The sequence below is a fragment of the Micromonospora terminaliae genome (assembly GCF_009671205.1).
Lineage (GTDB): Bacteria > Actinomycetota > Actinomycetes > Mycobacteriales > Micromonosporaceae > Micromonospora > Micromonospora terminaliae.
In genome coordinates, this window is the sequence record NZ_CP045309.1 from 4928561 (window position 1) to 4985726 (window position 57166).

Below are 57166 nucleotides of genomic sequence, written 5' to 3' on the forward strand. Positions count from 1 at the left end.
CTGCACCGCGCGACGGATCATCTGGTCGCCCCGCCCGGTCTGCTCGAGGAGGTGCGCCGGGGCGGGCACCGGCGGGTGGTACGCCGCCGGGCCGTGCTGGCGGTCGTCTGCGCGGCCGTGGTGGCGGCGCCCGTGGGCGGGCTCCAGCTGGCGAACGGTGGCGGAGCGGCGCAGGTCGCTTCGCCGCTGCTCGACGAGCCCACTCGCGGTGATCTGGCGGGTGACGAGGGGTACCTGCGGCAGGTCCGCGACGCGTGGCAGCGCCGCCTGAAGCAGGACGGAGAGCAGCTGCGCGGCGAGCCGCACATCGTCTGGGCCGGACGTACGCCTGCCGGCCCCGCCGCCTACGTCGCCCACCGCACCGTCCACAACCCGGTCGCCAGTTCCGAAGGCGACCGCGTGATCGCGATGGCGGCGTTCGTCGAACCCACCGCCGACGGACCGCGGGTCACGACGCGGGAGCAGGTCACCGATGCCGGCACGGATGGGATCTCGCAGGCGGCGCTGCTCGGGCCGCAGCGCGACGTGCTCGTCGTACTCGACGTCGGGCAACCGGTGGAGTTCTCGCCCGAACTGCGGTACCTGCCCGACGGCAGGGTCAGCCGCAGCTTCCAGCGGGTCGCGTTCCGAGACGGCGCGGCCGTGCTGGCGGTGCCGCCGCAGCGCACGAAGATCAGTGTCGCGCTCTCCAGGACCCCGGTCAGCCGGGACAACATGGTGCACATCTCGAATGACGGCCCGATTCTCTTCCCCGAGGGCAAGGAGCGGCCGAGACCACCGCAGCTCCGCCACACGTTGCCCGGCGCGGAGAAGGTCTGGACAGGTGATCCGAGCGCGAAGAAGGTGGGCGCGCCGGCCGAGGCTCTTGCGGATTACATCGACTCCGCAGGCGTGCACACGAGCGACGGGTCTCCCCTCCTGTGGGTCTACGGGGCAACCCCGGACGGTCGGCTGCTCCTCGTGGAGACCATCCAGTACGACGACGACCCCGCCCGCGTCATCGCGCTGCTCGCTCCCAGGTACCTCGCCTTCAAGGCGGTCGCCAGCACCTTTGCGGACTGGAGATCGCCGTTGCCCGTACGGCTGCGACTGCCCGACAACCAGGGCGTTCTGGTCGCCGCCGAGGGCGCGGCGCTGAGCTACCGCATCGGTAAAGGTCAGTGGCAGGAGGCCGGTAGGAACGCGGCACTGCTGCCCGCCGACGCCACCGACGTGCGTGTCACCGACGCCGGAGGCACCGTCACCACCGTCCCCGTCACGTCCTGATCCGCATCAACCGCACTCCGCCTGCCGGCTCACAGCGGAGTGAGCCGGTGGGCGTCCCGGCTCCGGGCAGCCGCCGTCGCGCTCGGGATCTTGACCAATACGTCGATCATCTGCTTATGTAGACGACATGACCAGGCCCTCCGCGTCGATGCGCGAACCCACCTATTTCATCCTGGCCGCGTTGCAGGACGAGCCCCTGCACGGCTACGCGATCGTCAAGCGGGCGCAGGAGTTGTCCGACGGCCGGGTACGCCTCACGACGGGCACCCTCTACGCCGCTCTGGACCGGCTCACCGGTGAGGAGATGGTGAGGGTGGCCGAGGAAGCGGTGGTCAACGGTCGTGCCCGCCGCACCTACGAGCTGACCCAGCGAGGTTTGTCCGCGCTGACCGCGGAAGCGGAGCGGATGGCTGCGGCGGCGAGCGTCGTTCGTAACCATTCCGTCCGCCCGGCGGCTGCGGGCCGGGTGGTGCCGGCATGACCGAGCTGGAGCGCCGTTACCGGTGGCTGCTGCGGGCCTACCCCCGCGCCTACCGGCAGTATCGCGCCGACGAGATGCTCGAAACCCTCCTCGCCACGGCCGACGACGCGCGGCGGCCGAGCCTTCGGGAGGCGGTGGCGCTCGTGGTCGGGGGGCTGCGCGCCCGCACCGGCGTCGACCGCCTCGGCTCGCGATCGGCGCTGGGATACTCCGCGCTGCGAGTGTCCGCGCTGTCCCTGCTCGTGTACGGCATGACGCAGCGGGCCGGAGGCCCGATCGGGGTCTTGGTGACGATGCTGTCGGAGGGCCCATACAACCCCGGCGGATGGTGGTTCATCGTCATTCCGGCGCTGCTGACCATCGCGCTCTTCGCTGCGGCGTGGGGTAGCTACCGGCTGGCATTCGCTGCGGCGATCTTGACCGTGGCCGCGCAACATTTGTCGGCGAACGGGTGGGACCTATCGTTCTGGTTCTCGTCGGTCTATGACCTCCAGGACGCGATGCTTCCCCAGTTCTGGCCAGCGCTGCTGGCTTCGCTGGCGTTGCTGCGACTGCTCCGCGCACCCCGAACGCCCGTGGCCCGACCGTGGGCCTGGCCCGTCCTCGGGGCACTGGCAGTCGTCGCTTTGGCGCCGAGCCCGATCAACGGGTGGTTGGACGCACCACTGATGTCCTTGTGCGCGTTCGCCGCACTGGCCGTCATCACCGCGCCGGTCGATGCACGGATGCCCATCGTCGCCTCGGTGCTTCTCCTGGCGCCGGCCTTGGCACAAGCCACCTATCTGCTCTGTTCCAAACAAGCGGGGTGGCCACTAGATATCTCCATCACCGCGATCCTTGTTCTCGCGGCAGTCATGGCCAGCACGCTTGCCGCCGGAACGATCGCCGGCCGCCGCCAGGCCCGCATGTAGACCCGGAGCTCACTTCCAGCGGAAGTGGACGAAGAGGCGGCCGAAGTTCTTCGAGTCCTTCTCGACGCGGTGGTAGAGCTGCTTCACGTCCTTCTGGTCGAGGAAGCGCAGCACCTTCTTCTTCAGCTGGCCGGAGCCCTTCCCCGGGATGATCTCCACCATGCTGGCCTTCTTCGCCACGGCCTCGTTCATGATGTCCCGCAGGGCACGGTCGATCTCGTAGCCCTTGTTGTAGATCTCGTGGAGATCGAGCTTGAGCTTCACCGGACCATCCTAGGTACGCCGAAGGGCAGCCCCGCAGGGCTGCCCTTCGCAGTCCACCGTCAGCGGCCGCCGACCTTGCCCTCCACCCGGCGCAGCGCCGCGGTGTAGTCGGCGTTGGTCGAGTACATGGCCGCGGCGATCCGCAGGTGCCGCAGCGCGTCGGCGGGGCGGTTCATCCGCTCCAGCGTCCGGCCGAGCACGTGGTGCGCGTAGTGGTCGCTCGGGTCCCGGTCGACCAGCTCGCGCAGCTGCTCCTCGGCCCGGTTGAGCTGGGCCGACTGGAAGTACGCGCGGGCCAGCAGCTGCCGCACCGAGGAGTTGCCGGGCTCGGCCTCGACGATCGGTTCGAGCAGCCGGGCCGCTCCGGTCGGGTCACCCGCTTCGAAGAACATGGTCGCCCGCCGGTACTCCGCCAGAAGATCCACTCGACCCACCTCCTCGTGTCGCGCCAGCCCTTTCTCCGACGCTGGCACAACACCAGCCGTACCGCGAGTGTTCCTTCGGGGAGGATCGCGCTCAGGAGGTCGGGTCGTACCGGTCCCCGACCAGCTCCCAGGCCCGGACGCCACCGACGATTCCGGCCGTGTTGGGGACGACCACGACATCGTCGCCCATCCGGGCCAGCTGGTCGGGCCGGATGAGGCGGGAGTTGCCGCCGCCCAGGTAGAGCCGGTCCCAGCGGAAGACCGGCCGCAGGCCGTCGACCACCTGCCGGATCCGCCTCGACCAGAACGCGTCGCCGAGGCGCCGCCGTTCCGGCTCCCCGACGTACGTGTCGTAGGTGGTGTTCCACCGCACCGGGGCGTGCGACAGCTCCAGGTGCGGGGCGAGCACCCCGCCGTCGAAGAGCGCGCTGCCGAGCCCGGTGCCGAGGGTCAGCACCAGTTCGCAGCCGGTCCCGGCGACCACGCCCGCGCCGTGGACCTCGGCGTCGTTGAGCACCAGCGCCGGGATGCCGAACGCGTCGGCCAGGGCGCTGCGCGCGTCGTACCCGGACCACTCGGCGACCAGGTCCGGGTCGACGCGGCTGCGCGGGCCGGAGCGGGTCACGTAGTGCGGCGTGGCCACGACCACGCCGTGCCGGATCATGCCGGGCATCCCGACGGTGAGCCGGTCCGCCGGGGGCAGCCGTCCGCCGAGGTCCAGCAGCGTCTTGACGAAGAGTGCGGGCGGCAGGGGGTACGGGGTGGGGACCCGCAGCGGCCGGGCCCGCATGGTCCCCGCCGCGTCCAGCACGGAGGCCTTGATCCCGCCGCCCCCGCAGTCGATCGCCAGAGTGGTCTCCACGGCTGTGAGTCTCCCTCACGGCGGCCCGGCGCCGAGCGCGGGTCGATCGATTCCGCGCGCCGGTAGGCTCGATCTCCTCATGAGTGCCACGTTGATCGCCAAGGACCTCACCGCCGGGCACGGCGACCGCCTCCTCTTCACCGACCTGGACCTGGTGGTCGCCCCGGGCGACGTGGTCGGGCTCGTCGGGGTGAACGGCGCCGGCAAGTCCACGCTGCTGCGTACCCTCGCCGGGCTCCAGCCGCTGGAGCAGGGTTCGGTGGCGTTGAACCCGCCGACCGCCACCGTCGGCTACCTGCCGCAGGAGCCGGAGCGCCGGCCGGGCGAGACGGTCCGCGGCTTCCTGGCCCGGCGCACCGGCGTGACGGCGGCGCAGGCGGCGCTGGACACCGCCACCGAGGCGCTGACCGCCGGGACGCCGGGCGCGGACGACGCGTACGCCACGGCGCTGGAGCGCTGGCTGGACCTGGGCGGGGCGGACCTGGACGAGCGGGCCGAGCAGGTCGCCGCCGAACTGGGGCTCCACGTCGACCTGGACCACCCCATGACGGGCCTCTCCGGCGGCCAGGCGGCCCGGGCCGGGCTGGCCTCGCTGCTGCTGAGCCGGTACGACGTCTTCCTGCTCGACGAGCCCACCAACGACCTGGACCTGGCCGGCCTGGACCGGCTGGAACGCTTCGTCACCGGGCTGCGGGCCGGCACGGTGCTGGTCAGCCACGACCGGGAGTTCCTCACCCGCACGGTCACCCGCGTGGTGGAGCTGGACCTGCACCAGGGCCAGGTCAACCACTTCGGCGGCGGCTACGCGGCCTACCTGGAGGAGCGCGAGGTGGCCCGCCGGCACGCCCGCGAGGAGTACGAGGAGTACGCCGGCACCCGCGCCCAGCTGGAGGCGCGGGCGCGGACGCAGCGGTCGTGGATGGAGAAGGGCGTGAAGAACGCCCGCCGCAAGCCACCGACAACGACAAGATCGGCCGCAAGTTCCGCTCCGAGGCCAGCGAGAAGCAGGCCGCCAAGGCCCGGCAGACCGAGCGGTTGATCGAGCGGCTGGAGGTGGTCGAGGAGCCGCGCAAGGAGTGGGAGCTGCGGATGGAGATCGCCGCCGCGCCCCGCGCCGGCGCCGTCGTGGCCGCGCTCCGGGGCGCCGTGGTACGCCGCGGCGACTTCACCCTCGGCCCGGTGGACCTCCAGATCGACTGGGCCGACCGGGTGGCGATCACCGGGGCGAACGGCTCCGGCAAGAGCACGCTGCTGGCGGCGCTGCTCGGCCGGCTGCCGCTCGACGAGGGCCATGCCGCGCTCGGTCCGGGCGTGGTGGTGGGCGAGGTGGACCAGGCCCGGGGGCTGTTCCTCGGCGACCAGCCCCTGCTGGACGCGTTCGGCGCGGCCGTACCCGAGCTGAGCCCGGCGGACGTGCGGACGCTGCTGGCCAAGTTCGGCCTCCGGGCCGACCACGTGCTGCGGCCGGCGGCGACCCTCTCCCCCGGGGAGCGCACCCGGGCCGCGCTGGCCCTGCTGCAGGGGCGCGGGGTGAACCTGCTGGTGCTCGACGAGCCGACCAACCACCTGGACCTGCCGGCGATCGAGCAGCTCGAAGGGGCCCTGGCCGGCTACCCGGGGACCCTGCTGCTGGTGACCCACGACCGCCGGATGCTGGACGCCGTGAGCGTCAACCGGCGGCTGCGCGTGGCGGACGGACGGATCGCCGAGGATTGATCCGTGCCGACCCGGTCGCGCGGGGTGAGAATGACGCCATGCTCAAGTGGGAGTACGCGCTGCTGGTCCGCCGCCGCCAGGCCGCCACCACCGACATCGGGTGGGAGGTCGTCTTCATCTGGTACGGCCCGGACGGCTCCATGATCGACGTCACGCCGTACGGCGACACCGCGTTGGCCCACCTGAACCGGGCCGGCGACCAGGGGTGGGAACTGGTCGCGATGAGCGAGGACCCGTCCCTGCCCGGCAACAACGAGTTGCACCGCTACCACCTGAAACGGCCGAAGGCGGCCGCACCCCAGCCGCGCCAGCGGATGCGCGGCTCCCGCACCGCCCGCCGCACCATCGCCGGCTGATCCTTGATCCACTCCAGCTCGCCGATGTAGGGCCATCGACGGGTGCCGGATGCCGCCAGCTCGGCGAGGTGGAGTGGATCAACCGCCCCCGCGCGGCTTCCCGGGCAGGTCAGGCATATCGGGCGGGGATGCGGGTATCGCGCCGCCCGGAGGTGGGCGCATGGTCGCGATCGGGCAATCCGCACTCTCGGGCGAGCGGCTGCGGGAGGTCGACGGCTTCCTCGCCGAGGCGTGGGCCGATCAGGCCCGGCACGACGAGCGGCTGCGCGGGCTGACCGTGGACGTGCGCTTCGACCGGGGCGTGGCCCACCTCGACGGCGCGGTCGCCGACCCGGCCGAGCTGCGGCTGGTCCGGGACCTGGTGGGCCGGCTCGCCGGGGTGCTCGGCGTCTGGTGCCGGGTGGGCGTCGCCGGCCGGGCGCCGGTGGTCGTGGACCTCGGCTGCGGGGCGACCAAGCAGTGGCCGGGCAACCTGGGGCTCGACATCTACCCGGCGCCCGGGGTGGACGCGGTGGCGGATCTGTCCGGCTCGCTGCCGCTGGCCGACGACTCGGTGGACGTGTTGTTCGCGGTGCACATCCTGGAGCACCTCATCGACTTCCTGCCGCTGCTCGACGAGTGCCACCGGGTGCTGCGCCCGGGCGGCGTGCTGCACGTGATGAGCCCGTGGTGGCGGCACGTGAACGCGGTGGCCGACCCCACCCACGTGCGCCTGCTGGACGTGCAGACCTTCAAGGGCATTTGCGGTCAGCGCCCGCCCGGCACCCCGCGCTGGTATCCGCTGCACGTGGGCTGCGACGGCGCCTCGATCTTCGCCGACCTGACGCCCCTCCCACCCGACGCCCCACAACCGTCGAGCTCCCACCTGGCCCGCTTCTTCGACTGACCCTCACTGGTCGCACCGTCGATCATGAGGTTGGCGGCACTCCAGGAGATCAACTTCGCCGTTGACCTCATGATCGACCGCCGAGGGCGACCGGGCGGCGCGGAGGGGGGCGGGGGCGCGCCGAAGGCGCGGCCGGTTACGGGGCGGATTCGCGGAGGGCCAGGCGGTGGGGGGCGACCAGTTCCCGGGGTGGGGTTTCCGGGTCGGCCGTCAGGCGGTTGGCCAGGAGTTCGACGGCCAGGCGGGCGATGCGTTCCTTGTCCGGGGCGACCGTGCTCAGGGTGGGGATGGAGAAGCGGCCGTCCTCGATGTCGTCGAAGCCGGCCACCGCAACGTCGTCGGGCACCCGCAGGCCGGCCTCGTGCAGGGCCCGCAGCGCACCGAGGGCAAGGGTGTCGTTGAAGCAGAAGACGGCGTCGGGGCGTACCCCGGTGGAGAGCAGGTGCCGCACGGCGGCCGCGCCGTCCGCGCGGTGCCAGGCCGGCGCGGGCGCCACCAGGCGGTCGTCGTAGGCGATGCCGGCGTCGGCCAGCGCGGCGGCGTAGCCGGCCAGGCGGAGCCGGGCGCTGGCGCCCTCGGGCGTGCGCTGCGAGCCGATCGCGGCGATCCGGCGGCGGCCGAGCCCGATCAGGTGGGCGGTGATCTCCCGGGCGGCGGCCACGTTGTCGACCACGACGTGGTCGGCGGGGCCGTGGTCGACCCGCTCGCCGAGCAGCACCATGGGCATGCCGTCGAGGCCGGCGAGGTCGTCGGCGGTGAGCGCGAGCGGGCTGAAGATCAGGCCGTCGATCATGTGGTCGGCGATCCCGCTGGCCGCCTTTCGTTCCTGCTCCGGGCCGCCGCCGGTCTGGTCGATGAGCACCGTCCAGCCGTGCTCGGCGGCGGCGGTCACCACGTGCCGGGCCAGCTCGGCGAAGTAGGGGATGTCCAGCTCCGGCACGGCCAGGGCGATCACCCCGGTGCGCCCCTTGCGCAGGTTGCGGGCCGAGAGGTTGGGGCGGTAGTTGAGCTCGGCGATGGCCGCCTCGACCCGGGCGCGCGTGTCGGCGCGGACGTGCTGGTAGCCGTTGACCACGTTGGAGACGGTCTTCACCGACACGCCGGCTCGTTCCGCGACGTCCTTGAGCCTGTGCCGCACTGAACTTCCTCCCGGGTGACTGCTGGGCCGCACTCTACTCCGTCACGACGACGTAACGGCCCCTTTACAGCGTTGCTTACAACGTTGTACAAACCAGGGACACCGGTGACCGAGGTCACCCGGAACAGCACCGAGGAAAGGGTGGCACCCGTGCGGAACGCGCAGCTCACGATCGACCCGACCTTCACCATCGGAGCGGCCGACCGTCGCCTCTTCGGTTCGTTCGTCGAGCACATGGGTCGCTGCGTCTACGGCGGCGTCTACGAGCCCGGCCACCCGAGCGCCGACGCGCACGGCTTCCGGCGCGACGTGCTGGACCTGACCCGCGAGCTGGGCGTCTCGGTGGTCCGCTACCCGGGCGGCAACTTCGTCTCCGGCTACCGCTGGGAGGACGGCGTGGGCCCGGTCGGCGACCGTCCCCGCCGGCTCGACCTGGCCTGGAAGACCATCGAGACCAATGCGTTCGGCCTGAACGAGTTCATGACCTGGGCGGCCGAGGCCGGCGTCGAGCCCATGATGGCGGTCAACCTCGGCACCCGGGGCGTCCAGGAGGCCTGCGACCTGCTGGAGTACGCGAACCACCCGGGCGGCACCCAGCTGTCCGACCTGCGCCGCAAGCACGGGGCCGAGGAGCCGTACGGGGTACGGCTCTGGTGCCTCGGCAACGAGCTGGACGGGCCGTGGCAGGTGGGCCACAAGACGGCCGACGAGTACGGCCGGCTGGCCGCCGAGACCGCCCGCGCCATGAAGTTGATCGACCCCTCGATCAGCCTGGTCGCCTGCGGCAGCTCCAACCGGGGGATGCCGACCTTCGCCTCCTGGGAGGCGACCGTGCTGGAGCACACCTACGAACACGTCGACTACATCTCGGCCCACACCTACTACGACCCGTCCGACGGCGACCGGGCCAGCATCCTGGCCTCGGCGGTGGACATGGACAACTTCATCAGCGAGGTGGTCGCCACCGCCGACCACGTGGCCGCCAAGCAGCGGCACAGGCGCAAGCTGAAGATCTCCTTCGACGAGTGGAACGTCTGGTACCAGTCCCGCCTCCAGGCCGACCTGGACCGGCGCGGCTGGGTCGAGGCACCGGCCCTCATCGAGGACGACTACAACGCCGTCGACGCGGTGGTCGTCGGCGACCTGCTGATCACCCTGCTCCGGCACGCCGACCGGGTCGGGGTCGCCTGCCAGGCGCAGCTCGCCAACGTGATCGCGCCGATCCGCACCCGGAACGGCGGGCCGGCCTGGCGGCAGAGCATCTTCCACCCGTTCGCCCTGACCGCCCGGCACGCGCGGGGCACGGTGCTGCGCACCGAGCCGGTCGGCCCGACGTACGAGACGAAGCGGTACGGCGAGGTGCCGGTCCTGGACACCGTCGCCGTGCACGACGAGGAGACCGGTGAGCTGGCCGTCTTCGCCGTCAACCGGGGTCCGAACGACCTCCCCCTCGACCTGGACCTGCGCGGGCTGCCCGGCCTGCGCGCCGTCGGACACACCACCCTCGCGGCCGGCACCGACCCGGCCGCCACGAACACCGAGGCGGAGCCCGACCGGGTGACGCCCCGGGAGGTCACCACCCCCACCCTCGACGGCGGCCGGTGCTCCGTGGCACTGCCCGCCTGCTCCTGGAACCTGCTGCGCTTCGCGCCTCAGCCGTGACCAGGCAATACTGCATCCCGTCCCCCAAGGAGTAAGCATGATCCAGAACGAGATGAGCCGGCGCCGGCTGCTCGGCCTCGGCGTCGGGCTCGGCGCGGCGGCCACGCTGACCCTGGCCGGCTGCGGCGGCGGCAGCAGCACGAAGGGCTCCACCGCGGCCGGCAACGGCGGCAAGGACTACACCGGCCCGAAGGTCGACCTGAAGCTCTGGAACGGATTCACCGGCGGCGACGGCGACATCTTCAAGAAGCTGGTCGAGCAGTTCAACAGCGAGCACCAGAACATCGCTGTCAGCGTCATCACTTACGAGTGGCAGGACTACTACAGCAAGCTGCCCGGTGCGGTCACCAGCGGCAACGGCCCGGACATCGCCGTCATGCACATGGACCAGCTCGCCACCTTCGCGGCCCGCGGCGTGATCACCGAACTGGACGACGTGGCCAAGGCCCTGGAGCTGAGCGAGGGCGACTTCGCCCCGACGGTGTGGAAGGGCGGCATCTACCACGACAAGCGGTACGGCATCCCGCTGGACATGCACCCGATGGGCTTCTACTACAACAAGGCCGTCATGCAGAAGGGCGGCCTGGACCCGAACAAGCCGCCGACGACCAAGGACGAGTTCACGGCGGCGCTGACCGAGCTGAAGAAGGCCGGCGTGCAGGGCTTCTGGGTCAGCCCGTTCCAGTTCACCGGCGGCATGACCTTCTACAGCCTGCTGCACCAGTGGGGCGGGACGCTGTTCGACGCCGACGTGGCGAAGGCGACCTTCAACTCGGACCCGGCCGTCGAGGCGTGCACCTGGCTGGTCGACCTGATCAAGCAGGGCTTCTCCCCCGCCAACGTCGGCCAGGACGCCGACTACCTGGCGCTCAAGAGCGGCAAGAACGCCTTCAACTTCAACGGCATCTGGCAGATCAACGACCTGAAGAAGAGCCCCTCGGTGCAGTGGGGCGTCGCCCCGTTGCCGCAGATCGGCAGCCAGAAGGCCACCTGGGCCAACTCGCACAACTTCACGATCGTCAAGCAGCGCAGCGCCGACAACAACAAGGTCTCCGGGGCGAAGGTCTTCATCAACTGGCTCAGCCAGCACTCGCTCGACTGGGCCAAGGGTGGCCAGATCCCGGCCCGCAAGGAGGTCCGGGAGGGCGCCGAGTTCAAGGCCCTGCCGGAGATCAGCGCGCTCGCCCCGGAGCTGGAGTACGCCGCCTTCCCGCCGGCCGCGCCGGGCCTCGGTGAGGTCATGACCACCTTCTACAACGCCTTCAACGAGGCGGCGCTCGGCAAGAAGTCGCCGAAGCAGGCGCTGGACGACGGGGTGAACAAGGCGAACAAGCAGCTCGAGGACAACCGCAAGAAGTACGGGAACTGATCCGCCGTGGCGGATGTGATCGAGGTCGGGGCGGCGCGTGGTGACGCGCCGCCCCCGGCGGGCCGCAACCGCCGCCGGGGCGCGACGCAGCGGGGGCACCGGGCGACGCCGTACCTCTTCCTCGCGCCGTATCTGGTTCTCTTCCTGGTCTTCGGGCTGGCGCCGATCGTGTTCGGCGTCTGGATCAGCCTGCACCAGTGGGATCTCCAGCTGCCGAACCGGCCGTTCATCGGGCTGGAGAACTACCGCGACCTGTTCTCCAGTGACTCGGCCGACTACGCGGACTGGTGGTCCAGCGTCCGGGCGACCGCGATCTTCACCGTGCTGTCGGTGCCGCTGCTCGTGGTCGTCCCGCTGGGCCTGGCCCTGCTGCTGAACGAGAAGTTCCCCGGCCGGACGTTCTTCCGGGCCGCCTTCTTCGCCCCGTACGTGCTCGGCGTCGCGGTCATCGGCCTGCTCTGGCGCTTCCTGCTGGACGCGAACCTCGGCCTGGTCAACCGGCTGCTCGGCGCGTTCGGGCTGCCCGCGGACACCCCCTGGGTGACCGACGTGCCGTGGGCCTGGGTCTCGCTCGTCGGCGTGACGGTCTGGTGGACCTGCGGCTTCAATGCGGTGATCTACCTGGCCGGCCTCCAGGACATCCCGGCCGAGCTGTACGAGGCGGCGAAGGTCGACGGCGCGAGCGCCTGGGACCGGTTCCGCCACGTGACCCTGCCCGGGCTGCGCCCGGTGCTGCTCTTCGTGCTCACCACGACGATCCTCGCCTCGGCGAACGTCTTCGGGCAGTCCTTCCTCATCACGCAGGGCGCGCCGGGCGAGCAGACCCGGACCGTGGTCTGGCGGATCGTCGACGAGGGTCTGCGCAACTACGACGTCGGTCAGGCGTCCGCGATGAGCGTGCTCTTCGCGCTGCTGCTGGCGGTCGTCAGCATCGTCAACTTCCGGCTGTTCCGGTACCGGGAAGACTGAGGGGGCGACCATGACGAACGTGCGTCGGGTGGCGCGCTACACCGCGCTGGTCCTGATCACCGCGGTCTTCGTGACCCCGCTGGTCTGGATGGCCCTGACCTCGCTGAAGACGTACGACGACGCGCAGCAGGACCCGCCGAGCTGGCTGCCGAGCCCGTTCTCCACCTACGGCTACGACCAGATCCTCGGCAACACCGCGAACCCGGTGCTGCGCTGGTTCCTCAACAGCATGCTGGCCGCCAGCCTGCACACGCTGCTGGTGCTGGTGACCGCGTCGATGGCCGCGTACGCACTGGCCCGGCTGCGGTTCCAGGGCCGGAAGGTGAGCTTCGCGCTGATCGTGGGGACGCTGTTCCTGCCGCCCACCTCGCTGATCATCCCGAACTTCGTGATCGCCGATCAGCTGGGCTGGATCGACACCCTGACGGTGATCGTCGTGCCGGGCGCGGCGAGCGCGTTCGGGGTCTTCTTCCTGCGCCAGTTCTTCCTCTCCATCCCGGCCGAGCTGGAGGAGGCGGCGGTGCTGGACGGGGCGAACCACTGGCAGGTCTTCTTCCAGGTGCTGCTGCCGCTGTCGAAGCCGGCGCTGGCCACCCTGGCGGTGCTGTCGTTCCTCACCAACTGGAACGACTTCCTGTGGCCGGTCTACGTGCTGTTCAGCCCGGAGCGGCTGACCCTGCCGGCCGGCCTGGGCCTGCTCCAGGGCGCCTACGTGACCGACTACCCGGTGATCATGGCGGGTGCGGTGCTGGCCAGCGTGCCGGTGCTGATTCTCTTCGTGCTCGCCCAGCGGCACATCATCCAGGGCGTGTCGCGCAGCGGCCTGAAGGGATGACCGACCGGCGGATGTGGCGACGCGGCGCGGCGGCCCTGGCCGCCGCGCTGCTCGTCGGCGGTTGCGGCAGTGGAGAAACCCCGTCGAGTACGCCGGAGGGCGCACCCGTGTACACCAACCCGGTCATCCGGACCGACGCACCCGACCCGCAGGCGATCCGGGTCGGCGACACCTGGTACCTGTTCCACACCAACTCCGGCGGCCGGAACGTCCCGGTGCTCACCTCGCCCGACCTGGTCGGATGGACCGAGGCCGGTGACGCCCTGCCGGAGCTGCCGGCGTGGGCCGACGCCGGGAAGACCTGGGCGCCGGAGGTCATCCAGCTCGCCCCGGACCGGTTCGCGCTCTACTACACCGTGGCCGACCGTGACTCCGGCCGGCAGTGCCTCGGCCGGGCGGTGGCGAGCACCCCGCTCGGGCCGTACCGGGACGACGCGGAGGGGCCGCTGGTCTGCCAGGCGGAGCTGGGCGGCTCGATCGACGCCAGCCCGTACCGGGACACCGACGGGAGCCTCTGGCTGCTCTGGAAGAACGACGGCAACGCCATCGGGGTGGACACCTGGCTCTGGTCGCAGCGCCTCTCGCCCGACGGGCTCCGGCTGGTCGGCACGCCGACGAAGCTGCTCAAGCAGACCGAGCCGTGGGAGGGGACGCTGATCGAGGGGCCGTTCTTCCACCGGCACGACGGGAAGCTGCTGCTCTTCTTCGCCGCCAACGCCTACGACCGCGACACCTACGCCGAGGGCTACGCGGTCTGCGAGAGCCCCACCGGGCCGTGCGTGAAGGCCGCGGAGAACCCGCTCCTGAAGTCGAACGCGGTCGCCTCCGGCCCGGGCCACGCGTCGATGGTGGAGAAGGACGGCCGCACCTGGCTGCTGTACCACGCCTGGCGGCCCGGCCAGGAGGGCAGCACCGACCCGGGCCGCCAGGTCTGGCTCGACGAGGTGGTCTGGACCGACGGCCGGCCGGTGGTGAAGGGCCCGACGGCGGAGCCCCAGCCGCGCCCCTGATCAGCGCAGGGCGGGCGAGGGCTCGGCCGCCGCCTCGCGGCGCGCCAGGCGGTTCTTCCGGTAGCCGTAGCCGAAGTAGATGAGCGCGCCGAGCAGCATCCAGGCGAGGAACCGGATCCAGGTCTCCACCGACAGGTTCAGCATCAGGTAGAGGCAGGCCAGCGCGGACACGATCGGCAGCACCGGCGAGAACGGCACCTTGAACGGGCGCTCCAGTTCCGGGCGCCGCCGACGCAGGATCGGCACCGCGATCGAGACCAGCACGAACGCGCAGAGCGCGCCGATGCTGACCAGGTCGGCCAGCGCGGAGAGCGGCAGGAATCCGGCCAGCAGCGCGACGCCGATCGTCATGATCGCCGAGATCCGGTACGGGGTGCCCCAGCGCGGGTGGACCTTGGCGATCGAGGGCGGGATGAGCCCGTCCCGGCCGATGGCGAAGCCGATCCGGCCCATGGCCACCAGGTCGACCAGGATCACGCTGGTGAGGCCGGCGATGGCGGCGATGGAGACCAGGACGGCGGCCCAGTTGGCGCCGACCGCCTCGAAGGCGGACGCGATCGGGGCACCCTCGTCGATGTCGGTGTAGCGCACCATGCCGACCAGGACCAGCGAGACGCCGATGTACAGCACCGTGGAGATGCCCAGCGTGCCGAGCAGGCCCAGCGGCAGGTCGCGGCGGGGCTTGCGGGTCTCCTCGCCGAGGTTCGCCACGGCCTCGAAGCCGGTGTACGCGAAGAACACCACGGCGGCGGCGGTCAGCACCCCGGCGAAGCCGAAGACGGACGGCTCCAGCCCGAAGAGGGCCTGGGTGACCGGCTGCCGGATGCCGTCCTCGCCGCCCCCGGCCGGCTCGGTGGCCGGGATGAACGGGCTCAGGTTGGCCGCCTTCACGAAGAACAGCCCGGCCACCACGATGAAGACGCAGATGGCGACCTTCACGAGGACCAGCAGGTTGGTCACCCGGGCGGACTCGCGGATGCCGACGATGCCGATGACGCCGAGGATCAGCACGATGGCGATCGCGCCGAGGTTGACCACGCTGCCCTCCTCGGCGAACCAGGCGCTGGGCAGGTCGAAGAGTTCGGCGAGGTAACCGGACCAGCCGCGGGCCACCACGGCCGAGCCGAGCGCGAACTCCAGCAGCAGGTCCCAGCCGATGATCCAGGCGACGATCTCGCCCATGGTCGCGTACGCGTAGGTGTAGGCGCTGCCCGCGGTCGGCACGCTGGACGCGAGTTCCGCGTAGCAGAGCGCGGCGAGCAGCGCGACCGCGCCGGCGATCGCGAACGAGATCACCACGCCCGGGCCGGCGTGGTTCTTCGCCTCGATACCGGTCAGCGTGAAGATGCCGGTGCCGATCACGATGCCGATGCCGAAGCCCATGAGGTCGATCGCGCCGAGGCGGCGACGCAGCCCGGGCCGTCCGTCCTCGCCGTCGGCCTCACCCTGGGCGAGCACGTCCCGGATCGGTTTCGTCCGCAGGACGGACATGACCACCTCCCACCGTGCGACCACCACGGTGGCGGTCCGTGACCGGGCAAGCTACCCAGGCCTTCTCGCCACTAATCCGGTACGGGACGTGTCGGACAGGTCACGGATCGGACTATGACCCGGCTCACCCTCGGACGTTCGGCCCCACCTGCGCATCGATCCGTCCGCAGGTCTTGCGCCCTGTCCGGATTGATGAAAGTTTTCTACCGGGGACAGTTACTGTGCGGCGAATCTTGCCGGATGCGCCGCCCGTCCGCCGCCACCCGACACGCACCCGTGAGCCCCAACGAAGGGACCGCACCGCATGAAGGCAACTCGGCTCGGAGCCGCCGGGCTGGCCGTGGCGCTGCTCGGCGCGCTCGTCGCCGGCACCCCCGCGAGCGCCGCGGAGAGCAACACGGCGACCGACTCCACCGCGACCACCTGCGTCACCGACCCGGCCGTCCCGAAGCGGCAGTTCCGGGCCATGTGGATCGCCTCGGTGACGAACATCGACTGGCCCAGCAAGGGGTCCTGGACCGCCCCGGATCAGGTCGCCAAGCAGAAGGCCGAATACCTGGCCTGGCTCGACCTGGCCCAGAAGCTCAACCACAACGCCGTCGTGGTCCAGGTCCGCCCGACCGCCGACGCGTTCTGGCCCTCGGAGGTCGAACCCTGGTCGGAGTACCTGACCGGGGTGCGCGGCCAGAACCCGGGCTGGGACCCGCTGGCCTTCCTCGTCGAGGAGTCGCACAAGCGCAACCTGGAGTTCCACGCCTGGATGAACCCGTACCGGGTCTCCATGCCGGCCCCCGGCGGCGCAGGCGCCGACATCTCGAAGCTCGCCCCGAACCACCCGGTGCGCCAGCACCCGGACTGGGTGTTCGCCTACCCGCCGGCCGGTGTCGCCGGCAGCCGGCTCTACTACAACCCCGGCATCCCCGAGGTCCGCGAGTTCGTGCAGACCGCGATGATGGACGCGGTCAAGAAGTACGACATCGACGGCGTGCACTTCGACGACTACTTCTACCCGTACCCGAGCGGCACCTACCAGTACCCGGACGACGCCACGTTCGCCCAGTACAACCGGGGGTTCACGGACAAGGCCGACTGGCGGCGGGACAACATCAACCTGCTGATCCAGGAGATGAACGCCAAGATCAAGGCGGAGAAGCCGTGGGTGAAGTTCGGGGTCAGCCCGTTCGGCATCTGGCGCAACAAGTCGGCCGACCCGAACGGCTCGGACACCACCGGCTCGCAGTCGTACGACATCATCTCCGCCGACACCCGCAAGTGGGTCAAGGAGGAGTGGATCGACTACATCGTGCCGCAGCTCTACTGGTACATCGGCCAGTACCCGGCCGCCGACTACGCCCGGCTCGTGCCGTGGTGGGCGGAGACCGTGCGGGGCACCAACGTCCAGCTCTACATCGGGCAGGCCGACTACAAGAGCGGTGACCCGGTGTACGGCTCGTTCTGGATGAACCCGCAGGAGCTGTCGAACCACCTGACGCTCAACCGGTCGTACCCGGAGGTGCTCGGCAACGTGCACTTCTCCGCGGTGCAGGTGCGGGCGAACCGGCTCGGCGCCACCGACATCTACGCCGCCGAGCACTACTCCCGGCCGGCGCTGGTGCCGACCATGTCGCAGCTGCCGTCCAAGCCGCTGCTCATGCCGGTCATCACCCGCGCCGAGCGGCAGGACGACGGGGTTCGGCTGAGCTGGCGGCAGCCGGCCGACGGAAAGGGTCCGTTCGGCGAGGCCACCTCGTACGCGATCTACCGGTTCGACGGGGCCGGCCTGGCCGGCCGCTGCGACTTCGCCGACGCGTCCCACCTGGTCGCCACCGTCCGCGGCACGGACGGCGACGTGCAGTCCTGGGTGGACACCACCGCGACGGCCGGCGCGCACACCTACTACGTGACCGCGCTGGACCGGCTCTGGAACGAGGGCCCGGTGAGCCCGCCGCGCTTCGTGCACTGACCCGCACGACAAGGGACGCCCGGGGCCTCGCGCCCCGGGCGTCCCGCCGTGTTCAGGCGGCCTTGTGCAACCGCACCTCCAGCCCGATCAGCCCGTCCCGGTCCACCTCGGCGCCACCGAAGGCGCTCTGCGCGGCGAGCCGGGCGAAGGCGTCGCCGGTGATCGCCCGCCGCCGCAGCATCCGCAGCGCCGAGCGGGTCCAGAAGGCGTCGAGCCCGCCCAGCCCCATCCGGGCCACCTCCCGCTCGATGTCCGCCGGCGCGATGTCGGCGCGCAGGTCGTGGATCACCGCCCGGCCGCCCGGCCGCAGCACCCGGTGCAGCTCGTCCAGCGCCCGGACCGGGCGGACGAAGTTCTTGAACGCCGCCTGGCAGACGACCAGGTCGAACGAGTCCGCCGGGAACGGCAACTCGTGCACGTCGCCCTGGCGGAAGGTCGCCTCGACCCCGGCCCGCCGGGCCGCCTCCCCCGCCAGCTCGACGAACGTCCGGCTGACGTCCAGCCCGGTGATCCGGTACGCCCCCAGCCGGGCCAGCTCGATCGCCAGGTAGCCCGGGCCGGGCGCCACCTCCAGCACGGCCGCCCCGGCCGGCAGCCCCTCGGCCAGCCGGGCGGCCTGCCGCCGGTACTCGGCCAGTTGCGGCGCGGAGCCGCGGTTCCGGGCGTACCAGCGGGCGGTCCGCCCCTCCATCTCGGGCAGCAGCTTGCGCTTCGGCGCGTGCAGGTCCTTCGTGCTCATCTCTTCCTCCGGTCTCGGGTCGTGCGGGCACGAACCGACCCCGGGGACGGGAGCCCGGTTATCGTTGCGGTTGCCACCTTGCGGCCGGGTTGCCGTTCCCGCGGTATCGGTTCGCAGGTCAGGGCCCCGGCGGTGGTGTTCCCGCACCCCGCCGGGGTCCGCTCTCAGTGCGGCTCGGTCCCCCTCTCCGCCAGGTCCGCCCACTCCGGCGGCACCGCGCCGGTCTCGTGCCAGGCCCGCCACTCGGCCAGGCCCGGCAGCGCCCCGGTGGTCAGCTCGTCGAGCAGGCCGCGCACCCAGGTCGCCTCGGCCTCCCGGACAGCCAGGTCGTATTCGGCTTCGATGAGGAAGATCCGGGGCACCTCGCGGGCGTGCCCGGCCAGCGCCGCCCGCTGCGCGGCGAGCTGGTCCTCCAGCCGGTCGAGGCGCTGCCGCAGCAGGTCGAGCGCCTCGTCGGGCGCGAGGACGCCGAGCACCGAGAGGCCCGCCTCGAACCGGGGTTGCTCCCGCTCCGGGACAGCGACCAGCTCGCGCGTCCAGTCGACCAGCTCCGCGCGCCCGGCCTCGGTGATCCGGTAGACGGTGCGCTCCGGGCGCCGCCCCTGCCGGCCACTCTCCACCGTCGCGACGAGGCCGTGCCGCTCCAGGTTCGCCACCACCGTGTAGAGCGAGCCCCACTTGATCGGCATGTCCTGGTCCTTGCCGCGGGCGCGCAGCACGGCAGCGATCTCGTAGGGGTGGCGGGGCCGCTCGACCAGGGCCGAGAGCACGGCGAGGGCCATGAGGTTCCCGACCCGGCGTCGCTTCGCCACCGCCGCCTCCTCGCCTCCGATTACTCGTAGACGAGTATACGGCCGCCGGCCGCCCTGGCAAGGCATTCGTCTGTTTCGACGCCTGTCATCAACACGTCGCCCGGCGCATCGCCTCCGGCTCCCCCGTCGATCGAAAATCGTCGACATATGGCCCCACACTCCCGGGGAGGTAACCGTGTCCCGACGTCTCACCACCCTGCTCGCCGCCGGCACGATCGCCCTGCTCACCGCCGTCGGCGTGGCCACCCCCGCCGCCGCCGCGGTGAGCACCGAACAGAAGCTCGCCGTGCTCTCCAGCTGGACCCAGACCAGTGCCAGCAGCTACAGCGCCTGGAACTCCGCCCGCGTGAACCGGGCACCCTGGACCGAGTACGGCTTCGACTGGTCGACCGACTACTGCTCGTCCAGCCCGGACAACCCGCTCGGCTTCAACTTCAGCCTCTCCTGCTACCGGCACGACTTCGGCTACCGCAACCACAAGGCCATGGGCATCTTCCCGGCCAACAAGTCCCGCCTGGACAGCGCGTTCTACGCCGACCTGAAGCGGGTCTGCGCCACCTACAACACCGTCGTACGACCCGCCTGCTACAGCCTCGCCTGGACCTACTACCAGGCGGTCAGCGTCTTCGGCTCGGTCGCCGCCGTGCAACAGGCCGACCTGGACCGCGCCGCCCGCATGAAGGCCCAGGCCGAACGCACGGCCGCCCGCCACTGACCCGCCGCAGTAGTTGATCAAGGGGTTCGCGTCGGAATCCGGCTCTCCGGCGACGCGAACCTCTTGGTCAACTCGCCGTGGAGCGGCGCGGTGCTGGTGCCGTGAAGCGGGGGGAACCGGGGGCCTTCAGGTCGGGGTGGCTCAGGTTCAGGGCCAGGGCGGCCGCCTCCTCCAGGCGGAGGGCCACGCCGGTGGCGTAGGCGGCGTCGAACGCGGCATCGCCGAGAGCCTGGCGCAGCTCCGCCTGGCGGGCCAGCCAGTAGGGGCCGTAGATGCCCGGGGTGGCGCGCAGGCTCGCCCGCGTCGCCTGGGCGGCGCCGAAGAGCCGGACCGCCGTCACCGGCTCGCCGTCCAGGGCGCAGCGCACCGCGATGGCGTTCAACGTGTCGCACGCCCGGCCCAGATAGCCGTGGCTCATCCGGGAACGGAGCGCCACCAGCAGGTGCTCGTGCGCGGCCACCAGGTCGCCCCGCGCCAGCGCCACCAGACCGAGCAGCATGTCCACCGAGCGCCGGCCCCGCTCGACCGGGCGGGCCGCCTCCACCGGGCGGGCCGCGCCGAGCACCTCGGCCGCCTCGTCCAGCGCGCCCCGGCGCCACAGCAACTCGGCGAGGTTGTAGACGGCGAGCAGCGCGTCGGAGACCACCTCCTGGGCGTACGCCCAGTCGATGACCTCCCGGCAGACCCGTTCCGCCTCGACGAACTGTCCCATGTCGACCAGCGGTGCGGCCCGGCCCGCCAGCACGCGGGCGAGCAACCCCAGGTCGCCGGCCTGCCGGGCGGCCGCCTCGGCCCGCTGCGAATAGCGCAGCTCCTCGGCGAACTCGCCGTCCGCACCGGCGTGCAGCGAGTGCATGTGGTACGCCGCCGCCAGTTCCGCCTCCGGGATCGGCTCCCCGGTCTCGGCGATCCGCCCGTAGAGCCGGAACAGCCAGAGCCGCCCCTCCCGGGCCAGCCCGCGCTCCCGCCACCACTGGTCCAGGCCGCCGGCCAGCCGCAGCCCCGACCGGGCGCTGCCACCGGTGGCGCACCAGCGCAACGCGGCCCGCAGCTCCCCGGCGAGCGGGTCGAGCGCGTACAGGGAGAGGGTCACCGGGCGGCCGTCCGGGCCCAGGTGGGCGCGCTCCAGGGCGTGCCGGGACCAGGCGACGTGCCGGTCCCGGGCGGACTGCTCCTCGCCCGCCTCGATGAGCCGCCGGGCCGCGTACGCCCGGATCGGGTCCAGCATCCGGTAGGTGCTGCCCGAGGCGTGCGGCTCGGCCAGCACCATCGACTTGTCCACGAGCACCGACAGCGGATCGAGCGGGTCGTCGTCGAGCAGCCACTGCACGGTCGGCAGGTCCACCGGGCCGGCGAAGACGGCCAGCCAGCGCAGCAGCCGGGCCGAGCGCGCCCCCAGCGTCCGGTACGACCAGGTGACCGTGGCCTGCATGGTCAGGTGCCGCTCGTTCGCCGACCGCTGCACGGCCCGGCTGGCCGGCGTGGCCGGAGCGGCCCCGGTGGCGGCGGCCACGAGGTCGACCGTGTCCTGCTGGTTGCCGGTCCAGCCGGCCTCCACGGCGGGCGGCTCCAGCTCCTCCCGCCCGGCGTCCAGCGTGCCCAGCATGTCGTCGAGGCGCTCGGCGAGCTGCCCGGCCGACAGCACCCGCAGCCGCGCGGCGGCCAGCTCGATGGCGAGCGGCAACCCGTCCAGCCGGCGGACCACCCGGCGCAGGTCGGCCTGCTCGGCCGGCTCCGGAGCCCGGCCGCCCCGAGCCGCCGTGGTGCGGTCCAGCAGCAGGGCCACCGCGTCGCTCGCCCCGCCGCCGGGGCCCGGGTCCACCGACAGCGGCGGGATCCGCCACACCACCTCGCCGGGCACGCCGAACGACTCGCGGCTGGTGGCCAGCACGCGCACGCCCCGGCCCCCGGACAGCAGCCGGGAGATCACCTCGGCCGAGGCAGCCGGCTGGGCGTCGCAGGTGTCCAGCACGATGAGCATCCGCCGGGCCGCCGCGTACTCGACCAGGGTGTCCACCATGGGCCGGCCCGGCTCCGGGCGCAGCCCGAGCACGGCGGCGATCTCGAACGCGACCAGCCCGGGGTCGGTGACGGCCGCGACGTCGACGAACCACACCCCGTCCGGGTACGCCTCGACCACCCCGGAAGCCAGCTCCACGGCCAGCCGGGTCTTGCCGGCCCCGCCCGCGCCCAGCACGGTCACCAGCCGGTACGTCTCGACCAGCCGCCGCAGCTCGGCCCGCTCGGCCTCCCGGCCCACGAACGAGGTGACCTGGGTGGGCAGGTTGTGCGCCACCGCGTCGGCGGTGCGCGGCCGAGGGAAGCACCGCTCCAGGCCCGGCGCGACGAGCTGGAACAGCCGTTCCCGGTCGTCGAAGCCGCGCAGCCGGTGCAGCCCGAGGTCCAACAGGGACGCTCCGTCGGGCAGCGGGTCGGCGTGCCGGGCGGTCGCCGCCGAGCAGAGCACCTGTCCACCGTGGGCGGCGGCGGCCACCCGGGCGGCCCGGTGCACCTCGGGGCTGGCGTACTCGCCGTCGCGGGGCTCGGCGTAGCCGGTGTGCAGCCCCATCCGCACCCGCGGCGCGGCCTCGGCGGTGGGCCAGTCGTGGCCGGCCAGCGCGCGTTGCGCGGTGAGGCAGGCGTGCATGGCGGCGGCCGCGTCCGGGAAGGCGAGGAAGAAGGAGTCGCCCTCGGTCAACAGCTCCGCCCCGTCGGTGCCGGCCAGCGTGTGGCGCAGCAACCGGCGGTGTTCCCGCAGCACCGGGCGGTAGCCCGGACCGAGCAGCTGGGCCAGTCGCGTGGAGCCCTCGATGTCGGTGAAGACGAAGGTCACCCATCCGCTCGGGAGGTGGATCCGTGGCGACATGCGTGGAACCTCCGCCCCGTGACGTCGGCTTCATGCTGCCCTATGGTCACGCGGTCACGCATCGTGAGAACGGCCGGGCAGATTCCGACTCAAGGTGCCAAAGGATCACACGGGCGGCAAGCCGGATCGACCGGCGGGCCGAGGGCGGGTGGGCGGTCAGCAGCCGCAGGCGCCGCCGCAGCAACCGCCGCCAGCCGGGGCGGGCGCCCCGCCGACCGCACCGGACCCGCCCCGCCCCGTGACGGCCACGGTGGAAAGCAGCTTCACGGTGTCGGCGTGTCCCTGGGGACAGGTGGCCGGCTGACCGGCCTCGGCCATCGGACGGTTGACCTCGAAGGTGTCGCCGCAGGCGCGGCAGCGGAAGTCGTAGCGGGGCATGCGACAAGCGTACGGCCGGACCTGACGCCCCGGCAGTCATGGGTGATACTCGACGGGTGGTGGACGGCGAGCAGCGATCGACAACTCGACCCCTGCGACCGGCCGCGCCGCCCGACGGCGGCGCCGGCCCCGTCCCCCGCCCGCGCCGCGACACGGCGACCGGCCCGGCCGCCGACCCGAAGGCCGGACCGGCCGACGCGACGGCGGAGCCGGCCGATCCCAAGCCGGGCGACGCGACGGCGGAGCCAGCCGGTGCGGAGGCCGGCCGGCGGCGGCGGGTGCCGTTCGCGCACGCGGTGCGGATGCCACCACGGCAGCTCGCCGCCGGCGCGGCCCGGGCCACCCGCGCCTGGTCGCGCCGTCCCAGCGGGCGCACCGCCCTGCCGGGGCTCTTCCTGCTCGCCCTGATCGCGGCCACGGCCGCGGCCGGCGCGCTGCTGGTGCCCGCGGCGGTCCGCAAGCCGCAGCCGGTGGCCGTCGACGCCACCACGAACGCCCCGGTCCAGGGCGTACCCCAGGCCGGTGTGGTGCCGGGTGCGACCGGCGGGCCGGTGGATCCCGGCGCGACCGGGCTGCCGGGCACCGTCGGTCCGACCGGCACGGCCACGCCCGGCGGCACGCCGACCGGCCCCGCCGCCAGCCCGGGGGTCCCCGGGCGACCGGCCGACGCGCTGGCCGGCTGGGCGCAGAAGGTCAGCGCGACCACCCGCATCCCGACGGTGGCCCTGCAGGCGTACGGCTACGCCGAGCTGGTGCTCGCCCAGACCAACCGAAGCTGCCAGCTGAGCTGGACGACGCTGGCGGCGATCGGCTACGTCGAGTCCCGCCACGGGTCGTACAACGGCGCCGTCCTGCGGCCCGACGGCGTCGCCGCGCCGGAGATCCTCGGCGCCCCGCTGGACGGGCAGGGCGGCCGGTCCCGGATCCTCGACACCGACCGGGGGCAGCTCGACCACGACCCGGTCTACGACAAGGCGCTCGGCCCGATGCAGTTCATCCCGAGCACCTGGCAGGAGATCGGCGCGGACGCCGACAACGACGGCGTCAAGAACCCGCACGACATCGACGACGCCGCGCTGGCCGCGGGCCGCTACCTGTGCCAGGGCGGCCGGAACATGACGATCGCGGGCGACTGGTGGGGCGCCATCCTCTCCTACAACGATGTACGCCGTTACGCACAGGACGTCTTCGACAAGGCCGACGAATACGGACGGCTGAGCGGCACGTGACGTGACCGGTTGCCTACATTCGCGGACTTGACCCTTCCCCCGGGCTGCCGTTGACGGCAAGCTATACGGGTGATGGTGCGCGAGTGGGACCCTCGGACCGCGTCGTCCGCCGAGATCGCGTCGCTGCTGGACACGCTGAACGCGGTGCTGGCGGCCGACCTGCCGCAGGATCCGCCCTGGCGGGAGAGCTCCCTGCGGGAATACCTCTCCGAGGTCATGCCGGGTGAGCGCCGGATCTCCTGGGTCGCCCAGGCCGATCCGGCACCGGACGGCACGCCGGGCCCGATCCTCGGCCACGTGAACGTGCTGCTGCTCGGCGGCATCGGCGTGCTGGAGGTGCTGGTGCACCCGTCGGTCCGGCGCGGGCGGCTCGGCCGCGAGCTGGTCCGGGTGGCCGCCCGCCGGGTCTGGGACGAGGGCTTCCAGTCGATCGGTGTGGAGGTGGTGGGCGACACCCCGGCCGTGGCGTTCTACGAGGCGCTCGGCTTCACCAGGGAATACGTCGAGACCCGCAGCGTGCTCGACCTGGGCGCCATGGAGTGGCCGGTGCTGGCCGAGATGGCCACCGAGGTGGGCGCCGGCTACCACGTCGAGTTCTGCCCCGGCGGGCCGCCGGACGACCTCATCGAGGCGTACGCGCGGGCCAAGGCCGAGGTGCGCGACGTGGACGACGGCGAGCTGCGGCCCAGCTCCTACGACCCCCAGCGGCTGCGGGACAGCCTCGACACGCTGCACCGGCGGGGCATGAAGCCCTACATCGTGCTGGCCCTGCACGAGCAGACCGGTGAGGTGGCCGGGCTGACCGAGGTGGTGGTGCCGGCACAGCACCCGACCCGGGCCGACCAGTACGACACCATCGTGGTCCGCGACCACCGGGGCTACGGCATCGACCGGGCCATCAAGGCCCGGATGCTGCTGGAGCTGCGCTCGGCCGAGCCGGAGCTGGCCGAGGTGCAGACCTGGAACGCGCAGGCCAACGAGGCGATGCTGAAGGTCAACGCGGAGCTGGGCTACCGCCCCGACCGGGACTGGTGCGAATACAGCGTGGACGTGGCCGAGCTGGTGCACCGGCTCGACAGCCAGCGCTGACGGATATTCATCAAACGGCTGCCCGGGGGATGGACGGCGGACCGTAACGCCGCTTAACGTGCGTTAGTTCCTGTCCACCCATCGTGGAGGCTCCATGCGCACGCGCCGCACCTTCGCCGCGCTCGCGACCACCGCCGCCGTCTCCGTCACGGCGATCGGGGTCGCACCCCCCGCGGCCAGCGCCGCGCCCACCGACCTGTTCATCTCCGAGTACGTCGAGGGCTCGTCCAACAACAAGGCCGTCGAGCTCTACAACGGCACCGGCGCGCCGATCGACCTGGCCGCCGCCGGCTACCAGCTCCAACTCTTCTTCAACGGCGCCACCACGTCGACGAACGTGCCGCTGACCGGCACGGTCGCCGCCGGCGACGCCTTCGTCTTCGCCGCCTCGGCGGCCGCGCCCGCGATCCTCGCCCAGGCCGACCAGACCTACAGCGGCTCGCTCTACAACGGCGACGACGCCATCGTGCTGCGCAAGGGCACCACGGTGGTCGACTCGATCGGCCAGGTCGGCGTCGACCCGGGCACCGAGTGGGGCACCGGGCTCACGAGCACGGCCGACAACACGCTGCGCCGGCTGCCCTCGGTGAGCGCCGGTGACACCGACCCGACGAACGCCTTCGACCCGGCCGTGCAGTGGGAGGGCTTCGCCACCGACACCTTCGACGGGCTGGGCAGCCACCGCATCGACGACGGCGGCCCGGTCGACCAGGCGCCGACGCTGACCTGCGGCGGCGCGCTGACCCTCGAGGCGGGCGCCACGGCCACCCGCGTGGTCACCGCCACCGACGCCGACGACACCGTCACCGACCTCGCGGTCACCGCGGTCACCCCGACGCCGGCGAGCGGCTCGATCAGCCGTACCGCGTTCACGCCGGCCACCGCGGCCGGCGGCACGGCCACCGCCACACTGACCGCCACGGGCCTCCCGGCCGGCGCCTACTCCGTCACGGTCACCTCGACCGACGCCGAGGGCGGCACCGCGACCTGCACGCTGACCGTGCAGGCCACCGCCGTGCTCTCGGTGGGCGAGGTGCAGGGCCGCACCGGTGACGACGAGGACGGCCGCACCGACCGGTCGCCGTTGGCCCCGGCCAGCGGCAACGGCACCAGCTCGATGCTCTACGACGTGCGCGGCGTGATCACTCAGAAGTCGCTGACCCGCACCTCGGCCGGCGCCGACCAGTGGGGCTTCTACCTGCAGAGCCGCACCGGCACCGAGGACGGCGACCCGCTCACCTCGGACGGCATCTTCGTCTTCATGGGCTCGTTCACCACGCTGATCGGCGGCTACGCCCCGACCGTCGGTGACGAGGTCGTGCTGCGCGGCCGAGTGTCCGAGTACTTCAACCAGACCCAGCTCTCCAGCGCCTCCCTGGTGCGCAAGCTCGACTCCGGGCTCGACGTGGACACCGCCGTCCGGGTGGACGACGCGCGGCCGCCGGCCGACGCTGCCGCCGCCGGGCTGTTCTGGGAGCGGCACGAGGGTGAGCGGATGCGCGTCCGTTCCGGCAGCGGGGTGTCCGCCCCGCGGCACATCTTCGCGTCCAGCCTGGACTCCGAGGTCTACGTGCTCGACCGCGAGGACCCGATCATGAAGCGTTCCGACCCGTACGCCCGCCGGGTGTTCCGGGACGCGCACCCGCTGGACGACATCCCGGGCACGCTCTTCGACAACGGCAACTACCAGCGGATCCTGCTGGGTGCGGGTGGCGTGAAGGCGACCGCCGGGGACTCGACCGCGCTGCTGCCCGAGGCCCGCACCTTCGACACGCTGACCGAGGACGCCTACGGCGCCATCTCGTACGCGTTCAGCAAGTACAGCGTGCAGCCCGAGCAGCTCACGCTGACCGGCGGCGCGGACCCGGCGGAGAACAACCCGCCGCGGCCGGCCGACCGGAGCAGCGAGGTCGCGGTCGCCACTTACAACGTGGAGAACCTGTACGACTACCGGGACGACCCGTTCGACGGCTGCGACTTCACCGGCAACTCGGGCTGCCCGGGCGTGAGCCCGCCGTTCGACTACGTGCCGGCCAGCGAGGCGGCGTACACCGAGAAGCTGGGCGTGCAGGCGCGGCAGATCACCGGTGCCCTGCACAGCCCGGACCTGGTGCTCGTGCAGGAGGCCGAGGACCAGGACATCTGCACGGTGGCCGACGGCAAGCTGGTCTGCGGCGACACGAACAACGCCGACGGCGCGCCGGACACCGTCCAGGAGCTGGCGCTGGCCATCGCGGCCGCCGGTGGCCCCGCCTACGCGGCGGCGTACGACCGGACCGGCGCGGACGCCCGGGGCATCGCCTCGGCGTTCCTCTACCGCACCGACCGGCTGACGCTGGCCGAGGCGACCGCCGCCGACCCGCTGCTGGGCTCGGCGCCGACCGTGCAGTACCGCTCGGCGGCCCTGCCGTCGAACGCGGACGTGCAGAACCCGAAGGGGTTCAACGCCGTGCTGCCGGCCGACGTGGACCGCTCGACCGGGGTGGACGGCAGCAACGTCTACACCCGGGCCGTCCAGCTGGCCAAGTTCACCGTGGCGGCGGCGCCCGGCTCGACCGAGCACTTCACGCTCTGGGCGGCCACCAACCACTTCTCGTCCGGGCCGGACAGCCGGGTCGGGCAGCGGCGTGAGCAGGCCGCGTACGGAGCGGCGCTGGTGCAGGCCGTCGAGGCGGCCGACCCGAACGCACGGGTGATCTACGGCGGCGACCTCAACGTCTTCCCGCGGCCGGACGACCCGATCGCCACTGCGGCGAACCCGACGCCGTCGGACCAGCTCGCCCCGCTCTACGAGGCCGGCCTGCACAACCTCTGGGACGACCTGGTGGCGGACGTGCCGGCGGCGGCGTACTCGTACACCTACGACGGGCAGGCGCAGACGCTGGACAACCTCTTCGTCAACGACCCGCTGCACGAGGACCTGGTGCAGGTACGCACGGCGCACATCAACGCCGACTACCCCACCGACGCCGAGGGCCTGGGTGACCGGGGTGCCAGCGACCACGACCCGCAGGTGGCCCGGTTCCGTTCCCGCGCGTCGCTGAGCGTCTCCGACGCCGCGGTGGCCGAGGGCGACAAGGGCGACAGCACCATGACGTTCACGGTGACCGTCTCCCGCCCGCTCTCGGAGCCGGCCCTGCTCTGCGCCACCACCTACGGCACCACGGCGCAGGCCGGGTCGGACTACGACCCGTACGTGGGCTGCAAGACCCTGGCCGCCGGGCAGACCTCGCTGACCTTCCCGGTGACCGTGCGCGGTGACCGGAAGCGTGAGGCGGACGAGCAGCTCAAGCTGTACGTGGCGGGTGTGCCGGGCCTCCGGCTCGCCGACGTGAGCGGCATCGGCACCATCCGCAACGACGACTGACCGCGGCACCGCGAAGCGGCCCGTCGCCCGGCTCACCAGCCGGGCGGCGGGCCGTTGCGGTAGCCGCACCGCTGCGGGTCGCGCGGCGGGGGCACCCCGCGGTACTTGGCCACGCGCACCTCCCACTGACTGCGCCGGCGGAGGGCGTCGCGGTACGCCCGGTCCCGGTAGAAGGTCTCCGGCGGGCGGGCCAGCCCGTAGATGTCGGCCCACCACTCCCCCGGCTCGGGGTCGGCGATCACGTCCAGGTGGGACGGGTACCGTCGCTCGGCGCCGTCGCGCAGGTCGTCGCGGTCCCGCATCGGCCTGAGCACACGGCCGAACTCGTCGACCACGGCGAGCCGGAACCCGGCCACGCCGATGATCCGGCGCAGCATGGCGATGCTCGGGGTCAGGGTGCCGGCCTCGATCCGCCCGATGGTCGTGGGGTGCACCCGGGCGAATCGGGCGAGCTCCCGCTGGCTCGCGTCGGCCCGGCGGCGGACCGCGCGGACGATGCCCGACGCGGGCCACGGGATGTCGAAGGGCTCGGTGAGCATCGTGGGCGGCTCGACCGGCTCCCCGGTCGTGACCGCCGGTTCCTCAGGGGTGGCGGGGGCGCTCATGGAGCCAGGCTCTTGCCACCCGCCTGATCGCGGCAACCCCGACCGGTCCGGCTGTGGACAACCGGAGCGCCTGTGGAAAGGTCCCGCCCCGCCGGCGGCCTGTGCCGCCCCTGCTGCGAGGGCCGATGGCGTGACGGAGCGTGAGAAGGGCAGCGGGTCACCCAACGTGACCGGACCTCGCCGCGGGTCACGCCACCGCCGGCAGACGGAAGCCTTCTATACGGACAAAGAAGGCACCCTCGCCGCCGCGACCCCACCCTCCCCACCCCGCTTTGCTCTGCAGCCACGTACGCAGCGGACACGGACGGTTGCTGCTGCGCCGATGGCTGCAGAGCAAAGCGGGCGTCGGTGGAGGGTCCGGGTCGCGCCTGCTCGGTACGCAGAGTGACAGCGGCGCGCGGCGTCGCCGAGCCGGCGGGCTCCGATGCGGGCAGCAGTCGATCCGTTCCGGCAACGGCCCGGGAACGAAATCCGCTTCCGGAGCGTGTACCGGACATGGGAAGCCACCTCTCGGCCCCGCCCGGTCCGCCGGACGTGTTGCCGCGCGACCGCGACACGTCCCCGGACCTGCCGTTCGAGCAGTTCTACCGGGACCACGTGGACCGGATCCACCGCGCGCTCGCGCTGGCCGTCGGGGACAGCGCGGTGGCCCGGGAGGCGACCGACGAGGCGATGGCCCGGGCGTACGCGCGGTGGGACCGGGTGCGCCGGCTGGACAACCCGGGCGGCTGGGTCTTCCGGGTCGGGCTGAACTGGGCCACCTCGTGGTGGCGGAAGGTGCGCCGGGAACGGCCACCGGCCGAGGACCGGCACCCGGCGACAGCCGCCCCGGATCCCGCCGGGCTGGCCGCCCGGTCGGCCCTGGAACGGTTGCCCGCCGGCCAGCGCACCGTGATCGTCTGCCGGGTGCTGCTGGACCTCTCCACCGCCGAGACCGCCGCCGTGCTGGACCTGACCGAGGGCACCGTCCGCAGCCGCCTCTCCCGGGGACTGGCCGAGCTGCGGGCCGCGCTGGCCGAGGAGGAGTGACGTGGACGTCGTACCCGAGGACCTGGCGGAGCTGATCCACCGCGCCGCTCGCGCGACCGCACCGTACCCGGCGGACCTGGCGGCGCTACGCCGGCGGGCCCGGGCCCGCCGGCGCCGGCGGACCACGACGGCCGTGGCGGGACTTGTCGTCCTGGTCGCGCTCACCGGCGGCGGCGTGCCGCTGCTCGTGGGCGGGCAGCGGCCCGCCACACCGCCGGCCGCGCCGCCGCCGTCGCCCTCGCCGTCACCGACCGCTCCCAGCACGCCGCCGACCCCCGCGCCGGCGCAGCGGCTGCTGTTGAGCGGCGATGGTGGCACCGTGCGGCCGCACCGGGGCGGCCCGGAGATCGGTCTGGTCGGCGGCGTCGCAGACGAGCTGCGCAGCGACGGCTCGGTGGTCCGGCACCGGGTCCCCGCCGGTTGGCAGGAGACCGTGGCACTGCCCGACGGACGGCTGGTCGGCCTCAAGTTCACCGACCTCATGCCCGGCGTACGGCGGACGGACGGCCCGGACGTGGCGGGCCTGTCCGTCAAACTCATGCTGCTCCGCGCGGACGGACGCGTCGAGGTCGACCGGGAGGTCCGGATCCGGGGCCAGGCCCTCGCACTGGCCGGCGCCGACGCACGGTACGCCTACCTGGTCCGGGACGGGGTGGGCCTGGTCTCCCACGAGCTGACCACCGGCCGGGAGAAGACCCTGATCCGGGTGCAGACGAAGGTCGACGGCGAGCTGCCGTTCCGGGACGCCGACGTTACGGCCGGCCGCGTGGTGTCGGTGACCGGCCCGGCCGACCTGACCCAGTGCCGACTCGACGTGCGCCGGCTGGCCGGTGGGAGCCGGCTGTCGCGGCTCACGGTGGCCGGCGACTGCGCTCCGTCGGTCCGGCTCTCCCCGGGCGGCGGCCTCGTCGCGGTCCCCTACCGCCGCCCGAACGGCCGGAACCTCGACTACCGGCTCGCGATCCTGGACACCGCCACCGGGCAGCTCCGGGCTGACCAGCCGCTCGGGACGGCCAGCCCGACCTACGGCCTGCCGGGCGGCGGGACCTGGGGTGCCGCCTGGATCGACGACACCACCGTGCGTGTGGTCTGGGCGCACCTACCCGACCCGCCCCGGAAGGTCTACTCCGTCGCGGAGCTGGCCCGGGTGGTGACGGTCAGCGTTCAGTAGCGCTGGCGGAGCAGCTGGGCCGCCTCGACCGCCCAGTAGGTGAGGATGATCTGCGCGCCGGCCCGGCGGATCGAGGTGAGCGTCTCCAGGATCGTCCGCTCGCGGTCGATCCAGCCGTTCGCGGCGGCCGCCTCGACCATCGCGTACTCGCCGGAGACCTGGTAGGCGGCCACCGGGACGTCGACCGCGGCCCGGACGGCAGCCACCACGTCGAGATAGGGCAGGGCCGGCTTGACCATCACCATGTCGGCGCCCTCGGCCACGTCCAGCTCGACCTCGCGCAGCGACTCCCGCAGGTTCGCCGGGTCCTGCTGGTAGGTGCGCCGGTCGCCCTCCAGGGCCGACTCCACGGCGTCCCGGAACGGGCCGAAGAAGGAGGAGGCGTACTTGACGGCGTACGCGAGCACCGAGACGTCCTGGTGCCCGGCGGCGTCCAGGGCCCGGCGGACCACGCCGACCTGGCCGTCCATCATCCCGGACGGCCCGACCATGTGGACCCCGGCGTCGGCCTGGGCGACCGCCATCCGGGCGTACTCGGTGAGGGTGGCGTCGTTGTCCACGGCGCCGTCGGGGGTGAGCACGCCGCAGTGCCCGTGCGAGGTGAACTCGTCCAGGCAGAGGTCGCTCATCACCACGGTGGCGTCGCCGACCTCGGCGATGACGTCGCGGATGGCCACGTTGAGGATGCCGTCCGGGTCGATGCCGCCCGAGCCGGTCTCGTCCCGCGTCGCCGGCACCCCGAAGAGCATGATCCCGCCGACCCCGGCCTGGACCGCCTCGACGGCGGCCTTGCGCAGCGAGTCCCGGGAGTGCTGGAGCACCCCCGGGAGCGACGCCACGGCCCGCGGCTCGGTCAGCCCCTCCTTGACGAACATCGGCACGACCAGCTCGGCCGGGTCGACGCGGGTCTCGGAGACCAGCCGCCGCACGGCCGCGTTGCGGCGCAGCCGGCGGGGCCGGATCTCGGGGTACGACATCGGGGGGCCTCCTGTCAGCGGAACCTCAGGGCGGTCGGGCCCTGCACCTTCGAGCCCCGGCGCTGCTTGGCCGGCATGGCGGCGAGCTTCTCGCGCAGCTCGACGGCGTAGGCGGCGAGCGCCTCCACCAGGTCGGGCACCGAGGCGTGCGGCGGCTGCACGTCGACCCGCAGGCCGAACTCCGTAGCGGTCTCCGCCGTCTTGGGCCCGATAACCGCAACAACGGTACGCGCGTGCGGCTTCCCGGCGATCCCGACCAGGTTCCGGACGGTCGAGGACGACGTGAAGAGGACCGCGTCGAACCCGCCCGACTTGATGGCGTCGCGGATCTCGGCGGGCGGCGGCGCGGCCCGGACGGTCCGGTACGCGGTCACGTCGTCGACCTCCCAGCCCCGCTCGGTGAGCCCGGCGGCCAGGGTCTCGGTGGCGATGTCGGCGCGCGGCAGCAGCACCCGGCCGACCGGGTCGAGGATCTCGTCGTGCGGCGAGAACTCGGCCAGCAGGCCCTCGGAGGACTGCTCCCCGGAGGGGATCAGCTCCGGCTGGATGCCGAAGGCGCGGACCGCCTCGGCGGTGGCCTCGCCGATGCAGGCGATCTTGACGCCGCCGAAGTGGCGGGCGTCCAGGCCGTGCTCGGCGAACTTCTCCCAGACCGCCCGGACCGCGTTCACCGAGGTGAAGATCACCCAGGCGTACCGGCCGTCGACCAGGCCCTTGACCGCCCGCTCCATCTGGGCGGGGGTGCGCGGCGGCTCGACCGCGATGGTCGGCACCTCGCACGGGATCGCCCCGTACGCCCGCAGCCGCGCGCTCATGGCGCCGGCCTGCTCCTTGGTCCGGGGTACGAGCACCTTCCAGCCGTACAGCGGCCGGTTCTCCCACCAGCTCAGCTTGTCGCGGTCGGAGACGCCCGCGCCCACGGTGAGCACGACCCGGCCGGTGAAGCCGAGCGCCGCCGCGACGAAGGAGTCCACGGTCGACGTGGTGGTGTACTGCGTCTCGCCCGTGCCGTCGCCGGTCACCGCGACGGGGGTGGCGCCGTCCACGCCGGCGGCCAGCAGGCCGTCCCGGATGGCGGCCAGGTCACCGGCGTCCACCGCGACGGCCAGGGAGCCCCGGGCCACGGCCGCGGCCAGCGCGTCGAAGTCCAGCGTGGTGACGTCCTCGACGTCGGCGGCGGTGCGTACCCCCGGCAGCGGCACGCCGGCGTAGGTGGCCACGCCCTCGGCCTGGCCGACGCCCGGCACCACCTCGAAGTGCGCGGCGGTACGCGCGACCGCCTGCACCTCCTTGACCACCGAGTCGTGGCCGAACGGGTCACCGGCGACCAGGTGCACGGCGTTCTGGCCGGACCGGGCCGCGGAGATCAGCACCTTCGCCACGTCCCCCGGCACACCCTCGGCGGGGCTGAACTCGGCGTCGGACCTGGCCTGGGCGCGGACGTGCTCCAGCAGCGACTCGGGGACTCCCCGGTCGTACACCACCTGGTCGGCGTCGACCAGGGCGTCCAGCGCCCGGCGGGTCAGCAGGCCCGGGTCGCCGGGGCCGGCCCCGACGAACGCGATCCGGCCTACGGGCTTACGGGTGCGGGTCATTCTGTGCTCCCAAATTGCTGGGTCCCCGGGCCGGCGTGTCCTTCTTGGCCGAGGATCGAGTCGGCGCCGAGTTCGAGGAGTTCGGCGGCGAGTGCCTTGCCGATCTCCGCCGCGTCGGCGGGCGTTCCGGTGCGGGACAGCCGGAGGTCACGGGTGCCGTCCGGGCTGATCACCGCCCCGCGCAGGTAGATCTCTTCACCGGCGTCACCCTCGGCGAGTTCGCCGTAGGCGGCGACGGGTGCGCTGCACCCGGCCTCCAGGGTGGCCAGCAGTGCCCGCTCCGCGACGACCGCGGCACGGGACGGTGCGTGGTCGAGCACGCCGAGCAGCTCGACCAGGTCCTGATCGTCGATCCGGCACTCCACGGCCAGCGCGCCCTGGGCGGGCGCGGGCAGCATCAGCATCGGATCGAGCGTCTCGGTGATCACGTCCGTCCGGCCGAGGCGCGCGAGCCCGGCCCGGGCCAGCACGACCGCGTCGAGGTCGGCGTCGGGGCCGAGCACCCGGCCGAGGCGGGTGTCGACGTTGCCCCGGATCGGGGTGACCTCCAGCTGCATGCCGAGGGCGTGCAGCTGGGCGATGCGGCGCAGCGCGCCCGTGCCGACCCGCGCGCCGGGCGGCAGCTCGGCGAGGGTGCGGCCGTCCCTGGCGACCAGCGCGTCCCGCGGGTCCTGCCGGACCGGCACGGCCGCGATGTGCAGGCCGGGCGCCCCCGCCGTGGGGAGGTCCTTGTACGAGTGGACCGCGAAGTCGATCTCGCGGGCGGTCAGCGCGTCGCGCAGCGCGGAGACGAAGACGCCGACGCCGAGCCGGTGCACCGGGGCCGTCGAACGGTCGCCGGCGGTCACCACCTCGACCAGCTCGACCGGGCGGCCGGTGGCCGCGGTGAGCGCCTCGGCGACGTGGCCGGACTGGGCCATCGCGAGGGCGCTGCCCCGGGTGCCGAGGCGCAGGGGGGCGGTCATCGCGCACCTCCGGTGGGCGGGGTGATGTCGGCCGGCAGGGCGATCTCGGCTTCCACCACGTCGGGAACGGTGTCGACCGCGGAGGTCTGCGGCACCTCGAGGTCGAACAGCTCGCGCAGCAGGGCGGCGTACTGGTCGCCGCCGGGCTCCGCCGCGAGCTGGCGGACGCGGACGGTGGGCTGGTGCAGCAGCCGCTGCACGACCCGGTGCACGGTGCGGGCGACCTCGGCGCGCTGGTCGTCGGTGAGGTCCGGGCGGCGCTGGGCCAGCCGGCGCAGCTCGGCGGTCACCACGTCGTCGGCGCGCACGCGCAGGGCCGCCACGGTGGGGGCGACGTCGCTGCCACGCAGCCAGCTCAGGAACGCCTCGACCTCGCCGGCCACGATCCGGGTCACCTCGGCGGCGTCGGCGGCGGCCGGGCCGTCGGCGAGGATCGCCGCCATCCGGTCGATGTCGATCACCTCGACGCCGGGCAGCTCGGCGACGCCCTCCTCGACGTCGCGCGGGACGGCCAGGTCGAGCAGGACCAGCGGGCCGCGGGCGGCGTCGCGGCGGACCAGCGCCCGGGTCACCACGTCGCGGGTGAGCACCGCTTCGGTGGCGGCGGTGGCGGCCACCACGATGTCCACTGTGGCGAGGGCGTCGACCAGTCCGGCCATCGGCACGGCGGTGGCGCCGTAGGACTCGGCCAGCCGGACGGCTCGCTCGGCGCCCCGGTTGGTGACGGTGAGCGGGCCGGCGCCCAGCCGGGAGAGGGTGGCCACGCCCAGCGAACCCATCGCCCCCGCGCCGACCACCATGGCGGGCCGGCCGGTGAGGTCGCCGTCGAGCAGGCCGGCGGCCAGGTCGAGGGCGGCGGTGACCACGCTCTGCCCGGCCCGGTCGATGTTGGTCTCGGCGTGCGCGCGCTTGCCGACCCGCAGGGCCTGCTGCATCAGCTCGTGCAGGAGCCGGCCGGCCGAGTCGGCGCCGCTGGCCGAGTGGTAGGCGTCGCGGAGCTGGCCGAGGATCTGCGCCTCGCCGACCACCATCGAGTCCAGCCCGGTGGCGACCCGGAAGACGTGGTCGACGGCGGCGGCGTCGTAGTGCACGTAGAGGTGGGTGGCGAGCGCCGCCGGCGGGGCACCGGCCTGCTCGGCCAGGACCGCGCAGATGTCGCCGAGGCCGCCGTGGAAGCCGGTGACGGCGGCGTACACCTCGACGCGGTTGCAGGTGGAGACGAGCACGGCCTCGGCGACGTACGGCTGGGCGACCAGGCGGTCCAGGGTGCGGGTGAGATCCGCGGGCGGGACCGCCAGCTGCTCCAGCGTGGCGACCGGGGCGGTGCGGTAGGACGCGCCGACGACGAGCAGTTTCACGTGCCGATCGCCTCCTGGGTGTCGGTGGCGGCGAGCCCGCCGGGAAGCGCGGTCAGCGACGCCTTGCGGTGCTCGTGGAAGGACAGGATCTGCAGTTCGATCGCGAGGTCGACCTTGCGCACGTCGACCCCCTCCGGAACCGAGAGTACGCACGGCGCGAAGTTGAGGATGCTCGTCACGCCGACGGCGACGAGCTGATCCGCGACCGCCTGGGCGGCCGGCGCGGGGGTGGCGATCACGCCGATCGAGATCGACTCCTCGACGGCGACCCGGGGCAGGTCGTCGACGTGCCGGACGACCAGGCCGTTGATCTCCTCGCCGACGCGGGACGGGTCGGCGTCGAGGAGCGCGGCGATCCGGAAGCCGCGGCTGGCGAAGCCGTCGTAGCCGGCCAGGGCGTGACCGAGGTTACCCACGCCGACCAGCGCGACGGAGCGGCACTGGGTGAGCCCGAGCACCGACTCGATCTGCTCGATCAGCAGCGTGACGTCGTAGCCGACGCCGCGGGTGCCGTACGAGCCGAGGTGGGAGAGGTCCTTGCGGAGCTTCGCCGAGTTGACCCCGGCGGCGCTGGCCAGCCCCTCGCTGGAGACCGTCTCGTGGCCGGTGTCGGCGAGCGCGTGCAGGGCGCGGAGGTATTCCGGGAGCCGCGCGACGGTCGCCTCGGGCAGGTCCGGGAGCGCCGGTACGGCACCGGCGCGGCCGGGCGCGCCTGGGTGACGGTGCTGACTCATGAGACTCCGTGCGGTGCGATCCTCGACCAGCGACGGTGGCCGGTCGTTCCGGGACTCCCGCTGGCGACCGATGTTGCCGGCTGTGCTAGCAGGGCGCGTCGGAACTACAGAGTAGGCGCTTGTGAAGACGTGCACAAATCGCGATCTTGCTAGGTCGCGACGCGCCTCCACCTGCTCCTCCATTCCCACAAGATCGATAGACGGAGCTCCCTCGGCGCCGCGTGGCGATTATTGCTCAATCCCGACTTCTCTGACCAATCGCGCGCGCCCGGTAGCGCTGTGTCATCGTCGGGGAGAGGCGCGGGTCACGTCCGGCGGTAGGGAGAACCCCACCCCGGAGAGGCCCGCGCACGGGATGGGTCGGGCCCGTTCCGGCCCATAGCCTCGGAGCATGACCGCCGTTCCGCTGGCCACCGCGCCAACCCCCACCACACCCGTCCGGGGTCTCGTCCGCCAACTCCTGCGCGACTCCGGCTACGTGCTCTTCAGCCTCCCGCTGGCGCTGGTCGGCTTCGTGCTGGCCGTGGCGGGTATCTCGCTCACCGCCGGCCTGCTGGTCACCACGCTCGGCCTGCCGGTCCTCGCCGGCACCCTGTACGCGGCCCGGGGGCTGGCCGACCTGGAGCGGCTGCGGCTGCCCGCCGTGCTGCGCCAGCCCCGGGTCCGCCCGGTCTACCTGGCGCCCGAGCGGGGCGCGGGCTTCTGGCGGCGGGTCCTCACCCCGATGCGCGACCCGCAGTCCTGGCTCGACCTGCTGCACGCCTTCGTCCGGCTGCTGGCGACCCTGCCCACGTTCGTGGTGGTGGTGGTCTGGTGGGCGCTGGCCGTGACCGGCACCCTCTACGGCGCGTACGACTGGGCCATCCCGCGGGGCCCCGGCGACCAGGACCTCAGCCAGCTCCTCGGGATGGGGGACGGTGCCGGGGCGCGGATCGCCCTGAACACCGCGATCGGGGTGTTCGCCCTGTTCACCCTGCCCCTGGTGGCCCGCGCGTGCGCCAAGATCCAGGCCGCGCTGGCGTACTCGCTGCTCACCGGGGTGGCCGAGATGCGGCAGCGGATCACCACGCTGGAGGAGCAGAAGCGGGCCGCCGCGTCCGCCGAGGCGTCCGCCCTGCGCCGCCTGGAACGGGACATCCACGACGGCCCGCAGCAGCGCCTCGTCCGGCTCGCCATGGACCTGAGCCGAGCCCGCCAGCAGCTCGCCGCCGACCCCGAGGCGGCCCGGCGGACCCTGGACGAGGCGGTCAGCCAGACCCGGGAGACCCTCGACGAGCTGCGGGCCCTCTCCCGGGGGATCGCCCCGCCGATCCTGGTCGACCGGGGGCTGCCCAGCGCGCTGGCCGCGCTCGCCGCCCGCGCCCTGGTCCCCACCGAGCTGGTGGTCGACGACGAGCTGGGCACCGCGGCCGGGCGGCTCGACCCGGCGCTGGAGAGCACCGCGTACTTCGTGGTGGCCGAGGCGCTGACGAACGTCGCCAAGCACAGCCGGGCCGCCGCCTGCCGGGTCGAGGTGACCCGGAAGGTCGGCCGGCTGGAGATCACCGTGGTGGACGACGGGATCGGCGGCGCCCACCTGGCCAAGGGGCACGGGCTCAGCGGCATCGCCGACCGGGTCCGGGCCGCCGGCGGGACCCTGGAGGTGGCCAGCCCGACCGGCGGGCCGACCCGGATCCACGCGGAACTCCCCCGGTGAAGGCCAACGGCCATAATTCGGCCTCCGCGCCGCCAGGCGGCACTCCGGACCGAATGAAGGCCGCCCTCTGGGTCCAGGACGTGATAGACACCGGACCCATGCGGGTGGTGATCGCGGACGACGCCGTGCTGCTCCGGGAGGGGCTGGTCCGGCTGCTGACCGAGTCGGGACACGAGGTGGTGGCCGCCGTCGGTGACGGAGACGCCCTGGTCGAGGCGGTGGTGACGCACCGGCCGGATATCTCGGTGGTGGACGTGCGGATGCCGCCGTCGCACACCGACGAGGGGCTGCGGGCGGCCGTGGAGGCCCGCCGGCGGGTGCCCCGTACGCCGGTCCTGGTGCTCTCCCAGTACGTCGAGGTGTCGTACGCCGACGACCTGCTCGCCACCACCGGCGGCGGGGCCGGCGGTGGCGGGATCGGCTACCTGCTCAAGGACCGGGTGGCCGCGATCGACGAGTTCCTGGACGCGCTGGCCCGGGTGGCGGCCGGCGGCACGGTGCTGGACCCGGAGGTGATCAGCCAGCTCCTGGTGCGGCGCCGCCGCAACGACCCGCTGGCCGAGCTGACCCCGCGCGAGCGCGAGGTGCTCGCCCTCATGGCCGAGGGCCGCTCCAACACCGCGATCGCCCGCGCCCTGGTGGTCAGCGACGGCGCCGTCGAGAAGCACGTCCGCAACATCTTCACGAAGCTGGACCTGCCCCCGGACGCCACGAACCACCACCGCCGGGTCCTCGCGGTCCTCACCCACCTGCGCGCCTGAGGCGCCCCGGCGGGATCAGAACGTCTGCGCGAGGGTGACCGCCTCGGCGAGGGTGTCGGCCACCGGGTGGCCCGAGGTGCGCAGCCGGGCCGGGTCGGAGAGACCGCCGGTGTAGAGGACGCAGCGGGCGCCCACGGAGAGGGCGGCGTCGGCGTCGTCCAGGGAGTCGCCGATGAGCACCACCTGCCGGCCGTCGAGGCCCAGCTCGGCGAGGTGCTTCTCCAGCCACTCCGCCTTGGGGCCGCCGCCGACCGCGGCGCGCAGCCCGTCCACGCGGGTGAAGTGCGGGGTCAGCCCGTACGTGTGCACCGTGGGGACCAGCTCGTCGTGGAACCACATGGACAGCAGGGACTGGCTGCCCGGCCAGGCGGCGATCGCAGCGGTGGCGTCGGCGGCCAGCGCGCAACTGGTCAGCCCGGCCCGGTACGCCTCGTGGAAGATCCGGTCGAGCCGGCCGAACGCCTCGGCGTCGATCGCCTGGCCGAGCATCTCGGCGTAGTAGTCGGCGATCGGGCGGCGGAACCGGACGCGGTGCTCGTCGGCGGTGACCGCCGGACCGCCGGCGCTGGCGAAGGCGACGTTGGTGGCCCGCACCACCAGGTCGAGGTCGTCGAGGAGGGTTCCGTTCCAGTCCCACACGAGGTGGTGGCGCGCAGCGGTCATCGGTGCACTGTAAGGGGCGGCTCAGAGCTGCGGGGTGGTCAGGTCCCGCAGCAGCCGGTCCTCCTCGACCCGCCAGTAGCCGTGCTCCCGGCCGTCGAGCAGCACGACGGGCAGCCGGTCGCCGTAGTCGCGCTCCAGTTCGAGGTCGCCCGTCACGTCCTTCTCGACCCAGCGGTCCCCGGTGACCGCCACCACCCGGTCGAGCGCCGCCTTCGCGTCCTCGCAGAGGTGGCAGTCGGGCCGGGTGATCAGGGTGAGCCGGGCGTCACTGGACATCGGATACCTCCGTGCGGATCTCGGTCGGCGACGCGGGCGCGGGCACCGGGCGCGCCGCCGGACGGAGCTCGGTCTTGCGTACCTTGCCGATCGCCGAGTGGGGCAGGTCGTCGACGAACTCGACGGCGGTCGGGCACTTGAACCGGGCCAGGTTACGCGCGCAGTGGGTGAGCAGCTCCTCCGCCGTCACCGTCGAGCCGGCCGCCCGCACCACGTACGCCCCGACAGTCTCGCCGGTCCGCGGGTGCGGCACCCCCAGGACGGCCGACTCGGCCACGCCGGGATGCGCCTGGAGCACCTGCTCCACCTCGTGCGGGTAGACGTTGAAGCCGTTGACCAGGATCAGCTCGCCGAGCCGGTCGACCAGGAAGAGGTCGCCGTCGGAGTCGGCGTACGCCACGTCGCCGGTGGCCCACCAGCCGTCCCGGTCCGGGCCGCCCCGCCCGTCCGGCCAGTAGCCGTCGAACAGGTTGTCGCCGCGCACCACGATCTGCCCCGGGTCGGTGCCGGCCGGGTCGTCGGCGAGGTCCAGCTCGTCGTCGTCCTCCTCGGCGGCGGGCACCCCGTCGCGCCACAGCTCCGCGCCGTCCGCCCCGACCAGGCGCAGCTCGACGCCGGGCAGCGGCCGGCCGATCGAGCCGGGCTTCGGCTCGCCCCCGACCAGGGTGGAGGTGAGCACCGGGGCGGTCTCGGTGAGCCCGTACCCGACGTGCACCGGGTGCCCGGTCACCTCGGTGAAGCGTGCCCCGGCGGCCGGCGGCAGCGGCGCCGCGCCGCACACGGCGATCCGCACCGAGTCCAGCGCCGCGGGCCGCGCACCCGCCGCGTCGGCCCAGGCCAGGAACATCGACGGTACGCCCACCAGCACGCTGACCCGGTGCCGCGCGATCTCGTCCAGCGCCCCGGTCGGGCCGGGCTCGTCGACCAGCACCCCCGTCGCGCCGTGGTGCACGACGGCGCCGAGCCCGGAGTTCAGCCCGTACGCGTGGAAGAGCGGCAGGGCGAGCAGCACGGTGTCGTCGGGGCCGACCACCGGCGGGTCGATCCGGTCGACCTGGGCGTGGTTGGCGGCCAGGGCCCGGTGCGACAGCATGGCGCCCTTGGGCCGGCCCTCGGTGCCGGAGGTGTAGAGCAGGACGGCGAGGTCGTCGCCGCCCCGGGCCGGGAAGCCGGCCGCCTCGTCACCGTCGGTGACGACCGGCGGGGCGGTGTGCACGGCGGTGAGCGCGGGCAGGTCGCCGGTGGCCACCCGGGCGGCCACCTCCGGAGCGGCGACCAGCAGGGCGGCGCCGGAGTCGGCGAGCACGTGCCGCAGCTCGCGGGCCGTGAAGCCCGGGTTGACCGGCACGGCCACCAGCCCGGCCCGGAGCACGGCCAGGTAGGTGACCACGAAGTCCGGGGTGTTGCCGAAGGCGATGGCCACCCGGGCGGGCCGGCCGTCCGGGGCGGACGGTGGCGCGGCGGCGGCCAGCGCGCGGGCGGTCGCGGTGACCGCGGTGTCCAGGGCCGACCAGGTCAGCGTCCGGTCGCGCCAGTGCAGCGCGGGACGGTCACCGTGGACGGCGGCCGCCCGGCGGAGCCGGTCGGCGAGGTTCGGCGCGGAACTGTCGGCTGCGTCCTGCACGGTGGCTGAGTCTGGCACAGCCGCGTCCGCCGGGCCACGCCCGAACAGCCGGGCGCGGTCCCCTCAACGGGACTGTCCACCCCGCCATCCGGGATTCCCGAATGTGGGAAGGTGTCCTCCACCGGTCGGCGGCCGGGGTCCTCCGGGCAGCCGGAACCGGCCCGGCCGAGCCGCTGCCGCGACACGCCGGGGGCGCAAGAAAGTTGGCTCCGACCAGGACTTTCCACTCCGAACCAGGTGGCGGCGCGAAAGTCAACCACACGCGACGGACAAGGGGTCCGCCAGCTGTGCGACACGACCGGAAATACTTCCGCTCTGTGTAACGGACTTGCCACGCGCGGGTGACGTTGGCCCTATCATCACTCGGGTCGGCTCACCCCATTTGCCGTGAGTCGACACCCCTCAGCCCGAGGAGGCCCCCGTGCCTGTGAGCGCATTGGACCAGCACCTCATGCGGACGTGCCGCCCGTCGGCCCGTCCCGGAACCGCCGCGCCCGGCCGGGGCGTACCCGGTCCCGCCGCGACGCCGCGGAGACCGGTGCGGCCCTGCCCCGCCTGGATCGGGGAGGCGCGGTGACCACCTTCGGCTACGCGGACCGGCCGGCCGGAGTGACCGGCCCGACCCAGCGAACACCCGTCAACGAGCGCCTGGAGCCCGCTCCACGGGCCGCCGCCGACGGGATGCGCGGTCTCGCCGTCCGGGGCGAGGGGCGGCGCGTCCGCAACCGCGCGCACCACAACGAGGCGCCGGCGCGCCCCGTGGTGCCCGGCGGCAACGCGAAACCGGCCGCCGGGCGGCTCGGCACCCCGTCGCGGCCGACCATGCCGGCCCAGGGCCGGCGCGGCGAGGCCGCCGCCAACAGCGAGCCCTCGGCCGCCGAGACCGCCGTGCTGCCCGCCGTGGCGGCCGGCGACACGGCGGTGCTGCCGGCCGTCCCGGCGACCGCCGCCCCGGCCACCGGCTTCCCCAGCCGCCCCGACCCGTCCGACCCGGCCACCGAGGTCTGGGCGCTGGTCGAGCGGGCGCAGGCCGGCGAGGCCGAGGCCTTCGGCCTGATCTACGACCGGTACGTGGACACCGTCTTCCGGTTCGTCTACTTCCGGGTCGGCAACCGCCAGCTCGCCGAGGACCTCACCTCCGACACGTTCCTCCGGGCGCTCAAGCGGATCGGCAGCTTCACCTGGCAGGGCCGCGACCTCGGTGCCTGGCTGGTCACCATCGCCCGCAACCTGGTCGCCGACCACTTCAAGTCCGGCCGCTACCGGCTGGAGGTGACCACCGGCGACGTGCTCGACGCCGACCGGGAGGACCGTGGGCCCGAGGGCAGCCCGGAGGCCGCGGTGGTGGAGCACATCACCAACGTCGCCCTGCTCACCGCCGTCAAGCAGCTCAACCCCGAGCAGCAGGAGTGCATCGTGCTCCGCTTCCTCCAGGGCTTCTCGGTGGCCGAGACGGCCCGCGCCATGGGCAAGAACGAGGGCGCCATCAAGGCGTTGCAGTACCGGGCCGTCCGCGCCCTGGCCCGACTGCTGCCCGACGGTTTCCAGCCCTGACCCGACCCGCCCCACCCGCCCGGCGACCACGCCCGGGCGCGGCTGAACGCACCCTCCGCACCCCGGACAGCGATCACTCTTGGTGATTTCGGAACCGACCGGGCCGTAACCGGCGACCGGCGCGAACCGTTTCTCCGGGTGCGACCAGTGGTTGTCCCGGCGTCCCCCGGGCCACCCGGTCCGGCGGGGTCAGGTCGGCCGTCCCGGTCGACCGTCGGCGTCACGCTGCCACCGGTCGCCGGTGACGACGACGGCCAGCGTGGCCGTGACCAGCGAGAGGGGGTGCCCGCGGTGGACAGCGACCTCTTCTCCCGTCGGCGTGCCGAGCGCTTCGCGCAACTCCTCGACGAGGCCAACGGCGGCCGGCGGCACCACGTCCGTTCCCGGTCCGACGACGAACTCACGGCGCTCGTCGCGGTGAGCCGGCGACTCACCGCCGACCGCCCCGACGTCGAGGTGGACGGCGAATTCCGCACCGGGCTGCGGGCGATGCTCGTGGCCACGGCCGAGCGCGAGGGTGTCGCCGCCCCGGCGAAGACCGGCGTCCGTGGCGCGCTGCTGCCGGCGATGACCGGGCGACGGGCCCGGGCACGCGGCGCCATCCTGGTCGGTGTTGCCGCCGGCGCCGTCGCCCTCTCCGGCATCTCCGCCGCCAGCGAGAACGCGCTGCCCGGCGACGCCCTCTACGGCATGAAGCGCTCGACCGAGCGCGCCCAGCTCGCACTGGCCAGCTCCGACATCAGCCGGGGCCAGCTCTTCCTCGGCTTCGCCCGGACCCGGCTCGACGAGGCCGCCACGGTCCGCGACGACCGGCTGGGCTTCAGCGCCGTGCTCGACGACATGGACGCCGACACCCGCCAGGGCGTACGCCTGCTGACCACCGTGGCCGCGCAGCGCTCCGACCCGGCTGCGCTGGACGCCGTCGACACGTTCCTCGGCGACCAGCGCCGGGCGGTCAGCGGCCTGCTCGACCGCTCCGACCACGCCGACCGGGACCGCACCCGCCGCTCGCTGGCCCTGCTCGACGCGGCCGGCCGGCGCGCCGACGCGCTCCGCGAGTCGATCGCCTGCGGGCTGCCGGCCCCCGCCGCCAGTGACGCGCTCGGCCCCGCACCGACCAGCTGCCCCGGCGACCGCTGAACTCGGGCGGAAGAGCAGTCCGCGCCACACTTCTCCCGCCGGACACCCGTCCGTCACATCCCGCCGGATAGGCTCGGCTGGGCGTACGCGGTTGTCGAGGGGAGGTCGTCGTGACCCGGAGCCGGAAGGTGACGGTCAGCACCGACGTCCACGGGCACACCGCCGGCTGGTCGGAGACCCCGGAGGCACCCCCGGCCACCGCCACGCCCGACCCGAGGGCGGCGGCCTTCTTCGACGTCGACAACACGATGATGCAGGGCGCCTCGATCTACTGGTTCGCCCGCGGGCTGGCCGCCCGGAAGTACTTCACCACCGGTGACCTCGCCCGGTTCGCCTGGCAGCAGGCGAAGTTCCGGCTGCTCGCCACCGAGCACGCCGGGGACATGTCGCAGGCCAAGGAGGCGGCACTCGCCTTCATCGAGGGCTGGCGGGTGGACGACGTCGAACGCCTGACCGAGGAGATCTTCGACGAGCTGATGGCGCCGCGCATCTGGGCCGGCACCCGCAAGCTGGCCCAGCGCCACCTCGACGCGGGCGAGCGGGTCTGGCTGGTCAGCGCCGCCCCCGTGGAGATCGGCCGGGTCATCGCGACCCGGCTCGGCCTGACCGGGGCGATCGGCACGGTGGCCGAGGTGGTCGACGGGGCCTACACCGGCCGGCTGGTCGGCGAGCTGATGCACGGGCCGGCCAAGGCCGAGGCGATCACCCAGCTCGCCGCGGTGGAGGGGCTGGAGCTGAGCCGCTGCGCGGCCTACAGCGACTCCGCCAACGACCTGCCGATGCTCTCCACGGTGGGGCGCCCGGTGGCCGTGAACCCCGACCCGGCGTTGCTCCGCCGGGCCCGCGAGGGGGGCTGGGACGTCCGCGACTTCCGCACCGGGCGCCGGGCCGTGAAGATCGCCGTGCCGTCCACAGCCGCCGCGGGCCTGCTCGCCGGCGCGGTCACCGCCGGGCTGGCCCTGCACCGCCGCCGCCAGCGCGTCGACTGACGCGCCGGGCGCGGGTCAGGGGCCGAACGGGTCCGGGCGGCGTTCGAGGAGCCGGTGCAGGGTCTGCTGGATGGTCTCGCGCACCTGGTCGGCGAGGTTGAACACGACCAGCGGATCGTCGGCCGAGTCGCGCAGGTGCGCCGTCGGGATCGGCGGGCAGAACTCGATCAGCCACTTGCTCGGCAGCGGCACCATGCCCAGCGGCCCCAGCCAGGGGAAGGTCGGCGTGACCGGGAAGTAGGGCAGCTTGAGCAGCCGGGCCAGCGGCTTGATGTCGGCGAGCATCGGATAGATCTCCTCGCCGCCGACGATCGCCACCGGCACGATCGGCGTGCCCGTACGCAGCGCCGCCGAGACGAAGCCGCCCCGCCCGAAGCGCTGGAGCTTGTACCGGTCGGCGTAGAGCTTGCCGACGCCCTTGAAGCCCTCCGGGAAGACGCCGACCAGCTCACCGTTGCCGAGCAGCCGTTCCGCGTCGGGGTTGCAGGCCACCGTGCCGCCGGTCTTGCGCGCGATCTCGGAGACCACGGGCATCCGGAAGACCAGGTCGGCGCCGAGCAGCCGCAGGTAGCGGCGCGCCGGGTGCCGGTCGTGCAGCGCGGTGGCGAGCACCAGCGCGTCCAGCGCCACGGTGCCCGAGTGGTTGCCGACCACCAGGCCGGCCCCCTCGGCGGGCACGTTCTCGACGCCGCTGACCTCGGTGCGGAACCAGTCCCGGTAGAGCAGCCGGACCAGCGGGTGGAACACGGCGTCGGTCAGGTCCGGGTCGAAGCCGAACTCGTCCACCTCGTAGTCGCCGGCCAGCCGCCGCCGCAGGAACGCGAGCCCCTTGGCGACCTTCCGGTCCCAGTGGTCCCCCGGCCGGTCCGCCACCGCCGGCCCGGCCGGGGTCGCGTCGCCCGGGCGGTCCCCGGTCCTGGCGGGCTCGGCCGTCGCCTTCTTGGCGACCGCCTTCTTGGCTACGGCCTTCTTCGCCATGGGCTTCTTCGGAGCGTCGCCCGGCTCGCCCGTCCGCGGGGCGGGCGCCGGCTCGTCGGCGGACGTGTCCGGCTCGTCGCCGGCCGCCGGCGCCGCCGTCATCGCCGGCTCGGCGGCAGCCGCCGTGGCCCGCCGGTGCCCGTTGCGCCGCGCCGGCTCCGCGTCCGGCCCGGGCACGGTCAGCGGTACGTCGTAGCGCGCCTCGCCCCGCTCCTCGGCCCCGCTCACGAGCGCTCCCGCACGGCGGCCCGGACCTGCCGGATGCCCTCCAGCACCAACTGCTCGGCCGTGGCGAGCTGGTCCCGGGTCACGACCACGCCCCCGTGGTGGGCGCGGATGAAGTCGTCGAACGCGGCCGCGGTCGAGCGGGGCGTGAAGCCGTACTCGCGCTCCAGTCTCGTGGTGTCCACCACCCGACCGTGCACGAAAAGGTCGACCTGGTCCAATCCGTAGCGGCCGAAGCCCATGCTGCGGGCGATCGCGGCCACCCCGGCGAGGCCCGGCTCCAGCACCGGCATGGCGACCCGGCCGGCCCGGCGGATGGCCTGGGACAGCGAGAGCACCCCCGGCCCGGCGACGTTGTAGGTGCCGGCGTGCTCCTCGGCGACCGACCGGTGCAGCACCTCGAGGGCGTCGTCGAAGTGGACGAACTGCAGCCGCGGGTCGCGCCCGAAGACGGTGGGCACCACCGGTTGGGCGAAGTAGCGGGTGAGCGTGGTGTCGGCGGTCGAGCCGATGAACGGCGCGAAGCGCAGCACGGTCGCGGTGACGTCGGGCCGGCGGCGGCGGAACCCGCGGACGTACCCCTCGATGTCGAGGATGTCGCGGCCGAAACCGCCGCGCGGCACCTCGCGCGGCTCGGTCTCCTCGGTGAAGACGGCCGGGTCCCGGAACGACACCCCGTAGGCGGCGGTCGACGAGCGGACCACGAGCTTGCGCAGCCGGGGCGCCCGCTGGCAGGCGGCGAGGAGCTGCATGGTGCCGATGACGTTCTGCTCCTTCATCGCCGCCCGGCCGCCCTGCTGGGGATCGGGGGCGGTGACCAGCGCCAGGTGCACCACGGCGTCGACGTCGAGGTCGACCAGGAGCCCGCCGAGCGAGTCGAGGTCGAGGCGGACCCGCTCGACGCCGGACAGCAGGTCGGCGAGTTCGGGGTTGGGGCTGGCCGGGTCGACCCCGATGACGCGGTCGATGCGCGGGTCGGCGGCGAGCCGGGCGGCGACGTGCGCGCCGAGATAGCGGCCGACCCCGGTCACGACGACGACCCCCGGAGCACCAGGGGTGCCACCGGGGGTCATGCCGTGCGCCTCGTCCGGCAGGCGGGATCGAGCCGGGACGTCCGCGGCCTGATCACCTGAGCCTCCGGGGGTCGACAGAAGGCAAGTGGTGCCGGGTGCCGGGCCTGAGCCCGGCCCCGGTCACTTGCCGAGACGGCGACGCTGGACGCGGGTCTTGCGCAGCAGCTTGCGGTGCTTCTTCTTAGCCATGCGCTTGCGGCGCTTCTTGACCACCGAGCCCATACGACAGCCTTTCGATGCAACGTGCGGGGCGGACCGGCAGACACCACGGGGGGTGGTGTCGGTGACCGCTTGCGGACAACGGACCGGACCAGCGTGGTGGGCAGGGCACACCAGAGTGCGGTCACGGTCGGGGTCCAGGGTAGCCGGAGTGCGTCAGCAGGACCAACGCGCCCCCGTCGATGCCCGTTACGTCGCACTCGCCGGGCTGGCCGGCGACGTGTCAGGCGGTCTCCTGGAAGGCGCCCCGGAGGTATTCGTGCACGGCGTGCTCGGGCACCCGGAACGACCGGCCGACCCGCACGGCGGTCAGCTCACCGCTGTGCACGAGACGGTAGACCGTCATCTTGGACACCCGCATGACCGTCGCCACCTCGGCGACGGTCAGGAACCTGACATCCGACAGTCGAGCGTCGGACTGCGACCCGGCCATGGCTCACCGACCCATTCCCATGCCCGGCGCGTGCCGCCGGGCAGGTTGTTCCCGCCACGACGAGCGACGCGCGTGTTACCAGTACGGTAGCGGGGCCGCTGTGACCGGCGCGATCCCTTCCTTCCTTTGATCATGGAAGGGTCACCGTTGAGCTGGCGTTTTTCGCCCGGACGGGTGGCCCGTCCCGTTCACTCGGCGCGCAGCGCCACCACCGGGTCGAGCCGGCCGGCGCGCTGGGCGGGCACCACACCGAAGACGATGCCGACGGCCGCCGAGACCCCGAAGGCGAGCGCCAGCGACCACCAGGTGATCGCGGCCGGGATCGGCGAGACCGCGTCGACCAGCAACGCCGTGCCCACGCCGAGCGCCATCCCGGTCAGCCCGCCGATCGAGGTGAGCAGCACCGCCTCCAGCAGGAACTGGACGCCGATGTCCCGGGGTCGCGCGCCGACCGCCTTGCGCAGGCCGATCTCGCGGGTCCGCTCGCGCACCGAGACCAGCATGATGTTGGAGACGCCGACGCCCCCGACCAGCAGCGAGATACCCGCGATGGCGGCCAGCACCCCGGTGAGCACGCCGAGGATGTCACCGAGGACGCCGAGGATCTGCTGCTGGGTGACCGCACTGAACTCGGTGTCCGGGTGCCGGTGGGACAGCTCGGCCACGATGCGCTCGCCGAGCTGGTCGATCCGCTCCCGGTCGGGCGCCTTCACGGCGATGCCGTCGATCCGCTGGGTGCCCCAGAGCCGCTGCGCGGCGGTCACCGGGATGTGCACCTCGTCGTCCCGGTCCACGCCGAGGCTCTGCCCCAGGGGGGTGAACACGCCGATCACCCGGAACCGGACCCCGGCGAGGGTGACCTGCTGGCCGAGCGGGTCCCGGTCGGGGAAGAGCGCCCGGGCCACGGACGCGCCGAGCACCGCCACCCGGCGGCTGGTGTCCACGTCCGCGCCGGTGAGGTAGCGGCCGCGGGCCAGCGAGCGGGTGAAGACCGTCGGGGTGGTCTCCAGCACCCCCTGGACGGTGGTGAAGTCGGACCGGGTGCCGGCCCGGGCGGTCGCGCCGGAGGCGATGGTGACGGCCACCCGGCCCGGGTCGCCGACCACCCGGGAGACGGCGTCCACGTCCTTGAGGTCCAGCGGCGACACCACCGGGGCGGTGCCGACGTCGAGCTTGCCGGGCACCACGAGGAGCAGGTTCGAGCCGAGCCCTTCCACCTGCTGTTCGACCTTCTGCTTGGTGCCGGTGCCGATGGCCACCAGGAGCACCACCGAGGCGACCCCGATGATCACGCCGAGCATGGTCAGCGCGCTGCGCATCCGGTTGGCCCGCAGCGCGTCCAACGCCACCCGCCAGGCCTCGGCCAGCCTCACGCGGCACCCCCGGGCGCGCCCGGGCCGCCGTCCCGCGGAAGGCGTCCGGTGGCTCCGGTGGCGCCACCGGAGCCACCGGACGGGTGCCCCGGACCGCTTCCGGACGCGGACCGGGGCTCCGCGCTGGGAGCGGGGTCCAGTGTCTCAGGTCGACCGTCGCCGCCCGACAGCGGTCGATCATGAACGGTGTCGGACCGGATCAGCCCGTCCCGGACGGCGATCCGCCGGCGCGCCCGGGCCGCCACCTCCGGGTCGTGCGTCACCATGACGAGGGCCACACCCGACTCGGCGTTGAGCCGCTCCAACAGCTCCAGCACCGCCTCGCCGGTGGCGCTGTCCAGGTTGCCGGTGGGCTCGTCGGCGAGCAGCACCGCCGGGTCGGTGACCAGGGCCCGGGCGATCGCGACCCGCTGCTGCTCGCCGCCGGAGAGCTGGTTCGGGCGGTGCCCCAGCCGGTGGCCCAGGCCGACCCGGCCGAGCATCGCGGCGGCGCGTTCCCGCCGTTGCCGCGCCCCCACGCCCCGGTAGACCAGGGGCAGCGCCACGTTGTCCACGGCGGACGTACGGGGCAGCAGGTGGAACGCCTGGAAGACGAACCCGATGGTCTCGTTGCGCAGCGTGGCCAGCTCCGGCGCGGTCAGCGTCGCCACGTCCCGCCCACCGATCACCAGCCGGCCGCCGGTGGGCCGGTCCAACCCGCCGAGCAGGTGCATGAGCGTGGACTTGCCCGAGCCGGAGGGCCCGATCACCGCCACGTACTCGCCCTGCGCGATGGTGAGCGACACCCCGCGCAGCGCAGGCACCGACACGCCGTCCAGCTCGTACGTGCGGGACACGTCGACCGCCTCGACCGCGGCGACGGTCACCGGAGTTCCTGGCCGTCGTGGACCTGGTCGGCGCCGCGCACCACGATCCGGTCACCGGCGTGCACCCCGCTGACGATCTGCACGAGGTCCTGCCCCTGCACGCCCACGGTGACCGGCACCCGGTCGGCCCTCCCGTCCCGCAGCAGCCACACGGCGTCCCGCCCGTCCTCGGAGAAGACCGCCGAGGCGGGTACGGCCACCGCGTCGGCGGCCTCACGGACCCGGAGGTGGACGACCGCGTTCATGCCGGGCCGGGGCGTCGGGGCGCTCTCCCCCTCGCCGAGCCGCCCGGCGCCGAGGCCGAGGCGCACCCGGTAGGTGACCCCGCCCCGCGCCGAGCTGGTCGGCAGCACGTCCACCGAGCGGACCGTGGCGTCGTACGTCGCGCCGGTCACCGCGTCCAGCTCGACGGCGGCGGTCAGCCCGGCCCGGACCAGCAGCACGTCGGTCTCGTCCACCTCGGCGAGCAGGCCCAGCTGGCCGGTGTCCACGACGGTCAGCACCGGCGTGCCGGCGGTGACCCGGCCACCGGCCGGCACCGCGTCGTCCACCCCGGCGGGCGGGCCGCCCGACCCGGCCGAGCCCAGGGCCGACGGGTCGAGACCGGGCACCGCGCCACCGGCCGCGCCGAGCAGTCCACCGAGGTCGGCCGGGGTGGCCGCCCGGGTGCCGCCCGGCTGCACCACCCCGGCGACCGGTGCACGGAGGGTCAGCGCGTCGACCGTCGCCTTCGCCAGGTCGTACGCCTGCTGGGCCTGGAGGCGCTGCGCGGTCGACAGCGCGCCGACGGCGCTGTTCAGCCCGGCCACGCCGCGCTGCACGGCGTTGACCGCCCGGTCGGCGGCGCGGGCGGCCGACGCGTACTGCCGCTGCGCCGACTCGACCTGGAGCAGCAGCGCGGACCGCAGCCGCGGGTCGCCGATCTTCCCGGCGGCCTTGCGTGCGGCGGCGAACGCCTCGTCGGCGGCCCGGTCGGTGTCCCGCCGGCTGCCGCCCAGGTCGCCGGCGCCGACGCCCCGGCCGGCCCGCTTCGCGGCCCGCAGCGCCTCGCGGGCCTGCTTCAGCCGGGCCTCGGCGGACGGCGAGTCGATCACCGCGAGCACCTGCCCCCGGGCGACCCGCTGGCCGGGCTGGACGCGCAGGCTGGCCAGGGTGCCGTCGGCGGGGGCGGTGAGGGTGGCGGCGGCCCGGGCGGTCACCGTGGCCGGCGCGTCGATCACCTCGGCGACCGGCGAACGGCCCACCTCGGCCACGGTGACGGCGGGCGAGTCGTCGCCGCACGAGGCGGCGGTGGCGCCGGTCAGCGCGACGACGGCGAGCAGGGCGGTGCGGAGGCGACGGCGGCGGGCCGCGGGCAGCCGCGGCGAGGGGGTGCGGGCCACCTGGCCCATGCTACGACCCGTCGACCAGCGTCGACGTCTCAGCCGACGACCGCCCGGAGGTAGGCCACGCAGTCGTCGTGCAGCCCCGGCCAGGGCTCGCCGAACACCTCGTCGGCGGCCTCCGTCATCGGCCGGCGCTCGTGCAGCACGGCCCGGAAGAAGTCCAGCACCCGCTGCTCCCCGTACCGGTCGACCAGGTGGCGCACGGCCAGGTAGCCGATGCCGTAGGCCCCGCCCACCCGGTCGTCGGCCGCGTCGTCGGCCGGGGCGAGGGCGTCGAGCCGGCCGTTCCACCCGCCGCGGACGAGCTTGCGGACCTCGGCGAGGCCCTCGTAGCGGTCCACCGGCTGGCCGTCCGCGCCCGCGTACTCGGCCAGGCCCTCCACGAGCCACCAGCTCGACCGGTCCGCGTAGCCCCGGTCGGGCAGCGACGCCGCGTGCGTCAACTCGTGCCGGAGCAGGTCGTCGACGCCGGTCGGGGTGAGGCTCTGCGCGTTGAGCACGACATCGTGGTGCCCGCCGCCGACCCCGACCGCGTAACCGGCGGTCCACTTCGGCCGGCCGCCGCCGTACCAGCGCTGCCACTCGTTCCGGCCCGCGTAGTAGACGAGATAGCGGTCCGGGGGCGTGCCGCCCACCGCGTACAGGTCGGCGACCCGGGCCGCGGCCTCGGCCTGGGCGAGCAGTCCGGGCAGCTTGCCCCGCAACGCCGGCGTGGTGGCGACCACGGCCCGCTTCCCGACCGCCACGGCCAGGTCGCTGACCTCCCACGGCCGCGCGCCGGCCGGCGTCGCCCGGGACTCCTCGACCGCGGCCAGCCGGGGATCCCCGTCACCCGTCACCCGCCACCGGGTGCCCAGCTCGACGCTGCTCGGCGTGCAGCCCGGCACCACGAAGCAGTAGCCGACGGTCACCGTCAGCCGCCACTCCCCCGGCCGCCCGTCGACCGCCGCCGGCACCCCGCCCGCCGCCGGTCGCCACGCCGTGACCCGCAGCGCGCGCAGCGCGGCGTACCGCCGGGTGAGCGCCGGTCGCGCGGCCGGCTCGGCCACCGCGAGGAAGCCGGCCCGGTCACCGTCGAGCAGCGCGGCGGCCTGCCGGTCGAGCTGGGCCACCATCCGCTCGCGCAGCTGCCGCTCGGCCGGGGTGCCCCCGTCGTCCCGGCCCACCGCGGGCCGTCCGGCGGCGTCGCGCACGAGCCCCACCAGGAGTACGCCGGGAACACCGCACGCCACCAGCACGAGCACCAGCCCGAACACACCCCAGAGCCGCCACCGCCGCCGCGGGGCCGGAAGCTGCGGACCCTCGGCTCGTTCGTCGCCCTCAGCCGTTGTGGTGGCCTCAGCCGGCGTGGTGGCCTCAGCCGATCTGCTCGCCTTAGCCAGTGTGGTGGCCACAGCCGGTCTGGTCACCTCAGCCGGTGTGGTGGCCTCGGTTCGGTCGCCGTCGGCCGGTGGGGTGTGGTTCGGCGGGGCCGTCCTGCCCGTGGCGCTGTCGACGGCCGCAGACGGGTGGCCGGGCGGACCGTCGCCGTCCCGTGGCGCGGTGGCCGGCGGCTCGTCACCGCTCGACGCCGCGCCGGCGGGCTGCTGGTCACCGTCGGTCACCGGCGAAGGGTACGACCAATCGGGCCTTCCGGGAAGACTCCCCGCGCGCCCCAGAGCCGACTCTTGGTCGCGGCGCCTGTCGAGCTGATGTCACCGACGACTCAACCCGCGGTGTCCGTGCTGCCGCCCGTCGACCTGACGTAGCGGACGCGTGCAGGAGGTTCCCACGCACCACTCATCGGCCTGACACACCTGCCCTTGCCGCGGACCCTCCTGCACCGCCTGTCGAGCTGACATCGCAATCGACTCAGCCGCAGAACGACCCAAGCGGCCCGCAGCGACCTCCCGCGCCCGCCACACGCGACCACGCCCGACGCCCGCACCCGACGCCCGCACCCGACCCCCGCACCCGACCCCCGCACCCGACGCCCGACGCCCGCACCCGACCCCCGCACCCGACGCCCGACGCCCGCGCCTGACGCCCGACGCCCGCGCCCGCACCCGACGCCTGACGCCCGCGCCCGCACCCGACGCCTGCGCCCGGCGCCCGGGGCCTGGCGGCTGCGGGTGCGGGTGCGGCTGCGGGTGCGGGTGCGGCTGCGAGATCTTGGTAGGAAACGGCCCCCATAGGGGCCGAAATCGTCCAAGATCCAGGGAGGATCGTCCAAGATCCAGGAAGGGCGGGGTGGTGGGGCGCTGGTTGGCGGTTACCCGCTGCGCATGGGGGTTGTGAGCCGCGTGCGACATCAGGTCGACAGGCGACGGGAACCCGCAGTGCGACAAGGGCGGGGGTCACGGGTTCAGGCGTGAGTCGTTCCTGACGTCAGCTCGACAGGCGGGCGACCGGAGGCACCGGGGTGCCGCCCGGCAGCAATGCCACCGGTCAGATCTTCTCGCCGGAGAGGGTGAGCAGGGTCTTGTCGAGTGCCCACAGGGCCACCAGGACCGCGCCAGGAACCGGGCGCCCGGCCAGGGCGAGCAGCACCCCGCCGGTGACGAAGCAGGCGGCCTGCACGCCCAGCTTGGCGGGCGCCGGCAGCGTCACGCTGGCCCGGGGCGAGCAGAACAGTCCCCAGACCACGGCGATCACCAGCGGTGCGCCGAGGCCGGCGAGCAGCCGCACCGGCCAGCCGGCGTCGAGGGTGAAGCCCCACCAGCCGGCCGCCGCGAGCAGGGCCAGCTCCAGCAGGAAGATGAGCGTGAGCAGCAGGGCCTTCACCGGGTCCTCCAGTTGCGGTACGCGGTGTCCAGCGCGGCCACCATCTCGTCGAAGGAACGGTTGATGTCCCGGGGCAGCCCGAATCCGCCGGCCGCCTCGAGGGTGATGAAGCCGTGCACGGCGGCCCGGAACATCCTGGTGGCGTCGACGGCCGCGTCGCCGTCGAGGTCGTACCCCCGCAGGATCGCGTAGATGGCGCCGACGGCCCGTTCGGCGGCGGCGAGGTGCTCGGGGTCGTCGGGGTCCGGCGCCCGCTGGGTGGCCGGGTATCGGCCGGGGTGGCGGCGGGCGTACTCCCGGAAGGCGGTGGCGGCGGCGCGCAGCGCGTCGCCACCGGCCCGGCCCGCGGCGGCGGTGGTCAGCTCGGTGGCGACCTCCGCGGTGGCCAGCACGGACAGCTTCTGGTGCAGCGCGTCCACGCCCCGGACGTGCTTGTAGAGGCTGGGCAGCGCGACACCGAGGCGGGCGGCCAGCGCGGCCAGGGTGAGCCGGTCGTGGCCGACCTCGTCGGCGAGCACGGCCGCCTCACGGACCACGGTCTGCGGGGTGAGGCCGGCCCTAGGCACGGGCGGTCACCGCCAGGAACTCGGCCAGGTCGCCGGCGGTGGTCTCGGGCTGGTCGGCGTGCGGGTAGTGGCCGGAGTCGGCGATCATGCGCGCCTCGGCGGTGGCGAACTGGCGGCGGGCGGCCCGCGCCTCGGCGCCCGGGTCCGGGAAGTCCGGGTCCTTGGTGCCCATCAGCACCAGCACCGGCTGCCGCACCTCGCGGGCCCGCGCGGTCCAGTGCGGCTCGGCGGGCGCCACCACGCCGCGCACCGCGTCCATCCGGCCGCGCAGCTTCGCGACCATCTCCTTCCGGTACGCGGCGTCGTCGGCCGGCCGGCCGCACGGGAACAGGCTGCGGTGGAACATCCCGAACAGGCGCGGGCTGCGCAGCACGAGCGCCTGGACCGCGCGCAGCGCGGGGTTCGGCTTCGGCGGGGCGACGAACGGGCTGACCTGCACGATCCCGCTGACCAGCGCGGGGGCGTCGGCGGCGGCGAACACGACGGCGGCGGCGCTGGACGAGCTGCCGACCAGGGTGGCCGGGTCGCCGCCGAGCGCCCGCACCACGGCGAGCAGGTCGCCGCCCACCTCGGCGGGGGCGTAGCCGGGCCAGCGCGGGCTGGAGTCGCCGTGGCCGCGCACGTCGACCGACGCGACCCGGTAGCCGGCCGACACCAGCCGGGGCACCAGGTGGCGGAAGGTCGCCCGGTTCTCCCCCATGCCGTGGGCGAGGACCACGAGCGGCCCTTCCCCGTGCACCTCGTACGCGATCGTTCCGCCGTCCCGTGCCACCTGGCTAACAGTCATAGCCGTAAAGCTAATGCCATTAGCTTTACGGCGTCAAGACTTTCGTCAGCTCACTTCTTCGAGATCAGCGCCCGGCCGAAGAACATCATGTTGGCCGGGCGCTCGGCCAGGCGCCGCATGAGGTAGCCGTACCACTGGTCGCCGTAGGGGACGTAGGTGCGCACCGTGTACCCGTCGCCGACGAGGCGCTTCTGCTCCTCCGGGCGGATGCCGAAGAGCATCTGGAACTCGAACCGCTCCGGGCCGCGGTCGAACCAGCGGGCCCGGTCCTCGCCGATGGCGATGAGGCGCGGGTCGTGGGTGGCCAGCATCGGGTACCCGTCACCGGACATCAGGACGTTCAGGCAGCGCACGTACGACTTGTCGACCTCGCGGGCGGACTGGTACGCCACCGACTCGGGCTCCTTGTACGCGCCCTTGCAGAGCCGCACCCGCGAGCCGGCGCCGGACAGCTCGCGGCAGTCCGACTCGGTCCGCCGCAGGTACGCCTGGAGCACCGCGCCGGTCGACGGGTAGTCCTTGCGCAGCTTGGCCAGGATGTCCAGCGTCGAGTCGGTGGTGG

At 73.7% G+C, this 57166-nt stretch carries 51 protein-coding genes and 2 pseudogenes (1 of these 53 only partly in view); 23 read left to right on the plus strand and 30 right to left on the minus strand.

The genetic code is table 11. The features are described from left to right. Positions 1–93 precede the first annotated feature (93 nt). From GCE86_RS22590 to GCE86_RS22600, 3 genes are all read left to right on the plus strand, one after another. On the plus strand, positions 94–1266 hold the full coding sequence (locus GCE86_RS22590) for a hypothetical protein (protein ID WP_154228785.1): 1173 nt from the start codon (positions 94–96) through the stop codon (positions 1264–1266). Positions 1267–1393: 127 nt separating this feature from the next. Then, positions 1394–1747 (plus strand): PadR family transcriptional regulator, encoded by a 354-nt coding sequence (locus GCE86_RS22595; protein WP_154228786.1) that lies wholly within the window; start codon positions 1394–1396, stop codon positions 1745–1747. Next, complete coding sequence (locus GCE86_RS22600; protein ID WP_154228787.1) at positions 1744–2658, plus strand: hypothetical protein; 915 nt, start codon at positions 1744–1746, stop codon at positions 2656–2658. Before GCE86_RS22595 ends, GCE86_RS22600 begins: the two co-directional genes overlap by 4 nt. Positions 2659–2667: 9 nt before the next feature. Here GCE86_RS22600 and GCE86_RS22605 read toward each other — a convergent pair whose 3' ends face one another. The 3 genes from GCE86_RS22605 to GCE86_RS22615 form a co-directional block, all read right to left on the minus strand. Beyond that, positions 2668–2922 (minus strand): Smr/MutS family protein, encoded by a 255-nt coding sequence (locus GCE86_RS22605; protein WP_091262953.1) that lies wholly within the window; start codon positions 2920–2922, stop codon positions 2668–2670. A 59-nt stretch (positions 2923–2981) separates the two neighbouring features. Next, on the minus strand, positions 2982–3347 hold the full coding sequence (locus GCE86_RS22610; RefSeq protein WP_091262954.1) for a tetratricopeptide repeat protein: 366 nt from the start codon (positions 3345–3347) through the stop codon (positions 2982–2984). Positions 3348–3438: 91 nt separating this feature from the next. Next, positions 3439–4209 carry an ROK family protein gene (locus GCE86_RS22615; protein ID WP_154228788.1) on the minus strand — a complete coding sequence of 257 codons (771 nt, stop codon included), beginning with the start codon at positions 4207–4209 and terminating at the stop codon, positions 3439–3441. Positions 4210–4288: 79 nt separating this feature from the next. Between GCE86_RS22615 and GCE86_RS22620 the strand changes: the two are divergent. The 3 genes and pseudogenes from GCE86_RS22620 (at position 4289) to GCE86_RS22630 (ending at position 7167) form a co-directional block, all read left to right on the plus strand. Then, positions 4289–5925: pseudogene (locus GCE86_RS22620) on the plus strand (ABC-F family ATP-binding cassette domain-containing protein). Positions 5926–5963: 38 nt separating this feature from the next. Then, positions 5964–6209, plus strand: a pseudogene (locus tag GCE86_RS22625) (hypothetical protein); the annotation flags it as partial. A gap of 232 nt (positions 6210–6441) precedes the next feature. After that, positions 6442–7167: a methyltransferase domain-containing protein gene (locus GCE86_RS22630; RefSeq protein ID WP_154228789.1), complete on the plus strand. Its 726-nt coding sequence runs from the start codon at positions 6442–6444 to the stop codon at positions 7165–7167. 136 nt (positions 7168–7303) lie between these two features. Here the strand turns inward: GCE86_RS22630 and GCE86_RS22635 are convergent, their stop codons facing one another. Beyond that, positions 7304–8305, minus strand: coding sequence for a LacI family DNA-binding transcriptional regulator (locus GCE86_RS22635; RefSeq protein ID WP_154228790.1), 1002 nt, complete (start codon positions 8303–8305; stop codon positions 7304–7306). 150 nt (positions 8306–8455) lie between these two features. On the opposite strand from GCE86_RS22635, the gene arfA reads away from it, so the two are divergent. Genes arfA through GCE86_RS22660 form a run of 5 tightly spaced genes read left to right on the plus strand, consistent with a single transcriptional unit; the run spans position 8456 to position 14150 of the window. Further along, positions 8456–9967 carry an arabinosylfuranosidase ArfA gene (gene arfA / locus GCE86_RS22640; RefSeq protein ID WP_154228791.1) on the plus strand — a complete coding sequence of 504 codons (1512 nt, stop codon included), beginning with the start codon at positions 8456–8458 and terminating at the stop codon, positions 9965–9967. Between the two features lie 37 nt (positions 9968–10004). Continuing rightward, positions 10005–11336: an ABC transporter substrate-binding protein gene (locus GCE86_RS22645; protein ID WP_154228792.1), complete on the plus strand. Its 1332-nt coding sequence runs from the start codon at positions 10005–10007 to the stop codon at positions 11334–11336. A 6-nt stretch (positions 11337–11342) separates the two neighbouring features. Beyond that, a complete protein-coding gene (locus GCE86_RS22650; protein ID WP_154228793.1) occupies positions 11343–12305 on the plus strand; it encodes a carbohydrate ABC transporter permease in 963 nt (320 codons plus the stop codon). A 10-nt stretch (positions 12306–12315) separates the two neighbouring features. Continuing rightward, a complete protein-coding gene (locus tag GCE86_RS22655) occupies positions 12316–13140 on the plus strand; it encodes a carbohydrate ABC transporter permease (protein WP_154228794.1) in 825 nt (274 codons plus the stop codon). Continuing rightward, a complete protein-coding gene (locus GCE86_RS22660; protein ID WP_154228795.1) occupies positions 13137–14150 on the plus strand; it encodes a glycoside hydrolase family 43 protein in 1014 nt (337 codons plus the stop codon). The genes GCE86_RS22655 and GCE86_RS22660 overlap by 4 nt, the downstream gene beginning before the upstream one ends. Here GCE86_RS22660 and GCE86_RS22665 read toward each other — a convergent pair whose 3' ends face one another. Beyond that, entirely contained in the window at positions 14151–15641 is a 1491-nt protein-coding gene (locus GCE86_RS22665) for an amino acid permease (protein ID WP_154228796.1), read from the minus strand. A 304-nt stretch (positions 15642–15945) separates the two neighbouring features. Between GCE86_RS22665 and GCE86_RS22670 the strand changes: the two genes are divergently transcribed. Further along, entirely contained in the window at positions 15946–17604 is a 1659-nt protein-coding gene (locus tag GCE86_RS22670; RefSeq protein WP_154228797.1) for a glycoside hydrolase family 10-like protein, read from the plus strand. Positions 17605–17656: 52 nt separating this feature from the next. On the opposite strand, the gene GCE86_RS22675 is transcribed toward GCE86_RS22670, so the two are convergent. Both GCE86_RS22675 and GCE86_RS22680 read right to left on the minus strand, forming a co-directional pair. Continuing rightward, positions 17657–18343, minus strand: a complete 687-nt coding sequence (locus GCE86_RS22675; RefSeq protein WP_204342950.1) for a class I SAM-dependent methyltransferase — start codon at positions 18341–18343, stop codon at positions 17657–17659. Positions 18344–18507: 164 nt separating this feature from the next. After that, positions 18508–19155, minus strand: a complete 648-nt coding sequence (locus GCE86_RS22680; RefSeq protein ID WP_154228798.1) for a PadR family transcriptional regulator — start codon at positions 19153–19155, stop codon at positions 18508–18510. 175 nt (positions 19156–19330) lie between these two features. Here GCE86_RS22680 and GCE86_RS22685 point away from each other — a divergent pair, with 175 nt between their 5' ends. After that, positions 19331–19870, plus strand: coding sequence for a phospholipase (locus GCE86_RS22685; RefSeq protein ID WP_154228799.1), 540 nt, complete (start codon positions 19331–19333; stop codon positions 19868–19870). Between the two features lie 67 nt (positions 19871–19937). Here the strand turns inward: GCE86_RS22685 and GCE86_RS22690 are convergent, their stop codons facing one another. Together GCE86_RS22690 and GCE86_RS22695 are read right to left on the minus strand one after the other, a co-directional pair. After that, a complete protein-coding gene (locus GCE86_RS22690; protein ID WP_154228800.1) occupies positions 19938–22736 on the minus strand; it encodes an ATP-binding protein in 2799 nt (932 codons plus the stop codon). A 156-nt stretch (positions 22737–22892) separates the two neighbouring features. Continuing rightward, the gene (locus GCE86_RS22695) at positions 22893–23114 is read right to left on the minus strand and encodes an FmdB family zinc ribbon protein (RefSeq protein WP_154228801.1); all 222 of its coding nucleotides are present in this window, start codon (positions 23112–23114) and stop codon (positions 22893–22895) included. A 56-nt stretch (positions 23115–23170) separates the two neighbouring features. On the opposite strand from GCE86_RS22695, the gene GCE86_RS22700 reads away from it, so the two are divergent. From GCE86_RS22700 to GCE86_RS22710, 3 genes are all read left to right on the plus strand, one after another. Then, positions 23171–24343, plus strand: a complete 1173-nt coding sequence (locus GCE86_RS22700) for a lytic transglycosylase domain-containing protein (RefSeq protein ID WP_154228802.1) — start codon at positions 23171–23173, stop codon at positions 24341–24343. 72 nt (positions 24344–24415) lie between these two features. After that, positions 24416–25432, plus strand: a complete 1017-nt coding sequence (locus GCE86_RS22705; protein WP_154230629.1) for a GNAT family N-acetyltransferase — start codon at positions 24416–24418, stop codon at positions 25430–25432. A gap of 94 nt (positions 25433–25526) precedes the next feature. After that, on the plus strand, positions 25527–28799 hold the full coding sequence (locus tag GCE86_RS22710; protein WP_154228803.1) for a lamin tail domain-containing protein: 3273 nt from the start codon (positions 25527–25529) through the stop codon (positions 28797–28799). A gap of 32 nt (positions 28800–28831) precedes the next feature. Here the strand turns inward: GCE86_RS22710 and GCE86_RS22715 are convergent, their stop codons facing one another. Next, a complete protein-coding gene (locus GCE86_RS22715) occupies positions 28832–29404 on the minus strand; it encodes a helix-turn-helix domain-containing protein (protein ID WP_154228804.1) in 573 nt (190 codons plus the stop codon). A 495-nt stretch (positions 29405–29899) separates the two neighbouring features. On the opposite strand from GCE86_RS22715, the gene GCE86_RS22720 reads away from it, so the two are divergent. Further along, positions 29900–30433 (plus strand): RNA polymerase sigma factor, encoded by a 534-nt coding sequence (locus GCE86_RS22720; RefSeq protein ID WP_154228805.1) that lies wholly within the window; start codon positions 29900–29902, stop codon positions 30431–30433. 1 nt (position 30434) lies between these two features. Continuing rightward, positions 30435–31604: a hypothetical protein gene (locus tag GCE86_RS22725; RefSeq protein WP_154228806.1), complete on the plus strand. Its 1170-nt coding sequence runs from the start codon at positions 30435–30437 to the stop codon at positions 31602–31604. Here the strand turns inward: GCE86_RS22725 and hemB are convergent. The 5 genes from hemB to GCE86_RS22750 are packed head-to-tail and all read right to left on the minus strand — an operon-like array spanning position 31598 to position 37233. Continuing rightward, positions 31598–32581, minus strand: a complete 984-nt coding sequence (gene hemB / locus GCE86_RS22730) for a porphobilinogen synthase (RefSeq protein ID WP_154228807.1) — start codon at positions 32579–32581, stop codon at positions 31598–31600. The two genes, GCE86_RS22725 and hemB, sit on opposite strands and share 7 nt — an antisense overlap. A gap of 14 nt (positions 32582–32595) precedes the next feature. Beyond that, positions 32596–34176 carry a bifunctional uroporphyrinogen-III C-methyltransferase/uroporphyrinogen-III synthase gene (locus GCE86_RS22735; protein ID WP_154228808.1) on the minus strand — a complete coding sequence of 527 codons (1581 nt, stop codon included), beginning with the start codon at positions 34174–34176 and terminating at the stop codon, positions 32596–32598. After that, positions 34173–35141 (minus strand): hydroxymethylbilane synthase, encoded by a 969-nt coding sequence (gene hemC, locus GCE86_RS22740; protein ID WP_154228809.1) that lies wholly within the window; start codon positions 35139–35141, stop codon positions 34173–34175. Before hemC ends, GCE86_RS22735 begins: the two co-directional genes overlap by 4 nt. Further along, positions 35138–36499 (minus strand): glutamyl-tRNA reductase, encoded by a 1362-nt coding sequence (locus GCE86_RS22745; protein WP_154228810.1) that lies wholly within the window; start codon positions 36497–36499, stop codon positions 35138–35140. Before GCE86_RS22745 ends, hemC begins: the two co-directional genes overlap by 4 nt. Then, positions 36496–37233: a redox-sensing transcriptional repressor Rex gene (locus tag GCE86_RS22750; RefSeq protein WP_154228811.1), complete on the minus strand. Its 738-nt coding sequence runs from the start codon at positions 37231–37233 to the stop codon at positions 36496–36498. Before GCE86_RS22750 ends, GCE86_RS22745 begins: the two co-directional genes overlap by 4 nt. A 391-nt stretch (positions 37234–37624) precedes the next feature. On the opposite strand from GCE86_RS22750, the gene GCE86_RS22755 reads away from it, so the two are divergent. Then, positions 37625–38929: a sensor histidine kinase gene (locus tag GCE86_RS22755; RefSeq protein ID WP_154228812.1), complete on the plus strand. Its 1305-nt coding sequence runs from the start codon at positions 37625–37627 to the stop codon at positions 38927–38929. A 98-nt stretch (positions 38930–39027) separates the two neighbouring features. Then, positions 39028–39690 carry a response regulator gene (locus GCE86_RS22760; RefSeq protein WP_154228813.1) on the plus strand — a complete coding sequence of 221 codons (663 nt, stop codon included), beginning with the start codon at positions 39028–39030 and terminating at the stop codon, positions 39688–39690. A 15-nt stretch (positions 39691–39705) separates the two neighbouring features. On the opposite strand, the gene GCE86_RS22765 is transcribed toward GCE86_RS22760, so the two are convergent. From GCE86_RS22765 to GCE86_RS22775, 3 genes are read right to left on the minus strand one after another with little or no spacing between them, the layout of a single operon-like run. Then, positions 39706–40353: an HAD family hydrolase gene (locus tag GCE86_RS22765; RefSeq protein ID WP_154228814.1), complete on the minus strand. Its 648-nt coding sequence runs from the start codon at positions 40351–40353 to the stop codon at positions 39706–39708. 21 nt (positions 40354–40374) lie between these two features. Further along, the gene (locus GCE86_RS22770; RefSeq protein ID WP_154228815.1) at positions 40375–40629 is read right to left on the minus strand and encodes a glutaredoxin family protein; all 255 of its coding nucleotides are present in this window, start codon (positions 40627–40629) and stop codon (positions 40375–40377) included. Continuing rightward, positions 40619–42253, minus strand: coding sequence for an AMP-binding protein (locus GCE86_RS22775; RefSeq protein ID WP_420846495.1), 1635 nt, complete (start codon positions 42251–42253; stop codon positions 40619–40621). Before GCE86_RS22775 ends, GCE86_RS22770 begins: the two co-directional genes overlap by 11 nt. Positions 42254–42826: 573 nt before the next feature. Here GCE86_RS22775 and GCE86_RS22780 point away from each other — a divergent pair. The 3 genes from GCE86_RS22780 to GCE86_RS22790 all read left to right on the plus strand — a co-directional run bounded on the left by GCE86_RS22780 (position 42827) and on the right by GCE86_RS22790 (position 45936). Beyond that, entirely contained in the window at positions 42827–43807 is a 981-nt protein-coding gene (locus GCE86_RS22780; protein WP_154228817.1) for an ECF subfamily RNA polymerase sigma factor, BldN family, read from the plus strand. Positions 43808–44098: 291 nt separating this feature from the next. After that, positions 44099–44947 carry a DUF5667 domain-containing protein gene (locus GCE86_RS22785; RefSeq protein WP_154228818.1) on the plus strand — a complete coding sequence of 283 codons (849 nt, stop codon included), beginning with the start codon at positions 44099–44101 and terminating at the stop codon, positions 44945–44947. Positions 44948–45057: 110 nt separating this feature from the next. Then, on the plus strand, positions 45058–45936 hold the full coding sequence (locus GCE86_RS22790; RefSeq protein WP_154228819.1) for an HAD family hydrolase: 879 nt from the start codon (positions 45058–45060) through the stop codon (positions 45934–45936). A gap of 15 nt (positions 45937–45951) precedes the next feature. On the opposite strand, the gene GCE86_RS22795 is transcribed toward GCE86_RS22790, so the two are convergent. The 12 genes from GCE86_RS22795 to GCE86_RS22850 all read right to left on the minus strand — a co-directional run. Next, entirely contained in the window at positions 45952–46809 is an 858-nt protein-coding gene (locus GCE86_RS22795; protein WP_154230630.1) for a lysophospholipid acyltransferase family protein, read from the minus strand. A gap of 329 nt (positions 46810–47138) precedes the next feature. Continuing rightward, a complete protein-coding gene (locus GCE86_RS22800; protein ID WP_154228820.1) occupies positions 47139–48212 on the minus strand; it encodes an NAD-dependent epimerase/dehydratase family protein in 1074 nt (357 codons plus the stop codon). A 120-nt stretch (positions 48213–48332) separates the two neighbouring features. Further along, positions 48333–48434 carry a 30S ribosomal protein bS22 gene (locus GCE86_RS22805; protein ID WP_007465623.1) on the minus strand — a complete coding sequence of 34 codons (102 nt, stop codon included), beginning with the start codon at positions 48432–48434 and terminating at the stop codon, positions 48333–48335. 220 nt (positions 48435–48654) lie between these two features. Next, positions 48655–48864 (minus strand): helix-turn-helix domain-containing protein, encoded by a 210-nt coding sequence (locus GCE86_RS22810; RefSeq protein WP_046564428.1) that lies wholly within the window; start codon positions 48862–48864, stop codon positions 48655–48657. A 188-nt stretch (positions 48865–49052) separates the two neighbouring features. Beyond that, complete coding sequence (locus GCE86_RS22815) at positions 49053–50237, minus strand: ABC transporter permease (protein WP_154228821.1); 1185 nt, start codon at positions 50235–50237, stop codon at positions 49053–49055. Then, a complete protein-coding gene (locus GCE86_RS22820) occupies positions 50234–51103 on the minus strand; it encodes an ABC transporter ATP-binding protein (RefSeq protein WP_154228822.1) in 870 nt (289 codons plus the stop codon). Before GCE86_RS22820 ends, GCE86_RS22815 begins: the two co-directional genes overlap by 4 nt. After that, entirely contained in the window at positions 51100–52494 is a 1395-nt protein-coding gene (locus tag GCE86_RS22825; protein WP_154228823.1) for an efflux RND transporter periplasmic adaptor subunit, read from the minus strand. Before GCE86_RS22825 ends, GCE86_RS22820 begins: the two co-directional genes overlap by 4 nt. A 29-nt stretch (positions 52495–52523) precedes the next feature. Further along, complete coding sequence (locus GCE86_RS22830) at positions 52524–54092, minus strand: hypothetical protein (protein WP_154228824.1); 1569 nt, start codon at positions 54090–54092, stop codon at positions 52524–52526. 823 nt (positions 54093–54915) lie between these two features. Beyond that, positions 54916–55251: a YrdB family protein gene (locus tag GCE86_RS22835; protein ID WP_091263035.1), complete on the minus strand. Its 336-nt coding sequence runs from the start codon at positions 55249–55251 to the stop codon at positions 54916–54918. Then, positions 55248–55817 carry a TetR-like C-terminal domain-containing protein gene (locus GCE86_RS22840; protein WP_154228825.1) on the minus strand — a complete coding sequence of 190 codons (570 nt, stop codon included), beginning with the start codon at positions 55815–55817 and terminating at the stop codon, positions 55248–55250. Before GCE86_RS22840 ends, GCE86_RS22835 begins: the two co-directional genes overlap by 4 nt. Further along, positions 55810–56604, minus strand: coding sequence for an alpha/beta fold hydrolase (locus GCE86_RS22845; RefSeq protein WP_154228826.1), 795 nt, complete (start codon positions 56602–56604; stop codon positions 55810–55812). The genes GCE86_RS22840 and GCE86_RS22845 overlap by 8 nt, the downstream gene beginning before the upstream one ends. 50 nt (positions 56605–56654) lie before the next feature. Beyond that, positions 56655–57166, minus strand: partial view of a proline dehydrogenase family protein gene (locus GCE86_RS22850; protein ID WP_091263147.1) — the 3' portion only. It continues 409 nt past the right edge of the window; only the last 512 of its 921 coding nucleotides appear in the window; its start codon lies beyond the right edge, outside the window — the gene reads right to left on this strand; its stop codon occupies positions 56655–56657.

Coding starts and splice junctions, on each gene's coding strand:
- GCE86_RS22595 (WP_154228786.1), top strand. CDS start 1,394: ATGACCAGGCCCTCCGCGTCGATGCGCGAACCCACCTATTTCATCCTG.
- GCE86_RS22600 (WP_154228787.1), top strand. CDS start 1,744: ATGACCGAGCTGGAGCGCCGTTACCGGTGGCTGCTGCGGGCCTACCCC.
- GCE86_RS22630 (WP_154228789.1), top strand. CDS start 6,442: ATGGTCGCGATCGGGCAATCCGCACTCTCGGGCGAGCGGCTGCGGGAG.
- GCE86_RS22645 (WP_154228792.1), top strand. CDS start 10,005: ATGATCCAGAACGAGATGAGCCGGCGCCGGCTGCTCGGCCTCGGCGTC.
- GCE86_RS22655 (WP_154228794.1), top strand. CDS start 12,316: ATGACGAACGTGCGTCGGGTGGCGCGCTACACCGCGCTGGTCCTGATC.
- GCE86_RS22660 (WP_154228795.1), top strand. CDS start 13,137: ATGACCGACCGGCGGATGTGGCGACGCGGCGCGGCGGCCCTGGCCGCC.
- GCE86_RS22665 (WP_154228796.1), bottom strand. CDS start 15,641: ATGTCCGTCCTGCGGACGAAACCGATCCGGGACGTGCTCGCCCAGGGT.
- GCE86_RS22670 (WP_154228797.1), top strand. CDS start 15,946: ATGAAGGCAACTCGGCTCGGAGCCGCCGGGCTGGCCGTGGCGCTGCTC.
- GCE86_RS22675 (WP_204342950.1), bottom strand. CDS start 18,343: ATGAGCACGAAGGACCTGCACGCGCCGAAGCGCAAGCTGCTGCCCGAG.
- GCE86_RS22690 (WP_154228800.1), bottom strand. CDS start 22,736: ATGTCGCCACGGATCCACCTCCCGAGCGGATGGGTGACCTTCGTCTTC.
- GCE86_RS22695 (WP_154228801.1), bottom strand. CDS start 23,114: ATGCCCCGCTACGACTTCCGCTGCCGCGCCTGCGGCGACACCTTCGAG.
- GCE86_RS22705 (WP_154230629.1), top strand. CDS start 24,416: ATGGTGCGCGAGTGGGACCCTCGGACCGCGTCGTCCGCCGAGATCGCG.
- GCE86_RS22710 (WP_154228803.1), top strand. CDS start 25,527: ATGCGCACGCGCCGCACCTTCGCCGCGCTCGCGACCACCGCCGCCGTC.
- GCE86_RS22715 (WP_154228804.1), bottom strand. CDS start 29,404: ATGAGCGCCCCCGCCACCCCTGAGGAACCGGCGGTCACGACCGGGGAG.
- GCE86_RS22720 (WP_154228805.1), top strand. CDS start 29,900: ATGGGAAGCCACCTCTCGGCCCCGCCCGGTCCGCCGGACGTGTTGCCG.
- hemB (WP_154228807.1), bottom strand. CDS start 32,581: ATGTCGTACCCCGAGATCCGGCCCCGCCGGCTGCGCCGCAACGCGGCC.
- GCE86_RS22735 (WP_154228808.1), bottom strand. CDS start 34,176: ATGACCCGCACCCGTAAGCCCGTAGGCCGGATCGCGTTCGTCGGGGCC.
- hemC (WP_154228809.1), bottom strand. CDS start 35,141: ATGACCGCCCCCCTGCGCCTCGGCACCCGGGGCAGCGCCCTCGCGATG.
- GCE86_RS22750 (WP_154228811.1), bottom strand. CDS start 37,233: ATGAGTCAGCACCGTCACCCAGGCGCGCCCGGCCGCGCCGGTGCCGTA.
- GCE86_RS22755 (WP_154228812.1), top strand. CDS start 37,625: ATGACCGCCGTTCCGCTGGCCACCGCGCCAACCCCCACCACACCCGTC.
- GCE86_RS22760 (WP_154228813.1), top strand. CDS start 39,028: ATGCGGGTGGTGATCGCGGACGACGCCGTGCTGCTCCGGGAGGGGCTG.
- GCE86_RS22765 (WP_154228814.1), bottom strand. CDS start 40,353: ATGACCGCTGCGCGCCACCACCTCGTGTGGGACTGGAACGGAACCCTC.
- GCE86_RS22770 (WP_154228815.1), bottom strand. CDS start 40,629: ATGTCCAGTGACGCCCGGCTCACCCTGATCACCCGGCCCGACTGCCAC.
- GCE86_RS22800 (WP_154228820.1), bottom strand. CDS start 48,212: ATGACCCCCGGTGGCACCCCTGGTGCTCCGGGGGTCGTCGTCGTGACC.
- GCE86_RS22805 (WP_007465623.1), bottom strand. CDS start 48,434: ATGGGCTCGGTGGTCAAGAAGCGCCGCAAGCGCATGGCTAAGAAGAAG.
- GCE86_RS22810 (WP_046564428.1), bottom strand. CDS start 48,864: ATGGCCGGGTCGCAGTCCGACGCTCGACTGTCGGATGTCAGGTTCCTG.
- GCE86_RS22825 (WP_154228823.1), bottom strand. CDS start 52,494: ATGGGCCAGGTGGCCCGCACCCCCTCGCCGCGGCTGCCCGCGGCCCGC.
- GCE86_RS22845 (WP_154228826.1), bottom strand. CDS start 56,604: ATGACTGTTAGCCAGGTGGCACGGGACGGCGGAACGATCGCGTACGAG.